The organism is Pseudomonas anguilliseptica, assembly GCF_021375795.1.
Classification (GTDB): domain Bacteria; phylum Pseudomonadota; class Gammaproteobacteria; order Pseudomonadales; family Pseudomonadaceae; genus Aquipseudomonas; species Aquipseudomonas anguilliseptica_A.
Map to the genome: position 1 here is coordinate 55,712 of NZ_JAEIOI010000002.1, position 56,173 is coordinate 111,884.

Here is a 56,173-nt window from a genome sequence, read left to right on the forward strand (position 1 = left end):
CTCGATGAAGCCGACATCATGGCCATCACCGAGAAGATGATTCGCCAGTTGTTCAAGGAAGTGCTCAACGTTGAGTTTGGCGAGCTGCCGCACATGACCCTGGCTGAAGCCATGCGTCGTTACGGTTCGGACAAGCCGGACCTGCGCAACCCACTGGAGCTGGTGGATGTTGCCGATCAGCTCAAAGATGTTGATTTCAAAGTCTTCGCTGGCCCAGCCAACGACCCGAAATGCCGCGTCACCGCGCTGCGCGTACCGGGCGGGGCGAGCATGCCGCGCAGCAAGATCGACGAGTACACCAAGTTCGTCGGCATCTACGGCGCCAAGGGTCTGGCCTATATCAAGGTCAACGAGCGCGCCAATGGCGTCGAAGGCCTGCAGTCGCCAATCGTCAAGAACATCCCGCTGGACAACATCAATGTGATCCTCGATCGCGTCGGCGCAGTGGATGGCGACATCGTGTTCTTCGGTGCGGATAAAGCCAAGATCGTCAGCGAAGCTCTGGGTGCTCTGCGCATCAAGCTGGGTCACGATCTCAACCTGCTGACCTGCGAGTGGGCGCCGCTGTGGGTTGTCGACTTCCCGATGTTCGAAGAGAACGATGACGGTAGCCTGACCGCCATGCACCACCCGTTCACCGCGCCGAAGTGCACCCCGGCTGAGCTGGAAGCCAACCCGGCGGCCGCGCTGTCGCGTGCCTACGACATGGTGCTCAACGGCACCGAGCTGGGCGGCGGTTCGATCCGTATCCATGACAAAGCCATGCAGCAGACCGTGTTCCGCGTACTGGGTATCAGCGAAGACGAGCAGCAGGAGAAGTTCGGCTTCCTCCTTGACGCCCTCAAGTTCGGTGCACCGCCGCATGGCGGCCTGGCCTTCGGCCTGGATCGCCTGGTGATGCTGATGACCGGTGCGCAGTCGATCCGCGAAGTGATTGCCTTCCCGAAAACCCAGAGTGCGGCCTGTGTGATGACTCAGGCGCCGGGTGAGGTGGATAACAAGTCGCTGCGTGAACTGCACATTCGCCTGCGCGAGCAGCCGAAAGCGGAGTAAAGCGTCACAAGAAGCCTGGTTTACCAGGCTTCTTCTTTATTACTGCATAAAAATCGATATTGAATCTGTAACAACCGGAGTGAGTTATGGCTGGTCATTCCAAATGGGCCAACATCAAGCACCGCAAAGGGCGTCAGGATGCCAAGCGCGGCAAGATCTTCACCAAACTGATTCGCGAACTGACAGTCGCCTCCAAGCATGGCGGCCCGATCCCTGCGGACAACCCGCGGCTGCGGCTGGCGGTGGACAAGGCGCTGACCAACAATATGTCGCGCGACGTGATCGATCGTGCCATCGCCCGCGGTGCTGGTAATAACGAAGCCGACAACGTTGCCGAGTTGAGTTACGAAGGCTATGCGCCGGGTGGTGTGGCGATCATCGTCGAGGCCATGACCGACAACCGCAATCGCACCGCGGCCGAAGTGCGTCACGCCTTTACCAAGTGTGGCGGCAACCTGGGTACCGATGGTTCGGTGGCCTATATGTTCGATCGCAAGGGGCAGATCAGCTTTGCTGCCGGTGTGAGCGAAGATGCCTTGATGGAAGCCGCGCTGGAGGCTGGTGCCGACGATGTGGAAATGGCCGAAGACAGCTCGGCAATGGTGTCCACCAGCTTTGCTGACTTTCATGCCGTCAACGAGGCGCTCCATGCGGCCGGCTTCAAGGCGGCAGAGGCGGAAATCGCCATGATTCCGTCGATCAGTGCACCGATTACCGACCTGGAAACTGCGCAGAAAGTCATCAAGCTGATCGACATGCTCGAAGACCTCGATGATGTGCAGGAGGTCTATCACAACGCCGAGATTCCTGACGAGATTATGGAACAGCTTGGCTGAGTGGTTACGGGTAGAGCAGAGCCGGAGGTATTCAGGTCATTGGCCTGAGCGCTCCGGCTTTTTTGTGGCTGGCTGCTCATTGAGCTGAGCGGTGTGCCGTTGTGGGTCGATATGAATGATGCTTGGCCGCTTTTATAGCCTGTGCCTGAGTGACGTAGGCGCAGGCGGGCTCTATACTCGCGAGCTGGATAAATAGACAGTGTGCTGGCTAAGTGGCTGGTACCTTGAGTGGGCGGAAGGCATGACCTTGATCCTTGGCATCGACCCCGGTTCGCGCATCACCGGTTACGGTGTGGTGCGTGATACCGGGCGCAACTGCGAATATGTCGCCTCGGGCTGCATTCGTACGGGCAACGGTTCGATGCCGGAGCGATTGCAGGTGGTGTTTCGCGGGGTGCGCGAGGTGATCGAAACCTACGGGCCGGTGACCATGGGCATCGAGCAGGTGTTTATGGCGCGCAACCCTGATTCCGCGCTCAAGCTCGGGCAGGCGCGTGGTGTGGCCATTGTTGCGGGTATCGAAGCGGGGCTGGATATTGCCGAATACACCGCCACCCAGGTCAAACAGGCGATTGCCGGCACGGGCGGGGCGGATAAGGAGCAAGTGCAGCTGATGGTCATGCACCTGCTCAAACTGGTGCAGAAGCCACAAATCGATGCCTCCGACGCTCTGGCCATTGCCCTGTGTCATGCCCACCATCGGCAAAGCCTGATTCCTCACGGTCTGGTCGGTGCCAAGCGGCGCGCCGGTCGCCTTCGTTTGTAACGTGATTTTTAAGGAAAGCAGCGGTGATCGGACGTTTGCGTGGCACCCTGGCGGAAAAGCAGCCGCCCCATGTGATTATTGACATAAATGGTTTGGGTTATGAGCTGGAAGTGCCCATGACCACCCTGTACCGTTTGCCCGCAGTGGGTGAGCCGTTGACCCTGCACACCCATCTGGTGGTGCGGGAGGATGCGCATCTGCTGTATGGCTTCTTCGAGAAGCGCGAGCGTGAGCTGTTTCGTGAGCTGATTAGGCTCAATGGCGTAGGCCCAAAGCTGGCGCTGGCATTGATGTCCGGCCTTGAGGTCGATGAGTTAGTGCGTTGTGTGCAAGCTCAGGACACCTCGGTGCTGGTGAAGATCCCCGGTGTTGGCAAGAAAACCGCCGAACGCCTGCTGGTTGAACTGAAGGACCGCTTCAAGGCCTGGGAAACCGTACCGGGCATGTCGACCCTGGTGGTGGAACCTCGCGGTGCTAGTGCAGTCACAAACGCGGAGAATGATGCAGTCAGTGCGCTTATTTCGCTCGGCTACAAACCCCAGGAAGCCAGTCGCGCCGTCTCAGCTATTAAGGAAGACGGTTTGAGCAGTGAAGATATGATTCGTCGAGCCCTGAAGGGAATGGTTTAAGTGCTAGAAGCTGATCGCCTGATTACCGCTACCAGTCGCGACCGTGACGAACAGGTCGACCGCGCCATTCGCCCGCTGAAACTTGCCGAATACATCGGTCAGCCAAGTGTGCGCGAGCAAATGGAGCTGTTTATCCAGGCTGCCCGTGGCCGCAGTGAAGCGCTCGACCACACCCTGATCTTCGGGCCGCCCGGCCTGGGCAAGACCACTCTGGCCAATATCATTGCTCAGGAAATGAACGTCTCGATCAAGAGCACCTCAGGCCCCGTGCTGGAGCGGCCCGGTGATCTGGCGGCCTTGCTGACCAATCTCGAGCCGGGTGATGTGCTGTTTATCGATGAAATCCATCGCTTGTCGCCGATTGTCGAAGAAGTGCTGTACCCGGCGATGGAAGACTTCCAGCTCGACATCATGATTGGTGAGGGCCCGGCCGCGCGCTCGATCAAGTTGGATCTACCTCCCTTTACCCTGGTCGGCGCCACCACCCGCGCCGGCATGCTGACCAATCCGCTGCGTGATCGCTTCGGCATTGTCCAGCGACTGGAATTCTATAACACCGACGATCTGGCGACTATCGTCATGCGTTCAGCGGGGATTCTCGGTCTGCCCATCGAGCCCCGCGGTGCCTTCGAAATTGCCCGTCGCGCGCGCGGTACACCGCGGATTGCCAACCGTTTGCTGCGTCGCGTGCGTGATTTTGCCGAGGTGCGCGGGCAGGGCGACATTACCCGGCCGATTGCTGACCTGGCGCTGAATTTGTTGGATGTCGACGAGCGTGGCTTCGATCATCAGGACCGACGTCTACTGCTGACCATGATCGAGAAGTTCGACGGCGGCCCGGTCGGTATCGACAACCTGGCTGCGGCGATCAGTGAAGAACGTCACACCATTGAGGATGTGCTCGAGCCCTATCTGATTCAACAGGGCTATATCATGCGCACCCCGCGTGGACGTGTCGTCACACGGCACGCCTACCTGCACTTCGGTCTCAATGTGCCCAAGCGTATGGGCGAGTTGCCTACCGCAGATCTGTTTGGCCGCGACGATGATTGAGAAAAAATACTTGGCCAAGACGATTGGCAAGACCAGGAGCTGGCACTAGAGTATGCGCGCGCAAAACGGAGTTCAGCCGTTCACCCTTCGTTGTCGGGTTTATTTCGAAGACACCGATGCGGGCGGCATCGTCTACTACGTCAATTACCTCAAATTTATGGAACGGGCTCGCACCGAGCGCCTGCGTGATCTGGGTTTTCTCCAGTCGACGCTGGCCGAGGAGGGCCTGTTGTTCGTTGTGCATTCGGCCGAGACGCGTTATCACGCACCGGCCAGGCTCGATGATGAGTTGCTGGTAAGCGCTGAAGTCATTGAGTTAAACCGCGCCAGCCTGCGTTTTCGTCAACAGGTCAGGCGGGCAGCGGATGATGTGCTGCTGTGTGAAGGGCAGTTTATGGTGGCCTGTGTGCGCGCCGACAATTTGAAACCCCGGGCCATTCCCCAAACTCTGCACGCGGCCTTTGCCGGGCAGGGCGGCGCGGGTACATCTAGAGCAGGAGAGTAAGCGTGGAAGCCAACGCCGTTGACCACATGTCGATGTGGAGTCTGATTAGCAACGCCAGCCTGGTGGTGCAACTGGTAATGCTGACCCTGGTGGCAGCATCGGTCATGTCGTGGGTCATGATCTTCCAGCGTACTGCGCTGTTGCGGGCGGCCAAGCGCGCGCTGGACAACTTCGAAGAGCGTTTCTGGTCGGGAATCGACCTGTCCAAACTCTATCGCCAGGCGGGCAGCAACCCGGACCCGGACTCCGGTCTGGAGCAGATTTTCCGTGCTGGTTTCAAGGAATTTTCCCGTCTGCGTCAGCAGTCCGGGGTCGACCCGGATGCGGTGATGGATGCTGTATCGCGTGCCATGCGCGTGGCTATCTCCCGTGAAGAAGAGAAGCTTGAGCAAAGCCTGCCGTTCCTCGCCACCGTCGGCTCGACCAGCCCGTATATCGGCCTGTTCGGTACCGTGTGGGGCATCATGAACTCCTTCCGCGGCCTGGCCCAGGTGCAGCAGGCGACCCTGGCCACTGTTGCGCCGGGTATTGCCGAGGCGCTGATTGCCACCGCCATTGGTCTGTTCGCCGCGATTCCTGCAGTGATTGCCTACAACCGCTTCTCGGCGCGCGGGGAAATGCTGATCGGTCGTTATTACACCTTTGCCGATGAGTTCCAGGCGATCCTGCACCGCAAAGTCCACACCAGCGACGACTAAGCCTTAGGCACTCTTTAAGAAAGGTTTTAAGCCATGGCCAGAATTCGCAACAGACGCAAGCCCGTCGCCGAGATGAACGTGGTGCCCTACATCGACGTGATGTTGGTACTGCTGGTGATCTTTATGGTGACCGCGCCGATGCTCAATCAGGGGGTCAAGGTTGACCTGCCGAAAGTCAGCAGTGAAGCCCTGCCACAGGACAACAACGCGCAGGTGTTGACCATCTCGATCAAGGCCGACAAGTCCTATTACTGGAACATGGGCACTGAGGTCGATGTTGACACTGTGCAGGACAAAGCGCTGACGCTGGAAGAAATGACTCGCGCAGTCACTGCAATCATCAATCAGAGTCGGGCAACCGGTAAGCAAGTGCAGGTGTTTGTACGCGGCGATAAGACCGTTGACTACGGCACCATCATGGCGGCCATGGGCGGCCTGCAACAGGCTGACGTCGGTAACGTCGGGCTGATTACCGAGGCCCCCTGATGCACGACCAGCGCGAGCGTTCGCCCTCGGAAAGCCTGTTCTGGCCTGTGGTCTGGGCTGTGGGTCTGCACGTCATCATGTTTGCCATGCTGTTCGTCAGTTTCGCCTTTGCTCCGGATCTGCCACCGGCCAAACCGGTTGTGCAGGCTACCCTGTACAAGCTGCAGTCACAGAGCCAGGCCACGACCCAGACCAATCAGAAGATCGCCGGCGAAACCAAGAAGACCACGGCTCCGGTGTACGAAACCGAACAGCTTGAGCAGAAAAAAGCCGAGCAGGAAAAAGTAGCGGCCAAGGCAGCGGAACAAAAGAAAGCCCAGGAGGCTCAGAAAGCCGAAGCAGCCAAAAAAGCTGATGCCGAGAAGAAAGCGGCTGAGCAGAAAAAGCTTGCTGATGTAGCCAAGAAGAAAGCCGCGGATGAGGCAGCTAAGAAAAAAGCTGCTGAAGACGCCAAGAAAAAAGCAGCAGAAGAGGCGAAGAAGAAAGCCGCCGCTGAAGCTGCAAAGAAGAAAAAAGCGGATGACGCCAAGAAAAAGGCGGCAGAAGCTGCCCAGCGCAAGGCTGTAGAAGACAAGAAGGCTGCTGCATTGGCCGAGTTGCTGTCTGAGGATGTGGGTCGCCAGCAGGCAATCGCTGATACGGTCGGTGATGAAGTGGCCGGCAGCCTGGATGATCTGATTGTTATGCTGGTCAGCCAGCAATGGCGGCGACCGCCATCAGCGCGTAATGGCATGAGCGTAGAAGTGCTGATCGAAATGCTGCCCGATGGCACCATTACCAACGCCAGTGTGACGCGCTCCAGCGGTGACTCGCCATTTGATAATTCAGCCGTACAAGCGGTGCGTAACGTCGGACGTATTGCTGAAATGCAACAGCTGGACCGCGCTACTTTTGATCGCCTTTACCGGCAGCGTCGCGCTGTCTTCAAACCGGAGGATTTAGGTCTGTGAATACCCTGATGCGTCTTGTTCTGCTCGGTCTGACCTTGGTGGTCGGCACCGTTCAGGCCGCTGATCCCTTGGTGATCAGCAGTGGCACCGACCGTGCAACGCCCATCGCCGTGGTGCCGTTTGGCTGGCAGGGCGGCAATGTGCTGCCAGAAGACATGGCGGAAATTATCGGCAGCGACCTGCGCAACTCCGGTGTATTTGAGCCAATTCCTCGGCAGAACATGATCAGCCTGCCAACTCAGGCGGCTGAAGTGATCTACCGCGACTGGCAGGCTCTTGGCGCGCAATATGTGCTGGTGGGCAGCATCGTGCCCAACGCCGGTCGTCTGCAGGTGCAGTTTGCTCTGTTCAACGTCACCACTCAGCAGCAGGTCATGACTGGCAGCGTAGGTGGCGGCGTTGATCAACTGCGTGATATGGCGCACCACATTGCTGACCAGTCCTTCGAGAAGCTCACCGGCGTCAAGGGTGCGTTTTCCACGCGCATGCTCTATGTGACGGCTGAGCGTTTTGGCGTTAACAACACGCGCTACACCTTGCAGCGCTCCGACTATGACGGCGCGCGCGCAGTAACCTTGCTGCAATCGCGTGAGCCGATTCTATCGCCGTCCTTCGCGCCCGATGGCCGTCGCATCGCCTACGTCTCGTTCGAGCAGAAGCGTCCGCGCATTTTCGTGCAGCACATCGATACCGGTCGCCGCGAGCAGATCACCAACTTCGAAGGCCTCAATGGTGCCCCCGCTTGGTCGCCAGACGGCAACCGCCTGGCGTTCGTGCTGTCGCGCGACGGCAACCCGGAAATCTATGTGATGGATATGGGGTCTCGTCAGCTGCGTCGCGTCACCAACCAGCCGTCGATCGATACCGAACCGTTCTGGGGTAAGGACGGTCAGACCCTGTACTTCACCTCGGATCGTTCCGGTAAGCCGCAGATCTATAAAACCAACATCAACGGTGGTTCGGCAGAACGTGTGACCTTTATTGGTAACTACAACGCCAACCCTAAACTCTCTGCCGATGAGAAAACCCTAGTCATGATTCATCGCCAGGATGGTTACACCGTGTTCAAAGTGGCGGCACAAGACCTGCAGCGCGGTAATTTGCGTATACTTTCAGATACCAGTCTGGATGAGTCGCCTACTGTCGCGCCCAACGGCACCATGGTAATCTACGCCACCCGCCAGCAGGGCCGGGGAGTCCTGGTATTAGCGTCCACCAATGGTCGCGTCAGGCTCCCTCTTCCTACCGCTCAAGGCGAAGTTCGAGAGCCTTCTTGGTCCCCTTACCTGAACTGATGCGGCGCTACACCTTTGTTGCTTGAAATACTGCTTAACACACTGGGGTTCATTAGGAGTTACATGATGGAAATGCTGAAATTTGGTAAGTTTGCTGCCCTGAGCCTGGCTCTGGCCGTTGCAGTTGGTTGCTCCTCGAAAGGCGGCGACGCTGCTGGCGAAGGCGCTGTTGATCCTAACGCTGGTTACGGTGCCAACACTGGCGCTGTTGATGGCAGCCTGAGCGAAGAAGCTGCTCTGCGCGCTATCACCACTTTCTACTTCGAATACGACAGCTCCGACCTGAAACCAGAGGCCATGCGCGCTCTGGACGTGCACGCCAAAGACCTGCAAGGCAATGGCGCTCGCGTAGTTCTGGAAGGCCACGCTGACGAGCGCGGTACCCGTGAGTACAACATGGCTCTGGGCGAGCGTCGCGCCAAAGCTGTACAGCGTTACCTGGTACTGCAGGGTGTTTCCCCTGCTCAACTGGAACTGGTTTCCTACGGTGAAGAGCGTCCGGTTGCCACTGGCAACGACGAGTCTTCCTGGGCTCAAAACCGTCGCGTCGAACTGCGTAAGTAATTCGATATGCGTACGTGCCGTCGTGCTTTAACCGTTTTGGCGCTCAGCCTGCCGCTTGCGGCTGTGGCTGAGGTTCCCGTGGTGGATAACAATGCCGGTTACGGCAGCAGTTACCCGCCTGCTGGTTATGGTACGTCCGGCACCTACGCCGGGGCAGGGGCTGCGGCTCCTGTCTCGGCGCAGGGCATGCTGTTCAACCAGCTGCAGCAGATGCAGGAAGAGATCGCGCAACTGCGCGGTACGCTGGAAGAGCAACAGAACGAGATTCAGCGTCTTAAACAAGAAAGCCTGGAGCGTTATCAGGATCTTGATAAGCGTCTGAGTGGTGGCGCAGCAGGTGCTGCAGTCAACCCGAATTCTTCAACCGCTGGCGCGATCAACGCCAACGGTACGCCGACCCCGCCAGTAGCGGGTCAGGCGCAAGCACCGGTAAGCAGCGAGCCTGCTGACCCGGCCAAGGAAAAACTGTTCTACGAAGCTGCTTTTGACCTGATCAAGGCCAAGGACTTCGACAAGGCCAGTCAGGCATTCACAGCCTTTCTACGCAAATACCCGAACAGCCAGTACGCCGGCAATGCCCAGTATTGGCTGGGTGAGGTGAACTTGGCCAAGGGCGATCTGCAGGGTGCTGGCCAGGCTTTTGCGCGCGTCAGCCAGACCTACCCGAGTCACGCCAAGGTACCGGATTCGCTGTTCAAGCTGGCGGACGTTGAGCAGCGACTGGGCAATAGCGACAAGGCCAAGGGTATTCTGCAGCAGGTTATTGCACAGTACCCTGGCAGTTCGGCTGCGCAACTGGCGCAGCGCGATTTACAGCGCTTGCCGTAAGCTGAGTTGCAGTCAAGAAACCCGCGCCTGGCGCGGGTTTTTTATTGCTGCTTTTTCTGACAGCAACCCTGTAGCTGCTGCTGTGCGACAAGTTTCTTATGGTCAGCCATCCCTGGCGGCCACCCTGCGGGCCGTTGCTGCGCAACGTTAAAAATTTCTCCCGGATTTTTTTTCGTATACAATCCGCGCCCCTTTTCCCGCAACGGAGGCGGATGGCCTGTTTAGCCGTCACGCCCGTGGCTGATATGCAAGAAACCCTGCGCATTACCGAGATTTTCTACTCGCTGCAGGGCGAAACGCGCACCGCCGGCTTGCCGACTGTGTTCGTTCGCCTGACCGGCTGTCCCTTGCGTTGCCAATACTGCGACACCGCCTATGCCTTCAGTGGCGGCGAGATCATGGCGCTGGACACAATCATTGAGCAGGTGGCCGGCTACAAGCCTCGCTATGTCTGCGTGACCGGTGGCGAACCGCTGGCGCAACCCAACTGCATTCCTCTGCTCAAGCGCCTGTGCGATGCCGGCTATGAGGTGTCGCTGGAAACCAGCGGCGCTCTGGACGTGTCAGCGGTCGATCCGCGGGTGAGCAAAGTGCTCGACCTGAAAACTCCGGGTTCGGCCGAAGTGGCGCGTAATCGTTATGAAAATATCGATCTGCTGACACCGAATGATCAGGTCAAGTTTGTTATCTGCTCGCGTGAGGATTACGACTGGGCCGTGAGCAAGCTGATTCAGTACCGTCTGGATGCGCGTGTCGGCGAGGTGCTGATGTCGCCCAGTCATCATGAGCTGGATGCGCGTTCGCTAGCCGAATGGATCATTGCCGACAACCTGCCTGTGCGCTTGCAGATGCAACTGCACAAGATTCTCTGGAATGACGAGCCGGGACACTGAGATGAGCGATAAAAAAGCGGTAATTCTACTTTCCGGCGGCCTGGATTCGGCCACCGTGGTGGCGCTGGCCAAGGCCGAGGGCTACAGCTGTTACACCATGAGTTTCGATTATGGCCAGCGGCATCGCTCCGAGCTGCAAGCGGCTGAGCAGGTGGCGCGGCAGCTGGGCGTGGTCGAGCATAAGGTGATTGGTCTGAACCTCAATGGCATGGGCGGCTCGGCCCTGACCGACGCGGCTATCGATGTACCGGAAAGCCCCACTGAAGGCATTCCGGTGACCTATGTGCCGGCGCGCAATACGGTCTTCCTCTCCCTGGCCTTGGGTTGGGCCGAGGTGCTAGGCGCACGCGATATTTTTATCGGGGTCAATGCCGTGGATTACTCCGGTTACCCGGATTGCCGTCCGGAGTTTATCGAAGCCTTCGAGCGCATGGCCAACATGGCGACCAAGGCTGGCGTCGAGGGGCAGGGCTTTCGCATCCAGGCACCGTTGCAGAACATGAGCAAAGCCGAGATTGTCCAGGCCGGTGTAAAGCAGGGGGTTGATTATGCGTTGACCGTGTCCTGCTACCAGGCCGACGAGCAGGGCCGTGCCTGTGGCAAGTGCGACAGCTGCCGTTTGCGCGCTGCGGGTTTCAGTGCCGCGGGCTTGGCTGATCCAACCCGGTATTTCTAAAAAATTCGTCATGAACTGTTGAATTTATGAATTAAATCAGTATCATGCGCTCCGCATCGGGTCGTTAGCTCAGTTGGTAGAGCAGTTGGCTTTTAACCAATTGGTCGTAGGTTCGAATCCTACACGACCCACCATATTGACCTTCCTTGAAGGTATGAGAGCCTGAAAGTTCTGATTAACGGAATTTTCGGGCTTTTTTTGTATCTGTGATTTTTACCGCCTGCATGGGGTTGTACGCTGCCTGCTGCGGCATCATCCAGGCGGGTATACTCGCTGCACTGAAAGCATATTCAGAGCCTGATGACATGACCCAGATTTCCGAACGCCTGCTGGTACAAGCCCACCTAGATGCCAAGCAACCCAAGCCGCTGACGCCCGAGCAGGAGGCGTTTTACCGCGCCGAGATCGCCGCCGAGCTGAAAAAGCAGAACGCTGTGCTGGTGGCTCACTATTACTGCGACCCGGTGTTGCAGGCGCTTGCGGAAGAGACCGGCGGTTGTGTGTCCGACTCCCTGGAAATGGCCCGGTTCGGCAATCAGCATCCGGCGCAGACCGTGCTGGTGGCGGGCGTCAAATTCATGGGGGAGACGGCGAAGATCCTCAATCCGGAAAAGCGCGTGTTGATGCCAACGCTGGAGGCGACCTGCTCGCTGGATTTGGGTTGCCCGGTGGAGGATTTTTCGGCGTTCTGTGATCAGCATCCGCAGCGCACCGTCGTGGTGTACGCCAATACCTCGGCAGCGGTTAAAGCGCGTGCCGACTGGGTGGTGACGTCCAGCTGCGCCGTGGAGATCGTCGAACACCTGATGGATAACGGTGAAAGCATCATCTGGGCACCGGATCAGCACCTGGGGCGCTATATCCAGAACAAGACCGGTGCCGACATGCTGCTGTGGGACGGCGCCTGCATCGTCCATGAAGAGTTCAAGGCCAAGCAATTGGCGGACATGAAAGCCCTGTACCCGGATGCGGCGGTGTTGGTGCATCCTGAATCGCCAACAGCGGTGATCGAACTGGCCGATGCGGTGGGCTCCACCAGTCAGCTGATCGCTGCAGCGCAGCGTCTGCCGAACAAGACCTTTATCGTCGCCACCGATGCTGGGATCTTTTACAAGATGCAGCAGCTGTGTCCGGATAAGGAGTTTGTCGCCGCCCCGACCGCCGGCAACGGCGCCGCGTGCCGCAGTTGTGCGCACTGTCCATGGATGGCGATGAACACCCTGCAGCGCACCCTGGAGTGTCTGCGTGAGGGCAGTAACGAGATATTCGTTGACCCGGCACTGATACCCAAGGCGATCAAGCCACTCAAGCGCATGCTGGATTTCACTCAGGCGGCGCGGCTCAAGCTCAGCGGCAATGCCTGATGCCAGAAAATGAAAAAGCCCGGGCAGTGCCGGGCTTTTTCGTATTTAGCGCAACATCTGTTCGATGATGCGCTTCTCTTCCATCAGTTCGCGCTGTCTGGCGTCGATCCGCGATGCCAGCTGGAAGTTGTTGCTGGCGCGGCGTTTGGCAAAGTCGAGTTGCTCCAGGGCCTGGTTGTAGTCGCCAACCAGGGCGAAAAACTCGCCGCGGGCCTGGTGCAGGCCAATGGTGTTACCGATCAGGCCGCGTACTTCGGCCACCTGATACCAGACGTCAGGGTCTTTGCCGCGAGTCTTCAGCAGATCATCCAGCGCCCGTTCGGCTTCTTGGGTGCGGCTTTGTTTCATCAGCAGATCGATATGCGCCTGGTTGACCGGGTAGCTGTTCGGGTACAGCGAGAGCAGGCGGATGACGCGGCTCTGTGCGTCGCCCAGGCGGTTGGCAGCCATGTCCAGTTCAATTTGCGCCAGGTTGTAGCTGACATCGTTGGGGGCGCTGGTGAGCAACGGTTGCAGGGTTTCGCGGGCATCCTTGTGTTGGCCGCTTTTGATCTGTGCAATCGCCAGGCCGTAACGCGCTGCTTCCATCTGTGGGTTTTCGTCGAGCATGTTGCGAAAACGTTTGGCGGCGACTCCAGGGGTTTCTTCATAAGTCAGTTGCACGCGGGCGCGCATCAGCTGGTAGCGCACGCTGTCGAGGGTGCCCTTGGCGGTGTATTGCTCGGCACGGTTGCGGGTGTCGGCGATACGCGATTCGGAAACCGGGTGGGTCAGGAGGAATTCCGGCGGCCTGCGGTCATAGCGGTACTGGCGCATCAGGCGCTCGAACATGCTTGGCATGGCGCGGGGGTCGAAGCCGGCTTTCTCCAGGTTGATCAGGCCGATGCGGTCGGCCTCCTGCTCATTCTGTCGTGAGAAACGTCGCTGCTCCTGCATAGCCGCTGCCTGGGTCGAGGCGATGGCTGCGATGCCCAAATCGCCCGCGCCAGCAGCCGCTGCCACGATGCCGGCAAGCAGGCCGGCCATGACCGGTAGTTGCATGCGCTGTTGCGCTTCCAGGCCGCGGGCGAAGTGGCGTTGCGACAAGTGCGCCAGTTCGTGGGCCATCACCGAGGCGTATTCGGCTTCCGTCTGGGCATACAGGAATAGGCCGCCGTTGACTCCGACAATCCCGCCTGGTGCGGCAAAGGCGTTGATCTGCGGGCTGTTGAGCAGCACGAACTCCAGGCGTCGATCTTGCAGCTGGCTGGTTTCGCTCAGGCGATAGACGCTGGTTTCGACGAAATCCTTGAGTTGCGGGTCGTCGAGCTGACTGACCTGGCCACGGACCAGGCTCAGCCAGGCGCGGCCGAGCTGATGTTCTTGTTGTGGCGATACGATGGCGGAACTGGCGTCGCCAAGGGACGGCAGATCACTGGCCATGCCGGGGGTTGCCAGCAGGCAGGCTAGCGTCAACAGGGTAGGGCGCAGAAGGTTCATGCACAAAGCTCGTGTCGAACAAAGCCGCTACTGTAGCTGCCAGGCAGCGGTGCTGGCCAGGGTTGTGCGGCCTTGGTTATCCTTGCGGCCTTCCTGGAGTAGATAAATGACTGATATGCAATGGCGTGCCGAAGACTTCGATGCGCACCTGAATGCCTGCGGCCTCAACTGCCCGCTACCTTTGCTCAAGGCCAAGCTGGAACTCAATCGCCTGGCCAGCGGCGCAGTACTCAAGGTTGAAGCCACTGATGCCGGTTCGCAGCGGGATTTTCGTGCCTTCGCCAGCCTGGCAGGGCATAGCCTGTTGCGTGAAGAGGTCGATGAAGGTGTGTACCGCTATTGGCTGCGCAAGGCGTAGCCCTGCGTGTTACAGCATTAGTTGGGTTCTGAAGGGCTTTGCCATTGCACTGGCTGCGCAATGGGCTACTCGGAGTTGCGTAGGTTGCAGGCAGAAAAAAGCCGGTCAGTTGACCGGCTTTTTATCGGGTGTCTCTCAGGCCTTGTGCAATGCCTGGGCTGCTGCCAGTACGGCCTCGACATGGCCGGGCACTTTTACGCCGCGCCATTCCTGACGTAGTACGCCGTCTTTGTCGATCAGAAAGGTGCTGCGATCGACGCCCAGGTACTCCTTGCCGTAGAGCTTCTTCAGCTTGATCACGTCGAACAGCTGGCACACGGCCTCGTCCTTGTCGGAGATCAGCTCAAAGGGAAAAGCCTGTTTGCATTTGAAGTTCTCGTGGGACTTCATGCCATCTCGGGATACGCCAAACACCACGGTGTTGGCCGCCTGAAACGCCGGGTAGTGATCACGAAAGCCCTGGCCTTCGGTGGTGCAGCCCGGGGTGCTGTCCTTTGGGTAGAAGTAGATCACCACTTGCTGGCCTTTGAGTGCTGACAGCTTGACGGTCTGACCGCTGGTGGCCTCTGCCTGAAAATCTGCAACCGGGGTGTCGAGTGCTATGGCCATAAAATGCTCCTTATGGATTCTGTGGACGCCAGGGTTCAATCAACGCGTCGAGGTTCAGCGCATCGGCGAAATCGAGGAACTGATCGCGCAACCAGCTGATCTGCGTGCCGGCTGGCAGGGTCACGGTCAGCGTGGCATTGAGCATGGTGCCGCCGGTCTGTGGGGCCAGGTAGGTGTCACAGGTAAGGTTTTCCAGTTCGACATGGTGGTCGAGAAAGAACTGGCACAACTCATTAAGAATGTCCGGGCGATAGGCCGAGCTGACATAGGCCACATAGGGCAGGGCCTGTGGACGGCTTTCCGATGCCGAACTGCGGATCACATTGACCGAAAAGCTGTGCTTCTTGGCCAGTGCCGGCAGGCTCGATTCCAGGCGCGCCAGCGCGTCCCAGCTGCCGGATATCTGCAAGACCAGCGCGCTGTATTCGCCATGACGGCTCAGGCGGGTGCTGACCACGGCGCAACGGTTCTCATGGCTGGTACGGCAGAGCACATTGGTCAGCTCCATGGCGTTAGGACCAAGGGCGCTGATAAGCAGGAATTGTTCGCGAAGTGGGGGGGTGGACATGCAGCCTTCCTAGACGATAAGCGGTCGACCTGTTTGTACAGCGCCGATCTAAAGCCGGAAGGGTAGCGAAAAGCACCGCTCAGGGGAATGCCGGCGGGGTCTGGCGATGTGGAATGTGCCGCGTTTGCCTGAGAAAGATTGTATACGCGTTGCCGCGGTACTTCGCTTGTGCAAGGCAGGTGGCCCCAGTACCATTACGGCTCTCTTTTTCCGGCAGGAGCGGTTGCATGATTGCGGGCAGTATGGTGGCACTGGTTACGCCCATGGATGCGCAAGGTGGTCTTGATTGGGACGGCCTGAGCAAACTGGTGGATTTCCACCTGCAAGAGGGCACCAACGCCATCGTCGCGGTCGGCACCACGGGTGAGTCCGCCACGCTGGACGTGGGTGAACACGTAGAAGTGATCCGCCGCGTGGTCGATCAGGTTGCCGGGCGCATCCCGGTTATCGCCGGCACCGGTGGCAACTCCACTCGCGAATCGGTCGAGTTGACCCGCGCCGCTAAAGAGGTTGGCGCTGACGCCTGCCTGCTGGTCACCCCGTATTACAACAAACCGACTCAGGAAGGCTTGTACCTGCACTTCCGCCATATCGCCGAGTCGGTTGCCATTCCGCAGATTCTCTACAACGTGCCGGGCCGTACGGTCTGCGACATGCTGCCGGAAACTGTCGAGCGTCTGGCCAAGATCGACAACATCATCGGTATCAAGGAAGCCACCGGCGACCTGCAGCGCGGCCAGGAAGTGCTGGATCGCGTAGGCAAGGATTTCCTCGTCTATTCCGGTGACGACGCCACCGCCGTCGAGCTGATGCTGATGGGTGGCAAGGGCAATATTTCGGTAACCGCCAACGTTGCCCCGCGCGCCATGAGCGATCTGTGCGCCGCTGCCATGCGCGGTGAAGCTGCCATCGCGCGTGCCATCAACGACCGCCTGATGCCGCTGCACAAGGCGTTGTTTATCGAATCCAACCCGATTCCGGTGAAGTGGGCTCTGCATGAAATGGGTTTGATGCCAGACGGTATACGTCTGCCACTCACCTGGCTCAGCCCGCGTTGTCATGAACCGCTGCGTCAGGCCCTGCGCCAGTCCGGCGTATTGGTTTAATTGAGGAATTACTACGCATGAAGCGACTCACCGGACTTTCTGCACTGGCCCTGATCATCGCGGGTACCAGCGGTTGTGGCTGGATCTATGGCGAAAACGGCTACTTCCGTGACCGTGGCAGCGACTACCTCGAAGCGCGTCAGACGGCTCCGATGCAAATCCCTGCAAACGTTGACGCCAAGCGTATCGACCCGCTGTTGCCTGTGCCGCAGCAGGTCGCTACCACCACCGATACCGGTGAGTTTATCGTGCCGCGCCCACAAGCCCTGGCCATCGCCAGCAATACCAGCGACTTCAGCCTGCAGAAGAGCGGCGAGTCGCGCTGGGTTGTGGCGCAACGTGTACCGGCTGAAGTCTGGCCCGTGGCGCGTCAGTTCTTTGCTGACAATGGTTTCCAGATTGCCGAAGAGCGTCCGCAGACCGGTGAATTCAGCACCGCCTGGCAGCGTTTTGATGCCTTGTCCGAATCCATGGCGCGTCGTCTGAGCAGCCGTGTTTCCGGCGTCAATCCAGATGCCGAAACCCGCGTGCGCGTACGTATCGAGCCAGGCGTGCAGCGCAACACCAGCGAAATCTTTGTGGTCAGCGCCGAGCGTCCAGCAGGCAGCACGGCCGATGTTGCGTTCACCAACCGTAGCAGCAACCCAAGCCTGGATGCTGCATTGCTCGATGAAATGCTCGTGACGCTGGCGCGTAGCGCCGAGCAGGGCGGTTCGGTATCGCTGTTGGCCGCGCGCGACTTTGACGCGCCCAACCGCGTCAGCTTGTCGGAAGATGGCAACGGCAACCCGGTGTTGAGCCTGGGCGCAGATTTCGACCGTGCCTGGTCGGGTGTCGGTCGCTCGCTGGAAATGGCAGATGTACGTATTGACGACATCAACCGCAGCCTCGGTGTGTACTACATCAACCTGGCCGAGCGTGCGCAGAAGCCAGACGACAAGCCAGGCTTCTTTGGCAAGGTCTTCGGTAGCGAGCCAAGCAAGGAAGAAATCGAAGCCCGCGCCGAGCGCTATCAGGTACGCCTGAGCACCGTTGGCGACAGCGTACAGGTCACCGTGGAAAAAGACCTCAACACCATTGCCCCCGCCGACGTGGCGCGCAAGGTGCTTGACCTGATCCAGGAAAACCTTGGCTGATAGCAGGCAACTGCTGCACCGGCACTACCAATAGGCGAAACCCGGCGGGTTTCGCCTGTTTTGTTTACCAGAGGCGGAAATTCCGACATGAGCACAGCCACCACCCTTAGCCTGAAGAAAATCTATTCGGGCAAAGTCCGTGATCTATACGAGATCGACGACAAACGCATGCTGATGGTCGCCACCGACCGCCTTTCGGCATTCGACGTGATCCTCAGCGAGCCGATCCCGGACAAGGGCAAGATCCTCACCGCCATCTCCAACTTCTGGTTTGCCAAGCTGGAGCACCTGGTGCCGAACCATTTCACCGGCGACAAGGTGGAAGACATCGTGCTAGCGGCTGAACTTCCGCTGGTAGACGGTCGCGCAGTGGTCGCCAAGCGTCTTAAGCCGGTCGCGGTAGAGGCCATCGTACGTGGCTACATCGTTGGCTCTGGCTGGAAGGAGTACCAGAAGAGCGGCACCGTCTGCGGCATCCAGCTGCCAGCGGGCCTCAAGGAGGCAGCCAAACTGCCGCAGCCAATCTTCACCCCCTCGACCAAGGCCGCCGTAGGCGACCATGACGAGAACATCAGCTTTGAGCAGTGCGAAGCGATCATCGGCGCCGAACTGGCCGCCAAGGTGCGTGACACCGCCATTGCCCTCTACAGCGCAGCGGTCGAATACGCAGCCACGCGCGGCATCATCATCGCCGACACCAAGTTCGAATTCGGCCTGGACGAAGACGGCACCCTGACCCTGATGGACGAAGCCCTGACCCCGGACTCCAGCCGTTTCTGGCCGGCGGACAGCTACGAAGAAGGCAAGAACCCGCCAAGCTTCGACAAGCAGTTCGTCCGTGACTGGCTCGAATCCACCGGCTGGAACAAAGAACCACCAGCCCCGACAGTGCCGGCTGACGTCGCCCAGAAAACTGCCGACAAGTACCGCGAGGCTTTGACGCGTTTGACGGTCTAGCCGTTTCGAAGAATTGGCTATAGCGACATAGAGGGGCACTGCGGTGCCCCTTTTTGTGAGTTGCGCTTGAACCAGGCATGCGACATTTATTTAAAGGTCTGAAACGAAAAAGCCCCCGAAACTCTATGAATTTCAGGGGCTTAGACGATCTATATGGCGGGAAGATAGGGATTTGAACCCTAGGTACCATCGCTGATACAACGGATTTCGAATCCGTCCCGTTCGGCCACTCCGGCATCTTCCCGTGGCGGCGCGCATGATAACAGCTGAAGTGCGTTTGGCGAACCCCCGGTTTGAAATTTTTCACATACTTTCAGATGCTTGGGATCAAAGGCGGTGAGTAGGGCGGGATTTGGCTAGGTCGATCAGTATTTATCCAATTGCAGTCTTTAGGTTGATTCTGGCCTGATGCTCGTAGCGCTCTTGAAAGTGGTCTGTGTTGTAGAGGCGCTCACGGCGTAAAAAGTGTTTGAGCACAGCTTTGCGTTTGATGCGGTAGAGCAGGCCGGGTACCCAGCTGTATTCCTCGCGCACTTGTCGGTCGTATTCGCTGAAGCGTGCGGGGGCGGCGCCCAGTATGGCCAGGTCGATATCCACCAGCAGTTGTTGATCAGGGTCGCTGGGTACTGCGTTATGGCAGGTCGCCATGATCAGGGCGTGAACGCGCGCCTGTATGGCGGCAGTGGCGCCGCATGCTGCAAGCTCCTTGATCGCCCAGTCGGCGCTGCGTTGTTCATTGTCGGCGCCGCGCAGGGCGTAGATTGCATCGTGAAACCACAGAGCGATTGCGACCTCTCCGGGCTCGCTGGCCAGGCCGTAGGCTGCGGTTAAATGTGCTAGGCATTCTGTCAGGTGTTGCTGCGTGTGATAGCGGCGCTGCGGCTCGTTATACGCAGCCAGCAGCCGTTCAAACAGGCCATCCGGTGCGTGCAGGCCGAGCTGGCTCCAGGCGCGTTGCCAGGAGTGGGCGAGGGCTTCATAAGCAAGGTTCGTCACGGGTGATTTCCTTACCGCTCTTATCAAATGCTGTGCGGGTGCAGCGGGCGTCGCTGTAGGCCTGGCCGTTGAAGCGTAGTTCGCGGGTGCGACAAGCCATTGCCGTGCAGTTCGTTTCACGGATGGCGTACTGGCCATAAGTGATAGCTGGCAAGACTTCGAAGGCGTCACCGATGCCGCTCCAGAGTACGGCGTAGTGCTTTACGCCGGCCTGCTCGCGTTCGGCGATTAGCCAGTAACGGAACAGGTGAGCGCCATAGAAGGTGAAGCAGTAAGGTTGTAACGCCGGGCGCAGGAAGTGAACGCGCTCTGTTGCGTTCAGGCGGGGGAGTGCCACGCTGCGAAACAGTGAGCGGGTCTGCGTCGCTGTCAGTCCCTGCTCGGTGGCGCAGCTGGCCAGGCTTTCGAGGTCGTCCGGTTGCGCTGCTTGTAGCATGGCCTCGACGATTTCCTGGGCGGGTATGCGCTCATCCGGGCTGTGCGTTTCGGTGCTGGCGGTGAGGATCGGCTCGGCTGCCAGCACCGCAATCGGGGCTATCAGCAGCACAAGGCTTAGGAGGTTTTTGCGAGTCGACATGCGGGTGGCCAGGAGATAGCAGATTAAGCGTCCAGAGTGAACGCGTGCAAATGAGCCTAGAAGCTACTGCCAGGCAGTCGAGCTGTCTAGCAGGGTGCTGATCCATTCATTGCGCGGCGTTGTCCCCAGCTAAGTGTTGTGCAGAATTACTCCCAAAGAACAATTGTGCCGCTGCTTTTAGCGGTCGATGCTGCTTGCTTGATTGTGCGCCTATGGCGTTGTCCGCTATGTCCGAACTGCCTGATTGCCCCATCCATCTTGGCCTGCAACCGCTATGCCTGACGCTTGAGAACGGCCTGGCGGTGCGTCTGTTCAGTCAGCCCTGGGCAAGCCGGGTGGGGCTGTGTGTGCGGGTGAATGCGGGTAGTCATGATGAGCCGTTGGCCTATCCGGGGCTGGCGCATTTTTTGGAACATCTGCTGTTTCTTGGCAGCGCCGGGTTTGCCGCTGAGCAACGTCTGATGCCCTTTGTGCAGGCATGCGGCGGCCAGGTGAATGCCACCACGCAGGCGCATTACACCGAGTATTTCTGTGAGGTGCCGGCCGATTATCTGGAGGAGGCTCTGGTGCGGCTGTTGGATATGCTGGCCCGGCCGCTGCTTGAAGAGACCTCGCAACTGCGTGAGCGAGATGTGGTGCATGCCGAATTCATTGCCCGTAGCCAGGATGCCGACACCTTGCTTGGCGCTGCGCTGGGGCAGACCCTGGCCGCCGGACATCGTTGCGCTGTGTTTCAGGCGGGTAACCGTGACACGTTGCCGGTCACTGATGCAGCGTTCCAGCAGGCGCTAAAGGCTTTTCATCAGGCGTTCTACCACGCGGGCAATTGTCAGTTGAGCATCGTGGCGCCGTTGCCACTGGCGCATCTCACGGCTCTGTCGCAACGCTATGGGGCGCTGCTGCCCGAGGTGCAGGCAGTCGTGCGCAGTCGGCCAGCGCCACTGTTACCGTTGCGTACTGAACGGCTGCGATTGAACCTGCCGGATGCAGCCGCCAGTCTGCACCTGGGGTTTGCCCTGGAGTTGCCTGAAACCCATGCGGACAGCGCTCTGGACTGGCTACTCGGCTGGCTGCTGGATGAAACGCCCGCAGGCTTGAATGCCGGCTTGCGTGAGCATGGATTGGGAGAGGTGGCGAGTGCCCGGGTGTTGTACTGCCATGCCGGACAAGCCCTGCTGCTGTTGAGTATGCGCGGCGTTGCTGGCCCGGCTGAGGCGGTGGCATTGCTGCTTGATTGGCTGGCCTTCGTCAGCGCGCAGGCCGATCCTGTGGCGTGGCATGAGGCGTATCAGCAGACTCGCCAGCTGCGCTTGTGTGGCATGACACCACTGGTTTTAGCCCGTGACTGGCAAGCTCCCGCGTCTGATGACGGCGGAGCGATTTGCCAGCTGTTGCAGCAGTTGCAAGAGCCGCAGCGCCGTTGTGTGCTGCTGGTGGATGAGCGCGAGCTGCCACTCTGGTCCGGTGCGGGTTTCCCCTTGAAGATGCGTGCAGAGATGGCGCTACCGCTGCCAGTGCTGCGTGGTCGTTGGCAATTGCCGGCACGTAACCCTTTGCTGGCCGTGGCCGAGTTGCCGACGGCGAGACTTGCCGTGCCCGCCGCATATCGCTGGCTAGCGACGCCGGTTGAGTACGCAGTACCGGCGGCTGCTATGGCGGTGTGGCAGGCGCGTTGCTGTTTTGCTGAGCCATTGGGGGCGAATGTATTGCTCAACCTGGCACATACAGCTTTGCGGGCCGTGACCCAGCATCTGCATCACGTCGGTATCAGCCTGAGCCTGGAGGCAGAGTCCGCCAGCCTGAGCGTGCGTGTGCAAGGCAGCGCCAGGTTGATCCCCGCGGCGGTTGGCTTGTTGATGCCGGCGCTGTTGCAGCCTACGCCGGCGCAGTGGTCGGCGCTTGAGGTTGCTGAGGCGCCGAGCATGCCGATTCGCCAGCTGTTGGCTGCGTCTGCCGAGCTGATCCAGGAGCAAGCACAAGTGTTTGCGGGCGAGGTGACTGCCACGCTGCAACAGCGTTATCGCCGGGTACGCATCGAAGCTCTCGGGGTAGGGCTGGATCGTCCGGATCAGCTACGGATCGAACACCTGTTCAGTACCTCTGTTCCCTGGCCGTCTGTGCCCGTCGCCTCGCTGCAATCTGGCTTGCACTGGCGAATGCGAGCTGCGCCCGGGGACAGTGCGCTGCTGTTGTTCTGTCCGCAAGTGAATGCGTCGCCTGCCACCGAGGCCTGCTGGCGGATGTTGGCGCATCTGCACCAGGGCGCGTTCTACCAGTGTCTTCGCAGTGAGTTGCAGCTGGGGTATGCGGTGTTCTGCAGTTACCGGCAGATCCAGGGGCGACGTGGGTTGCTGTTCGGTGTGCAATCGCCGGGGTGCAAGGCCGCAGAAATTCTGCAGCACATTCAGGATTTTCTACAGGCGCGCAGTGCTTGGCTGGCTGGGCTGGATCAGGCTGCATTGGCTGCGTCGATTACTGCACTGCATGGCCAGTGGCAGGTGCAGGCGCGTAGCTGTGACGGGCTGGCCGAGCAGGCCTGGCTGGCGCACCTGGCCGGTCTTTCAGATGATCATGGTGAGGCCGTGCAACAGGCGTTGCAGTCGCTCAGCCTGGTGACCGTGCAGCAGGCTCAGCAGGCGCTGCTTGAGGCTTCCGCGGGCTGGTACGTACTGAGCAACGAGCCCACGCCCGCTCACATCTAAGGGCTGTTTCTCGCCGCGCTCCTCTCTCAGTTTGCGCATTCCGTCGGGATCATCCCGTTTGCGGACTGATCGGTTCGCGTCCATGCATTTCTCACCCGCAGCCATGCCGCCATTGTTCATCTGGGCAGGGCTTAGTCCGTCTACGACCTTGGGTGGGCATCCTTGCGGGCAGGGTCTTTGGGAGTGGCGGTCGTACACCGTTCCGACAGCGCCTCCAGGACGCGCCAAAGCAGCAGGCAATCAAGGCCATGGCAGCGTATGGCCGCTATCAGGGCTTTTCGATAATCGCCTCCGACCCGACTGACCGTTGCCGGTCGTCCCATCCAGCGGAGAGTGTTATGAACAACAACAAGATCGCCAGCACCCGATTTCTGCCCCTGACCCTGGCTGCTGCCGTCGCCATGGCGACAGCACAACATGCAGCTGCCGAGATCGTCCTGTATGACCAGGACGAAACCACCTTTTCCACCGATGGCTATATCAACGCCTTCTATGTGAACAGCGATGTCGACCGTGAAGGCGAGCAGTTTGACCGTCGCCAGTCGCGGGTGAAGATGGGCTTTCTGCCCAACTGGATCGGCTTCAACTTTGGCAAGCAGATCGATGGCCTGAAACTCGGCGGGCGTTCGTCGTTCTGGGTCACCATCAACGACAGCGAAACCAACGGCACCGATACCGCTATCGACGTGCGTCAGTTCTACGGCACCGTTTCCAGCCCGGAGTGGGGCGAGGTGCTGGTGGGTAAGGACTTTGGCCTGTTCTCGCGCTCGAACATCTTCCTGGACGAACTGCTGGCCGGTTACGGCAACGTCAGTGACACCCTGGGCCTGGTGGATGGCAACGGCGTATCGTTCGGCAACATCGGCACCGGCTACCCGTATCCGTTCCCGACGTCGCAGATCACCTACCGCAACAACAACCTGGCAGAAGGCCTGCGCGTGGCCGTGGGCATCATGGACCCAGTGGACACCAACGATGACAGCGCCGTGGGCAAGTCCTACCAGGAAGAGCCGCGCTTCGAGTCCGAGGTCAGCTACCAGTTCGATGTGGGCGACGCGACCATCTACTCCTGGCTCAACGGCGCTTACCAAACCTCCGATAACACCGATAAGGCCGTCGACAGCGTGACCTCGCAAGGCCTGGGTTACGGCGTGCAGGCGAAGATGGCCGGCTTCTCGGTCACTGCGTCGGGCTTCCAGGCTGAAGGGATCAACCCGTTCTTCACCAACAACGCCGGTGAAGCCACGCTGCGCGAGATCGACAGCGAAGGCTACCTGCTGCAGGGCTCCTACACCTTCGGCAAAAACCGCGTGGCGCTGTCCTATGGCAAAACCGAGGATGACGGCAACGGCCTGGGTACGGCCGCCGACTACGAGACTCGCGGCATTGCCTACTTCCGCACCATCAACGACAACCTCAAGCTGGTGGCCGAGTACAACCAGTACGAGATCGATGCCGCCGAGGGCAGCGGTCTGGGTGAGGACACCAACACCTTCGCGGTGGGTGCCGTTCTCAGCTGGTAAGCATGCAGCACAGGCCGGGCAAACCTTGCCCGGCTTTTACCTGGAGGTTGCCATGCCCCTGGATGCCCTGCTGATTCTGCTGCCCTGCAGCAGCGTACTGCTCGCATTGCCACTCGTGCTGATGCGTTGCCTGTAACCCCACCTGACACCAAGGAAGACACCATGCTCGGTTTATGGAGTGCACATGCCCAGCAATACCTGCTGTGGCTGACTCTGGCCACCACCCTGGTCTTTGCATTACCGATTTTCTGCATCCCGCTGGTCTGGGCCCGTCTGATGGGCTGGACGCTGCCCAGCCACACCCACCTGGCGGTGTATTTCGGGCGCTGCCTGGGGGCTTTTATCCTGATTGTCGAAGCGTTGATGTTGCGCGCCGCATTGACTGGCGAGGCGATTCACACGACTTTCGAGGTGCTCGCCGCCGTGGCTGTGATGATGATCATCGTCCATATCTACGGGGCTCTACGGCGTATTCAGCCGCTCAGTGAAACCCTGGAGATCGGCTTCTACAGCGGCCTGCTGGTGCTGACACTGTTGTTCTGGCCCGCTACTTAGGAACTAGTCCTGCGCTACTCAAGTGGCATGTGGGGCGGTGGGGCGGCTTCGTAGAATAACCCCAGTAATAACCGTGTTTCTCATGGGGGCCGCGATGCCGCATACGCTTACCGAAGGTGTGGTGACCGCCACCGCCAACGCCACGGATGTCGAGCTGGTGGCGCAGGAACTGGCCCGTCAGCTGATCCACCCGCACCTTGGCTTCGTACTGTTCTTCTGCTCGGCGGAATACGACCTGCAGAGCCTGGGCGAAGCCCTGGATCAATACTTCGGCGGGATCAACCTGGTGGGCTGCACCAGTGCGGGGGAGATCACTGCCCAGGGCTATGACCGTGGTTGCGTCAGCGCCATCGGCTTTGATCACCGCAGTTTTTCGATTGCCAGCGCGCTGATCGACGAGATGGAGCGCTTTAGCCTGATCGATGCGCAACAGCTGGTTGAGCGCCTGGTGAGTGATTGCCGCAACAATGAACTGGCCACCATCAAGGGGCACAGTTTCGCCCTGACCCTGCTCGACGGCCTGTCCAGCCGCGAGGAAGTGGTGCTCGGCGCGCTGAGCGCAGCCTTTGGCAGCATTCCGCACTTCGGCGGTTCGGCCGGCGACGACAACCACCTGACCCACACCCACGTCTACTACAACGGCGAGTTCCACACAGGGGCCGCTGTGGTGGTGCTGTTCAATACCTGGCTGGATTTCGAGGTGTTCAGCACCCATCACATCCTGCCGCGCGACGAGAAGCTGGTAGTAACCCGTGCCGACAGCACCAGCCGGCGGGTCTATGAACTCAATGCCGCACCGGCGGCGCTGGAGTATGCCGAGCTGATCGGCGTGCCGCTGGAGGCCCTCGACCATCGCCTGTTTGCCGCCCATCCATTGGCCGTGCGCATTGGTGGTCAGTACTACGTGCGCTCCATCCAGCGGGTCAATGATGACCTCAGCCTGACCTTCTATTGCGCGGTGGAGAACGGCATCGTGCTGACCGCCATGCAGCCCGGACCATTGCTGCCGGACCTGCAAGGGGTATTCGACGGCCTGCGTGAGCGGCTTGGGCCGTTGCTGCTGACGATTGGCTGCGACTGCTTTCTGCGCCGTCTGGAAATCGAAGGGCGCGACGGGGTCGAGCCGGTGTCGGCCTTTCTGCGCAGCCAGAACGTGATCGGCTTCAACACCTACGGAGAGCAGTTCAATGGCATGCACATCAACCAGACCTTTACCGGAGTCGCCATTGGCCGTCCCGGTCGCGGCTGATGTGGCCGAGCTGCAAGCCCGTTGCCTGGAGCTGGAGCGGCAGAATGGCAAACTCCGGCAGATCAACAGCGCACTGATCGAGCGGGTCGAATCGGTGCATTCACGCGGTGACGATGCCTACGCCGCGTTCCAGCATTCGGTGGTGCTGGCCGAGCAGGTGCGTGAGCGCACCGATGCCCTCAACCAGGCCATGGCCGAGCTGAAATCCAGCAACCAGTTGCTCAGCGACGCGCGCCTGCGGGCAGAGACGGCTCACCAGCACCTGATCGATGCCATCGAAAGTATTTCCGATGCCTTCGTGCTGTTTGATCGCGAGCAGCGCATCGTGCTGTTCAACAGCCGCTTCAAGTCGTTCTGGGCCGGCAGCCGGGCGCGGATCACCCCCGGCACGCGCCTGACCGAGATCAAGCGCCTGAGCAAGAGCACTGGCCTGGTGGTCGAGGAGCAGCGCGGCAATCGCGACGACAACATGCTCTACCGCCTGCAGGACGGCCGCTGGGTGCAGGTCAGCGAACGGCCGACTCGCGAGGGCGGGCTGGTGATCCTCTACACCGACATCACCGAGGTCAAACTCAACGAAACCATGCGCCGCGAGCAAGCCCTGGCGCAGAAGTCGCGGTTATTGCAACGGGCCATGGACAACCTGTCCCAAGGCATGGCCATGGTCAATGCCGAGGGCCAGCTGGAGTTGTGGAACCACCGTTTTCTCGACCTCTGCGGCCTGGCGCCAATCAGTGCCCATCGGCCGTTTGCCGAGGTAATGGCCGAGAGCGAGCTGGAACTGCTGACGCCGGCCAGTCGCGATGCCAACGGTCGGCTGATTGCGGAGCTGGAGTTGTGCCTGTTCGATGGGCGCATGCTGGAGGTGCGCACCCATCCGCTGCCCACCGGCGGCTTCGTCAACACCTTCACCGACATCACCGAGCGCCACCGCCATGCCAAGGCACTGAGCGAAAGCGAGCGCTGGATTCGCCTGATCACCGACCATGTGCCAGCGCTGATTGCTTACCTCACGGCGGATCTGGTCTACCAGTTCACCAACAAGGTTTACGAGGAATGGTACTGCTGGCCCCGTGATGCGATGCTCGGGCAAAGCCTGCGGGTGGTGCACAGCGAAGAGCATTGCCGGCGGCTGGAGCCGTTTATCGAACGGGCGCTGTCTGGCGAAAGCGTGACCTTTGAATTTGCCGAAACCAATCACCATGGTCAGGAGCGCTACATGCTGCGTTCCTATGTGCTCAACCGTCAGGCCAGCGGTGAGGTGGTCGGCATCTTCGTGCTGATCCGCGACATCACCGAACGCCGGCGTACTGCCGAAGCCCTGCATCAGGCCTACCAGCACCTGGAACAGCGGGTGCGTGAACGCACTGCCGAACTGACCGATCTGAACACCCAGCTGCGCCGCGAGATCGATGAGCGCACGCAAATGGAAGCCCGCCTGCGTGAGGCCAAAGGCGAGGCGGAGCAGGCCAACCTGTCGAAGACCAAGTTTCTTGCTGCCGTCAGCCACGACCTGTTGCAGCCGCTCAATGCGGCGCGGCTGTTTACCAGTGCACTGCTGGAAAAACGCGACCTCGCCGACAGCGCCGCCCTGGTGCGCAATGTCAGCAACTCGCTGGAAGATGTGGAAAGCCTGCTTGGCACCCTGGTGGATATTTCCAAACTCGATGCCGGGGTGATCAAGCCGGATATCGCTCCGTTCGCGGTTGGCGAACTGTTGGAAAACCTGGCCGCCGAATACCACCAGATCGCCGGCAGCGAAGGCCTGCGCCTGGACTTCATCCCCAGCTCGGCGCTGGTGCGCAGCGATATTCAGTTGCTCGCGCGGATTCTGCGCAACCTGCTCAGCAATGCCATCCGTTACACCTCCAGCGGGCGCATCTTGCTGGGTTGCCGGCGGCGCCGGCAAAGCCTGTCGATCGAGGTGTGGGACACCGGTATCGGCATCGCCGATGACAAACTCGGCGAGATCTTCCAGGAGTTCAAACGCGGTGATGTCAGCCACCGCAAGCAGGACCGTGGCCTGGGGCTGGGCCTGGCGATTGTCGAGAAGATCGCCCGCATGCTCGGCCACCGCATTCGCGTGACCTCGCGCCAGGGTAAGGGTTCGATGTTCGCCATCGAAGTGCCGTTGACCAGCCTCGCGCCGCGTGCCCGTGCCGTGCAGGAAGCGCCCAACCCGCTGGTGGAGCGGCTTAGCGGTTCGCGCATCTGGGTGCTGGATAACGATGCCGCCATCTGTGCCGGTATGCGCACGCTGCTGGAAGCCTGGGGCTGTCAGGTGGTGACGGCCTTGTCCGAAGAGGACCTGGCACGCCAGGTCGACAACTTCCATGCCGATGCCGACCTGCTGATCGCCGACTACCACCTCGATGACGACCACAACGGTGTTGATGCCGTGGCGCAGATCAACGCCCGTCGCAGCTCACCCTTGCCCGCGTTGATGATCACCGCCAACTACAGCAACGAACTCAAACAACAGATGCGTGAGCTGGGCCATACCCTGATGCACAAGCCGGTGCGACCGATGAAACTGAAGACGGCGATGAGTCATTTGCTGGATCGCGGCGCGGCTGGCTAGGGTTGGTTGCCGTTTCGTTCCTGGATGCACCGGCCGGTAAAGCGGGCCGGTGCATATCGCATCTGATGGTTACGCCAGATCACCGAGCAGGGCGTCGGTGGTGTCCACCTTGGCATAAGCGAACGCCAGTGCGGCCATATAGGCGGCGTGTACCTGGCTGGCCGGCACGCTCACCCCGTTGAACTCCAGGGCCAGGGTGGCGCAGGCGTCATGCGCGACCGCACAGCTGTAACCGAAGTCATGTGCGGCGCGGGTTACGGCGTCGATGCACATGTGGCTCATGGCCCCGCAGATAAGCACCTGACTGGCTCCGGCCTGGTCGAGCACCTGTTTGAGCTCGGTATCACGAAAGCTGTTGATCTGCTGCTTGATCAGCACGGCCTCGCCCGGTTGCTCCTGCACCAGTGGGTAGACCTCGGCACCCTTGGAGCCTGGGGCGAAGAAGGGCGCATCGCTGCTGGCGAATACATGGCGCACGTGCACCACCGGCAAGCCCTTGGCGCGAAACGCGGTGAGCAGGCGTGCGGCATTGGCGGCGGCCGCTTCGCTGCCTTCGAGCTGCCATTTGCCACCTTGGAAATAGTCATTCTGCAGGTCGACGATGATCAGTGCTGTTTTAGACATGCGCTAAGCCTTGTAGTGAGAGCGTGAGGTGAGTAGTCGCTGGCGACTCGACGCCCTCCGTGGGCGTTGCCGCATATGGCTGTGGGTGCGGTTCAGCGGCGCAGATAAGCGGCGAAGTCGATATCCCCGGCCGAGAGAATGGCCTGTACCCGGTTGTGCACATTGAGCTTGCGCAGGATGGCCGAGACGTGGGCCTTCACCGTGGTTTCGGCGATGTCCAGGCTGTAGGCGATCTGTTTGTTGGACTCGCCCTTGGTCATGCGTTCGAGTACCAGCAGCTGTTTGCGGGTCAGTGCCTGCAGCAGTTCCGGCGGGAAGCTGTGGTGGTCGGCGTGGCTGCGCTGCGAGCCGCTCTTCTGCGTGCGGATGATGTCCGGCGGCAGGTAGACGTTGCCGTTGAGAATCTGCTGGATGGCATCGGTCATCTGCGCCCGTGGCGAGGACTTGGTGATAAAACCGACCGCGCCGTAGGTAATCGCCTGCAGGACGATCTGTTTGTCCTGCTCGGCCGAGACGATCACCACTGGAATGGTCGGCGCCTCGTTGCGCAGGTTAATCAGCCCGCCCAGGCCGTGCATGCCAGGCATGTTCAGGTCGAGCAGGATCAGGTCGAGGTCGTCATGTTCCTGGGTCATTACCAGGGCGCTGTCGAGATCGGCAGTTTCCATGATGTTGCTGCCGGGGAAGCCGTCACTGATGACGTTGTGGATGGCTTCGCGAAACAGCGGGTGGTCATCGGCAATCAGAATTTTGTACATGGCCTTATCACCTCGTTGTTTTGATTATGGTGGGGTTGCAGCCGTAACGCATGGTTTAACGCAGCAAGGGCAGTGGTTGTGCGGGTATCAGGGGCAGGCCGGCCTGTTGCCAGGCGTCGATGCCGTCACGGTACCAGTACAGGTTGGTGTAACCCAGATGATGGGCGCGTTTTACCGCATTCCAGCCCAGCCAGCAGTCGGAGCGGCAGTAGAACACCAGCGGCCAGGCGCGATTGCCCTGGCTGGCCTGGGCCAGGCTGCGCTGGAAGTAATTCTGCCACTGCGGACTCAGCTCACCGTCGCCGGTATTGGCCAGCCACAGGCTGTTAGGCAGGTTGGCGTGCACTTCATCCTCGATGAACTGGCCGTGCAGCCATTGCTGGCGATAAACGTCGATCAGCCGAGTGCCAGGCTGTTCACGCAGCAACTGCTGCAGGGCAACGGTGTCCAGGGTGCGTGCGTGTTCGTGGGTTAGCGGTGTGGGGCTGCGGTAATGGCTGAGGCGATAGCCATCGGCAGAAAACAACGGGGTATCGGCCAGTATGGCGCTGGTCGGTAGCAGGCTGGCAAGCAATATCAGGGCCTTTGGCCAGTGTTTCATCGCCTTTGTTCTCGATTCTTTTTATGGATCTATTACAGGGCAATGCCGATGCTTTGGGAATTCTACGTTGGAGATGAAAACCAGTACCAAAGTAGTAGATATGCGTGGTGCCTGATATGCCTAGCTGCCTTTGCGCAGGGCTGCATGTTGCGGGTTGAAGGTCAGCACCGCGAGCGCTGCGAACAGCAGGGTTAGGCCCAGGCATACGGCTAGCGCCAAGGGGCTGAAGCGCAGGTAGAGGGCAAAGCGCACCAGCTCCACGGCATGGGTGAAGGGGTTGAGGGCGCACAGCCAGTACAGCCACTCGCTGGCCTCGCGCATCTTCCACAGTGGGTAGAGCGCTGATGAGAGGAAAAACAGCGGGAAGATGACGAAGTTCATCACCCCGGCGAAGTTCTCCAACTGGCGAATGCCATTGGACAGCAGCAAGCCGAGGGCGCTGAGCAACAGGGCCACCAGCAGCAGGGCGGGCAGGGCGCTGAGCAGGCCCCAGACCGGCGGTTGCACGCCGTAGAACCAGGCAATGGCGAGAAAGGCGTACACCTGCAGCAGCGAGATCAGGGCGATGGCCAGCAGTTTGCCGGCGAGCAGAAAGGCCCGTGGCAGCGGGCTGGTCAGCAGCACACGCATGCTGCCCATCTCGCGGTCGTAGACCATCGATAGCGAGCCCTGCATGCCGTTGAACAGCAGAATCATGCAGGCCAGCCCCGGCACGATATAGGTTTCGTAGGTGATGTAGGTGTCGTAGGGCGCGATGATGGCGATGCCCAGCGCCGCGCGAAAGCCAGCGGCGAACACCAACAGCCACAGCAATGGCCGCACCAGGGCGCTGAAGAAGCGGCTGCGCTGCAGCACGAAGCGCAGCCATTCGCGTTGCACGATGCCTTGCAGGCAATACCAGTAGGCATTCATCGACCAACCTCCATCGGTTGTGGTGCTGGCGCAGTGAGTCGGTTGAAGCTGGCGGCCAGATCATCACCCAGTTCGCCGGCTGGGCCCTGGGCGACCAGGCGGCTGCGGTTGAGAACCAGCAGGTCGTCGCCTGGCGCTATTTCATCGAGCAGGTGGGTGGTCCACAGCACCGCCAGTTGCTGTTCGCTGCACAGCGTGCGCACATGCTGATTCAGTGCCAGACGGCTGGCCGGATCGAGGCCGACGCTGGCTTCATCGAGCAGCAGTAAGCGAGGGCGGTGCAGCAGGGCGCGGGCAATCTCGACGCGGCGGCGGTGGCCGCCATTCAGCGCGCGGATCTTCTCGTGGCGGCGTTCGCCGAGTTGCTGGCGAGTCAGTTCTTCGTCGATGCGCGCCGCTGCTTCGCGTTTGCCCAGGCCATGCAGTGCGGCGTGGTAGGCGAGGTTCTGCTGCACCGAAAGATCCAGGTCCAGGGTGCTCTGCTGGAACACCACACCCAATTGGCGCAGCGCCTGGCGTGGTTCACGGCGCAGGCTGTGGCCGAAGATGTAAATGTCGCCGTGCTGTAGGTCGTAGAGCCGGGTGAGCAGGGCGATCAGTGTTGATTTACCCGCACCGTTAGGCCCGAGCAATGCGCTGAAGCTGCCCTGCGCGACATTGAAGCTGACCTCCTGCAAGGCCTGGCGTGGGCCGTAGGCGAAACTCACGCCCTGTACCTGCAGCGCACTCATGGTGTGACGACCACGCCCCAGGGGTAGCGGCCGACCTTGATCGACTTGGTCACCTTGAGGCTGTCGACGTCGATCACCGACACATCACCGCTGACCCCATTGGTGGTCAGCAGGCGCTTCTGATCCGGAGTGAACGCCATGTGCCAGACGCGCCGACCGACCAGCAGGTAATCGAGCACTTCATAGGTTTTGGCATCGACCACGGCCACATGGTTGGCTGGGCCGAGGGCGACAAAGGCGTACTTACCGTCGTCACTCAGCTTGACCCCTACCGGCTGCACCTTGTCCGGGTGTACGCCCTTGATCTGGAAGGTCAGTACTTTTTTGATCTGTCGACTGGCGACGTCGATCACGCTGACCGTGCCGCCGATCTCGGCCGAGGCCCACAGGCGTTTGCCGTCCAGGTCGAACTCGACATGGCGGGGGCGCTGATCGACCAGGGTGTTGTCCACCAGTTGCTGGGTCGTGGTGTCGATCCAGTGCAGCATGTTGGTGGTTTCGCTGGTGTTCACCGCCCACTTGCCATCGGGGCTGACGGCCATGCCTTCCGGCTCGACGCCGACGTCGATCTGCGCCAGCACCTCGTCACTCTGGGTGTCGACCACGGTCACCAGCGCATCGTCCTCGTTGGAGATATACAGCCAGCGGTCGTTGGGGTGCAGGGCGAACTGCTCGGGGTCGGCGCCCGAAGGCAGTTCCTTGATGATGGTGCGGGTGACCAGGTCCATCACCTGCACGCGGTCTGAGTCGCTGGCGCAGATGTACAGCAGCTTGTTGTCACTGGACAACAGCAGGCCGCGCGGGCGCATGCCCACCTCAAGAGTGGCGGTGACCTCAAGGCTGTCCAGGTCGATCACGCTGATGCTGTCGTCTTTCTCGTTGGACACATAGGCGGTAGCCGCCAGAACGCTGTGGCTGGCCAGGCCAAGGGCAATGGCGCAGGCAAGGTGAGTCAGGCGCATGGGGTTGATCCTCTTGTTGTTGTCTTGGGCGGCAGATGGTGCGAGCGGTGCACCATCAGTTGGCGGTACCTGCCAGATCACAGCTCACTTCCGGCCGGTCATAGCCGAGGCTGTCCATTTCGTTGTCGGGGTGGAGAAAACCGTCCTGCGGTGAGGTGCTGACCAGCGCGCGTGGCTGTACCAGCGGTATGGGTTGGCGCAGTTCACCGTTCCATGGGCGAAAGCTCAGCTTGCGGCCCTTGAAGCCATCCAGCGGCAACTCGGCGGACAGTGCCAGCGTGCGGATAGCCTGCGGTTCGCTGGCGCGTAATTTGGTCACGGCGGTGGCGATGCTGCGTACGGCCATCCAGGCCGCGAAATCGCGGTCGTTCATCCAGCGCCCGGCCAGCGCCTCGAAGCGTTTCTGCAACTGCGCGGCACCGAAGGTTTCCACGGCCTTGTGCCAGGCGGTCGGGGTCAGGCCTTGGGTGCCGGCCACCGGGCGCGGGTACCAGGTGTTGTAGGGCAGGTACTCGCCAAAGTCGCCACGCTCGTCGGCCACCAGCACCACGTCGTATTCGGCGGTCTGAGTGAACAGCGGCATTTCCGCCTGGGCGCTGCGGCGCTGGTCGTTGTCGAAGCTCCATGGCTTCTCGGCGACGATCTTGTGGCCGAAGCGTTTGGCGGCGCGTTTAAGTGCAGCGGCGTAGGCGATATCGTCCTCAGTGCTGCCGGTCACCAGCAGCCAGCGTGTCCATTTGCGCACGGCGAGAAACTGCGCCAGGGCATCGGCGAGCATGGCGCGGCTGGGCAGGGTGTGCAGCACATTGTTCAGGCACTGACTGTGGCGCAGGCTGTCGTCAGCGCTGCCGGCATTGAGCAGCAAGCTGTCGGGCAACTCTTGGCCGAGTTGGCGCAGGGTCGCTGCCGGAGCGTTGACCACGAACAGGCGCACGCCCTGTGCATGCAGCTCACGTGCAGCCATCAGCAAGCTGTCGTTATCACTGCGTTCGGCTACATCGAGTTGGTAACTGTGCTTGAGAAAACGCCCGGTGCTGTTGCTGTCGACAATCGCCAGCTCGGCCCCGCGCAAGCCGCTATCTGCCGGCTCGGGGATGACGTTGGACAGTAACGGGCCGGTTGCCGGGGTGTAACCCAGGTAGGCAATGCGCACCTGCAACGTGTCGGTTGTCGGGCTGGCCAGGCAGGGCGTGGCCAGGCTGCACAACACGGCGGCGCAGAGCATAAGCGATTGGCTGATCCGGGGCATGAGGCGACTCCTGGCTAGGTGTCGCCAGCATAGGAACAGCCCGCTATTCGGGAAATATGCCCAAAGTACCAGTACGCCAGTACCAAGGTAGTAAGTTGGCGGGTGCGCCAGCGTTTTAGGATGATTCCATCCTATAAAACAACAACAGGTACCCTCCATGAGCACGCTCAAAACACTCGCCCTGGCGCTGATTTTGCTGAGCAGCCTGATCGGTTTTGACAACATTTATGCGGCAGGCGACCTGACCCGTCGCACCGAGAAATTGCCGGATCTGCTGCTGGGCAGCGAGGCCAGCGACTACAGCCTGTCGCAGAACGAATACCAGCTGGAAACTGGCAAGGCCTATCAGCTGAAGATCATCGCCAGCGGGCTGAAGGAGTACGCTTTCCAGGCTCCCGAGTTCGCCACCTCGATCTACCTGCGCAAGGTCGAAGCTGGTGGTGTAGAGATCAAGGCCATCACCCTTACCGAACTGGAGTTCGAGGAAGCCGGTGAGGCGGAGATCTTCTTCGTGCCGATCAAGCCCGGTACGTTCCGTTTCTATGCCAAGGGCCTGGAAGGCAAGGGCATGCTCGGTCACTTCGTGGTCAAGTAACGTGTCCGTTCTGTGGCGCATCTACCTGCTGGTGACGCTGTTCTTCGCACTGGTCACGGTGCTGGGTCTGGCGCTGCTGCTGCGTCAGGCCCGCGAGGATGTACAGCGTGAGGTGCAGGCTGCCGAGGCGGTGGTCGAGTACCTGTACGAAGCGGCCCAGCGTGATCCGGCCAGCCTGCACAGTGGACTGACCGGTAACCTGCGGCATGTGCGGGTGCAATGGTTGCCGGCACCAGCCGCCGCGCCGCAGTTGTCGCTTGAACAATGGTTGGGGCAGCGTTTGTTCCCGCAGCAGCACCGTCCGCGCGTGGTGCAACTGGCCGATGGCAGGCAATTGCAGATCGCCGTCGATCCGGCGGATGAAATCGATGAAGTCTGGGATTCGCTGCTGCAACTGTCGCTGCTTTGCCTGCTGGCGCTGTTGATCAGCCTGGTGGCGATTCGTTGGGCCGTGCACCGTGGCCTGCGCGTGCTGGATGAGTTGCTGGGCGGTCTGCAACAGGTGACACAGGGCCAGCTTGATGCGCGTTTGCCAGCACACAGTCTGCCGGAAGCGCGGCAACTGGCCGGGCACTTCAATGCCATGGCCACCACCCTGCAACAGGTGCAGGCCGACAACACCGAGCTGACCCAGGCCCTGATGGCGTTACAAGAACGCGAACGCACACGTCTGGGGCAAACCCTACACGACGATCTTGGCCAATACCTCAGTGGCATTCGCGCCCAGGCCTGCCTGTTGCAAGCCGTGGCGGATCAGCCCGAACAAGTACGCACCACCGCCCAGCACCTCGATATGCACAGCCAGCGCTTGCAGGAAGGCTTTCGCGCATTGATCCGCGATCTCTACCCGGTGGTGCTGGAGCGTCTTGAGCTGGATGAGGCGCTGCAATTGCTCTGCGACAACTGGCAGGCCGCGCAGCGGGTGCAGTGTCAGGTGACACTCAGCCGCCGTCTGCCAAGCCTGCCACTGCCAACCAAGGCGCATCTGTACCGCCTGGTGCAGGAGGCCCTGACCAATGTGGCCAGGCACGCACAGGCCAGCGAAGTACGCGTGCGCCTGCATTATCAGGGGCAGCGTTTGCGTTTGTTTATTCGTGACAATGGCTGTGGCGCGCAACTGCCGCAGCGCCCCGGTATTGGCCTGCGCTCGATTCACGAGCGTGCCCGTAGCCTGGGTGCAGTACTGCGCGTACACAGCCGTCCTCAAGCGGGATGGGCGCTGTGCCTGACCCTGATAGTGCCGGAGCCTGAACTATGAAGATTCTGCTGGTCGATGATCATGCGGTGGTCCGTCAGGGCTATGCCAGCCTGCTGCGGGCCTTGTTGCCAGAGGTGCAGGTGCGCGAGGCCTGCGATGGCGAACAGGCCCTGCAGATGGTTCAGGAGGAAATCCCCAACCTGGTCGTCATGGATATTGGCCTGCCGGGGATCAGCGGTCTGGAAACCACTCGGCGGCTGCGGCAGCGCCTGCCGCAACTGCGGGTGCTGTTCTTCAGCATGCACGATGAACTGCCTTTGGTGCGCCAGGCCCTGGAAGCCGGTGCGCTGGGCTACCTGACCAAGACCTCCTCACCTGAGGTGCTGGTTGAAGCGGTTAAACGCACCCTGGCCGGGCATGCCTATATCGAGCAGAGCCTGGCCACGCACCTGGCCTGTAATCCTCAGGGGGAGGGCAGCAGTGACCCGCGCCTGCGCGGCATGACTCAGCGCGAGTTCGAGATATTCGTGATGCTGGCCAAAGGCATGCCCAGCCGGCAGATTGCCGAGCGGCTGTGCATCAGCGGCAAGACCGTGTCCAACTACCTGACCTTGCTCAAGAGCAAACTGCAGGTCAGCTCCCAGGCAGAGCTGGTGCATCTGGCCATCGATACCGGGGTCATCCGCCTGGGCCTGGAAAGCGCCTGAGAACTTGTTCACGATCTGCTGCGCGTCGGCGCTACTGCGTTAAAAACAAGCTCGGCCTGCTCATTTACAACTCGTAAACTCCGCGTGATTCGCTGCGCTCACCCTGCGGGCAAGCCGTTGGCTGTTACTCCGCTGCGCTGCGTTTCTCGCTTGTTCTGACTAGCCGGAGGCTGTTACTAACGTAGCGTCTTGTATCGCTCTAGCTCGCGAGATCGTGAACAGGTTCTGAGCAATTTTTCTAGATGAAAGAATAGGTAGCCCGGCTGCATTCCGCGGAGTGCAGCCGGGCTACGGTTTTGTGCTGTGTAGAAGTTCGTGGGTATGGCCCGCTCCTACAATGGAGGGGGGCTGTAGGAGTAGCGTGAGCGTGGGGTTATTCCCAGCCATCGGGGCAGGCGGTGCAGCCTTCCATATTGGCGCCCTGGAAGTTGCCATAGTGGGTGCGCGTGCCGCTCAGGTCGGCGTTGGCGAGGTTGGAGCCGGAGAGTTTGACCTCTTGCAGGTTGGCATCCTGGAGATCGGCGCCCTTGAGGTCGGCCTTGCTTAGCCAGGTCATTTCCAGATTGGCCGCTTGCAGGTTGGCATTGTGCAGCTTGGCGGCAGACAGGCGAGCGAATTCCAGGTTGGCGGCGCGCATATCGGCTTGATTGAACTTTGCCGCCTGGGCATACATGGCCCAGCCGTTGATGGCCACCAGGGTGCTGTTGCTGAAGTCGGCCAGGCGCAACTGGCTTTGTTGCAGGCTGGCACGGGTCAGATTGGCACCTTGCAGGTTGGCTTTTTCCAGATTGGCCAGGTCCAGGCGGCTATGGCGTAAATCGGCACCACGCAGGTCGGCACCTTCCAGATTCATACGGCGCATGTCCTGGTTGCTCAGGTTGGCACCTTGCAGGTTGGCGTTGGGGCATTGGCTGTCGGCTTCGATGCGGCAGCCGTTGACGGTGAGCACCTCATTGGCGTTGACCAGTTCGGTACCCAGAATCAGCAGTACGACGGGCAGAAGCAGAGGCAGGTAATTCATGGCGAGTCCTCGGGTGGGGTGCGTGGTGTGCACCACGGGGGCAACGCAGGTGGCTGCTTGGAAGCGCGAAAGTGGATGCGCATGGCGCACCCTAGGGTGCGCCATGCGAGTTGCAATCAGCGTTGTGCGGTCTTGTTATCCCAGCTTGGCAGCTTGAATACCCAGAACGAGCCGCCTTGAGCGACCGGTTTGGTCAGCTCGGCCATGTCGCCACCCCACAGCGGTACTGCGCCGCCGTAACCGGTGGTTACGCCGATGTACTGCTCGCCATCCTGTTCCCAGGTGATGGGCGGGGAGATGATTCCGGTGCCGGTCTGGAACTTCCACAGCTCCTTGCCGTTCTTCGCGTCGAAGGCCTTGAAGTAGCCGTCGCCGGTGCCGGTGAACACCAGGTTGCCCTTAGTGGCCAGTACGCCGGCCCACAGTGGCAGTTTTTCCTTGTGCTCCCAGACGACCTTGCCGGTGGTCGGGTTCATCGCACGCAGGATACCGACGTGGTCTTCGTACAGACGCTTGATGCGGAAACCCATGCCCAGGTAAGCGGAGCCAGCCTTGTAGTTGGCTTCCTCGGCCCAGTAGTCCTCTTTCCAGTGGTTGGCCGGGACGTAGAACAGGCCGGTGTCCTGGCTGTAGGCCATCGGGTTCCAGTTTTTGCCACCGAGGAATGGCGGCGACACTTCTACCGATTTGCCTTTGGCTTCACCTGGCTCCGGTTTTGGTGGGCGCTGGCCTTCGTTCTCAACCGGGCGACCGGTTTTCAGGTCGATGTGGCTGGCCCAGGTGATCTTGTCGACGAAGGGGAAGGCGTTCTGCAGCTTGCCGTTGGCGCGGTCGACCACATAGAAGAAACCGTTGCGGTCGGCGTGGGCGGTAGCTTTGACGGTTTTACCGGCCTTGTCCTTGTAGTCGAACAGCACCAGTTCGTTGTTGCCGGAGAAATCCCAGGCATCGTTCGGGGTGTGCTGGTAGAACCACTTCACTTCACCGGTGGTCGGGTCTACGCCAACCTGGCCGGAGGTGTAGAGGCTGTCGTAATCCTTGGGATCACCACCGTCAGCGGTACGCGCCCAGCCGTTCCATGGAGCCGGGTTACCAGCGCCGATGATGATGGTGTTGGTTTCCGCGTCGAAGCTGGCGCTCTGCCACGGTGCACCACCGCCTTGGCTCCAAGCGGCCTTTTTGCCGGTTGGGTGGTTGGGGTCATCCGGCCAGGACGGGGCTTTGATGTCGCCGGTCGGGGTGCTGTCCTTGCCATTCAGACGGCCCATGTGGCCTTCGACGAACGGACGCATCCAGACTTCTTCGCCGGTATCCGGGTCGCGGGCAAACAGCTTGCCGACCACGCCGAATTCGTCACCGGAGCTGCCGTGGATCAGCAGGGTCTTGCCGCTCTTCTGGTCTTTCACCAGGGTCGGCGCGCCGGTCATGGTGTAGCCGACGGCGTGGTCACCGAACTTCTTGTTCCACACCACCTTGCCGGTGTCTTTGTTCAGCGCCACGACGCGGGCGTCGAGGGTGCCGAAGTAGATCTTGTCGCCGTAGATGGCCGCACCGCGGTTGACCACGTCGCAGCACGGACGAATGTTGTCTGGCAGGCGGTGGTTGTAGGTCCACAGGCGTTTGCCGGTTTTCGCATCGAGGGCGAATACCCGCGAGTAGGAACCGGTGACGTAGATCACACCGTCATGGACGATGGCCTGGGACTCCTGGCCGCGCTGTTTCTCGTCGCCAAAGGAGAACGACCAGGCAGGCGTGAGTTTGAACACGTTCTGGTCGTTGACCTGGGCCAGCGGGCTCCAGCGCTGGGCGTTGGTGCCCATGCCGTACTGCAGCACGTTGTTGGTGGTGGTGTGGTCGTTGGCGATGTCGTCCCAGGTGACATTCTTGGCCAGGGCGCTGCCACTCAAGGCCAGGCCACCGGCCAGCAGCAGGCTGTGGACGGCTAGTGCCACGGGGCGTGGCATGCTGGGTAACGATCTTGTTGTCATGGTTGTGGTTTCCCATCGTGGTGGTGAAGGTTGCAGGTCCTGTGCTGTTGGCGACCTGGCGAGCCGATAGTGGAACCACGGGGGTTGCGCCGAAACGGAAAAACTCCCGCCTGCGCCGGGAAGAATGCCCAAACCGTACATGACTTAGCCTTGCTGCCAAAGCCACCTTTCATGGGGTCGCAAGCCCTACTACCAAGGGATTAGTCGTGGGCCACCAAAGCAGCATTCGGCGGGCGCGGCGCTGTTTCTAAGATGCTCGCAAGCAAGCTCCGTACGAGCTGTGTGCGTGCATTCGATGAGGCCTTGAACATGACAATTAAAAAGAACACCGGTTTTGCTCTGCTGTTGTTGGCCTTCTCGGCCAACCTCTGGGCGCATGGTGATGTGGTGCCCCAGGCGGTGAAGACCGACGGTCTGGAGCCGCTGGGCGAAGAATGGCGTGATGAGAACCCCTACCGGGGCAACCCGCGCGCCATCGAAGTTGGCTCTTCGGCCTACAACCAGAACTGCGCGGCGTGCCATGGCCTGGAAGCCAAATCCGGTGGCATTGCCCCGGACCTGCGCCTGCTCGAAGCCGGCATCAGCGGCGATGAGTGGTTCAAAGAGCGGGTGATCAATGGCGCCGTGCGTGATGGCCGGGTGTATATGCCGAAAATGGCCGACTACCTCAGCCAGGAAGCGCTGTGGGCCGTGCGCAGTTATCTGGAGAGCGTGGCCATCGAGGAGTAATCGGCATGGCTCGGCGACTGGCGTGGCTGGGGCTGTGGTGTTCTGCACTGCTGGCGGTCTGTATGCCGCTGCAGGCGCAGGTGCGCAGCTATGACTCGATTGTCGAGTCAGGTGTGCTCAAGGTGGCGCTGTATCAGGATTTCGCGCCTTACAGCTTTCAGCAGGACGGGAAATCCCGTGGCGTCGACTATGAGGTCGCCGAGGCTTTGGCCGCAGGTCTGGGGCTCAGGCTTGAAGTGATCTGGGCACCGCCGGGCGAGAAGCTCGATGATGACCTGCGTGATTACATCTGGCGCGGGCATTACCTGCGTCCGCACGAACTGGCGGATGTGATGCTGCGCGTGCCTTATGACCGCGAGTTTTCCTACAAGAGCAACGAGTTCGGCGAGCTGGTCAACGAACTGGTGGTGATGTTCGGCCCGTATCAGCGTGAGCGCTGGCAGGTGGCATTCGACCGCCGCCGGCTGGACGCGGTGCCCAGTGTGGCGGTGTTTCAGCGCCACACCATTGGTGTCGAGGTGGAAAGCGTGCCGTCCTTTTATCTGTCATCGGTGAAAGACGGCATGCTCAGCCAGCAGACCCATCACTACAGCAATGTTCAGCAAGCGTTCGCGGCGATGAAAGCCGGTGAAGTGGATGCGGTGATGGCGCTGCGCGGTGAGGTCGACTGGCAGCTCAAGCTGGCTGCCGATCAGCAGCTGGCGCTGGCCGAGAACGCTTACCCGGATATGGGCAAGCAGGTCTGGGACATCGGCATGGCGGTGCATGAAAGCAATCGGCAACTGGCCTATGCCCTGGAAGAAAAGCTCGAAGAGCTGATTCTCGCCGGGGAGCTCAAGCGTATCTATGGCCACTACGGTCTGCGTTATGAGTTGCCGGGGTTGTACCAGGAGGTTGAGTAGGGCGGCAGGTTAACGGCACCGGGAGGTGTGGGATGGAACTGGATTGGCGTTCATTTCTACTGCTGGCGCTGTTTGCCGTGCCCTGGGACAGCTGGGGCAGCCAGCGCGACCCGGTCACGTCGGTGATGTGGGACTACTACCACGAGCGTCTGCTGGACAGCGAAGCCTTTGTTTTCGATGAGCGGGTCAAGCTCAGTGCGCCGCCGTTTGCCGAAGACGCGCGGCAGGTGCCGATCCAGATCGACGCCAGCGCCTTTGAGGGGCAGGTGGTGCGCATGCTGGCCTGGGCCGAACTCAATCCAATTCCACAGATCTTCGATTTCCAGCCGGGCGAGCAGGTGCTGCCGCGCCTGGCCATCCGCATCCGGGTCGAGCAGGCCACGCCGCTGCGGGTGGCGGTGCTGACCCGTGACGGGCTCTGGCATATCGGTTCGACGCAGATCGATGCTGCCGGTGGCGGCTGCACGGCGCCCAGTGTGGTACGCGCCCAGCCAGGCTGGGAGGAACACCTGGGCGAGGTGCTCGGCAAGCGCTTTGTCCTGGCTGATGCCAACCGCCTGCGCGTGCAGGTGGCGCACCCGATGGACAACGGCCTGGTCGGCGGTATTCCGGAATTCTTTCTCAACCAGGCGCAGTTGCGTGATCGCAGCGGCAACACCCTGGCCAGCCTCGAACTGTTTCCCGCCGTCAGCGAAAACCCGACCATCAGCCTGGATGTAAAGGGCAACGTCGAGACCGAGCTATGGTTGCGTGACAACAACGGCAATGAATTCAAAGCCGAACTCTGAAAGCCACAAGGACCTGCCATGATCAAAGTCAGCGTGCTGTACCCCAATACCCCCGGTGTGCGTTTCGACATGACCTATTACTGCGAGCAGCATATGGCGATCGTGCGCGAATGCCTGGGCAGCGCGTGCCAAGGCATTGCCGTGGACGCTGGCCTGGCCAGCGCCACGCCCGGTGAGGCCGCGCCCTATATCGCCATGGGGCATCTGTATTTCGACAGCGTGGCGGTGTTCGAGCAGAGCTTTGCCCCGCACGCGGCACGGATCATGGGCGATCTGCCGAACTTCACCGACAGCCAGCCGCTGGTGCAGATCAGCGAGGTCCGTCTCGCGCCCTAAACGGCGGTTCTGCCCTGGGCAGCCCAGCACGGCGCTGCCCGTCTTATCGCGAGGTGCTTATGCGCTGGATACTCATACTGGCGGCGCTGGCCAACGCCTGCGTGCACGCCAATCCGTTGAACTACGACCTGCAGCCCCGACAGATTGCCGATGGCGTGTGGCTGCTTGAAGGCAGCACGGACAACTTCTCCCAGGCCAACGGCGGCAATATCGTCAATACCGGGTTTATCGTCACGGCCGAGGGCGTGCTGGTGATCGACAGCGGCCCGTCGCGTCGCTACGGCGAGGCGATGCGCCAAGCGATTGCCCGCGTCACCGACAAGCCTCTGCTCAAGGTCATGCTGACCCATCATCATCCCGACCATGTGTTGGGCAATCAGGCCTTCAGCGATGTGCCGATTGCCGCCTTGCCTGGCACCACCGCGTTGCTGGCAGAGCAGGGCGATGCCATGGCGGAGAACATGTACCGCCTGGTGGGCGACTGGATGCGCGGCACCGAAGTGCTGCTGCCCACTCAGAGCCTTGAGCCGGGAATGCTTGAGGTAGGCGGGCGGACGCTGCAACTGCTAGCCCTGAGCGGCCACACTGGGGCCGATCTGGCGATTCTCGATGTGCAGAGTGGTGTGCTGTTTGCCGGTGATCTGGTGTTTTATCAGCGTGCCCTGACCACACCCGGCACACCGAGCTTGGCCACCTGGCTGGCGGATCTCGACCAGTTGCAGCAACTGCCCTGGAAGCAGATCGTGCCCGGCCATGGCCCGCTGGCCAGCGATGCTGCGCCCTTTGCCCAGATGCGTGATTACCTCGGCTGGCTGGACGACGTCATGCGCAGCGGTGCCGAGCAGGGCGCGGAGATGAACGAGCTGATCCGCACCGCCATTCCCGAACGCTTTGCCGGTATCAGCCTCAGCCGTTATGAGCTGATCCGCAGCGTCAGTCATCTCTACCCGCGTTATGAGCAGGCCGCGATGCAGCGGGTGGATCGATAACCGCGCAGCATCACGCGCACAGATTTACTGCAGGGTAAGGGTCTCGCCACGTTCCTGCTGCCACTCATCCTGGCTCGGCGCGGCCTGGTCGCCGTCCATATGGTGGATGATGTCGAAGTAGTGCTGCTTGAACGGGTCGAGCATCACGTCGTCACGCTTGCGTACCCGTACCGCATAGATGCTTTGCACGTTCTGATGGTCGAAGGCGCGCCACTGCTGCTGCCCCTTGAGCAGCTGGTAACTGTGGTCTTCCAGGGTGCTGATCAGCCGTTCGCTGTCCAGGCTTTGCGTGCGCTGCACGGCATCGGCCCATTGCTTGACGATGGAGTAGGCGGAGGCGCTGGTGCTGCCGGGGTACTCCTGATAGTCGCTGATATAGCGCTCAACGAATTGCTGGCCCTGGGCGATGTTGTCCTGGCTGGGCAGGTTCCAGGTCCAGGCTTCGGTGCCGATCACGCCTTCCATCACCAGCGGCCCGGCCTGCTGCACCACGCTCTTGGTCAGGTTGGGCACGATGATCTGCGTACGTTGCTTGAGGCCCATGTTGTGCACCATGCGCATGCTGCGCTGCAGGTTCTCGCCGAGCAGCACCAGCACGAGGATATCCGCCTCGCTGCGGGCCGCTTTATTGAGCGCCGCCAGGTACTGCTCACGGCGCACCAGACCACTGGGTAGCGCAGTACGGCCATGGCGTGCGCGGTCGGTGCTGTTGGTGGCCAGGCGCAGGGCGTTTTCCATGCTGCGACCCCAGGCGTCATCGACAATGATGTAGTGATAGCGTTGGCGTGGCATATGCCAGGACAGGTATTCACCCAGTACCCGCGCACTCATCCAGGCGCTGTTGGACTCCCGGAACAGGTAGCGATGGCCGGCCTGGCCGGTCACTTCATTGGCATAGCTCAGGGTGGCGAAGTACAGCAGGCCGCGCTCGCGGGCGCGTTGCCCGGCGGCTATCGCCTCTTCACTGGTGGCGCCGCCAAACACCATGCGTGCGTCCTGGTTGGCGAAGTAATCGACATTGCTGACGGCCTTGTCGGCCTGCGAGCTGGTGTTCTTGCTGAGCAGCTCCAGCGGCTTGCCGAGCACGCCACCTGCCTTGTTGATTTCGTCCACGGCCAGTAATGCGCCACGGCGCAGCTCCAGACCTTCATCCTTGTAATTGCCGGTACGTGGGTAGTTGAGGCCGATCTTGATGGGCTCGGCCTGGGCAAGGTTGCCCAGGCCTGCCAGCAGCAGGCAGCTCAACAACAGGTGGCTGAGTGGGGTGGTGCGGCCCATATGGCTTGCTCCTTAGCGTGGGGGAGTAGCTTTCTAACGGCTGGGCCGGGGGCTGGGTATGCTCTTTTCAGGGGGCAGGGCTAGCACTTAAGTCGGCCAGGCCATGTGCCGGTACGGTGTGGGTGCACATCCGGGCGGGAAAATTGCCTGCGTGGCAGCTGCGTCAGGCAGCGATAAAACGGGCGGTATTGCTACCAAGGGAGTAGCTAAATCGGTACTGCGTTCAATTGTTGGGGGAGGCTGGGCAGCCAAGAATCTGTGGCAGATCGGGAAAAATTCCCGGTGATAACAATGAACCCACAGAGGTAGCCGCAATGAAACACACCGGTCTTCGCCAGCCTTTCCTCCTCACCGCGCTGTGCGCGGCGATGCTGATGCCGTCCGCCGCCGCCCTGGCGGTGACCGATGAGGAAATCCTCAAGGACGCCACCACCACCGACCAGATCGTCACCAACGGCCTGGGGCTGCAAGGCCAACGCTACAGCCCGCTGGCCACACTCAACACAGACAACATCAAGGACTTGCGCCCGGTATGGACGCTGTCCTTCGGTGGCGAAAAGCAGCGTGGCCAGCAAGCGCAGCCGCTGATCAAGGACGGCGTGATGTATGTCACCGCGTCCTACTCGCGGGTGTTTGCCGTCGATGCCCGCACCGGGCGTGAGCTGTGGCAATACGATGCGCGCCTGCCGGATGACATTCGTCCGTGCTGCGACGTGATCAACCGTGGCGTGGCGCTGTATGGCGACCTGGTGATCTTCGGCACCCTGGATGCCAAGCTGGTGGCTCTGCACAAGGACACCGGCAAGGTGGTCTGGCGCAAGAACGTGGCGGACCACAAGGCCGGTTACTCGATCACGGCGGCACCGCTGGTGGTCAACGGCAAGCTGATCACCGGGGTGTCCGGTGGTGAATTCGGTGTGGTCGGCAAGATCGAAGCCTACGACCCGAAAAACGGCGAACTGCTGTGGAGCCGTCCGACCGTGGAAGGCCACATGGGCTATGTCTACAAGGACGGCAAGGCCATCGAGAACGGCATCAGCGGGGGCGAAGCCGGCAAGACCTGGCCGGGTGACCTGTGGAAAACCGGTGGCGCCGCGCCCTGGCTGGGCGGTTACTACGACGCGGAAACCAACCTGCTGCTGTTCGGCACCGGTAACCCGGCGCCGTGGAACTCGCACCTGCGCCCGGGCGACAACCTCTATTCGTCTTCGCGCCTGGCGCTGAACCCGGATGATGGCAGCATCAAGTGGCACTTCCAGACCACCCCGCATGACGGCTGGGACTTCGACGGTGTCAACGAGCTGGTGTCCTTCAACTATCAGGAAGGCGGCAAGACCATCAAGGCCGCAGCCACCGCTGACCGTAACGGCTTCTTCTACGTGCTCGATCGCACCAACGGCAAGTTCATCCGTGGCTTCCCGTTTGTCGACAAGATCACCTGGGCCAAAGGCCTGGACAAGAATGGTCGGCCGATCTATGACGACAGCAACCGTCCTGGTTCGCCAAGCGCGAAGGAAAAGGGCAAGAGCGTGTTCTCTGCACCCGCCTTCCTCGGTGCGAAGAACTGGATGCCGATGGCCTACAGCCAGGACACCGGGTTGTTCTACGTGCCGTCCAACGAGTGGGGCATGGACATCTGGAACGAGGACATCGCCTACAAGAAAGGCGCGGCCTACCTCGGTGCTGGCTTCACCATCAAACCGCTGAACGAGGACTACATCGGCGTGCTGCGCGCCATCGACCCGAAAACCGGCAAGGAAGTCTGGCGGCAGAAGAACTACGCGCCGCTGTGGGGCGGGGTGATGACCACCAAGGGTAACCTGGTGTTTACCGGCAACCCGGAAGGTTTCCTGCAAGCCTTCAACGCCAAGACCGGCGAGAAGGTCTGGGAATTCCAGACCGGCTCCGGTGTGCTGGGTTCGCCCGTAACCTGGGAGATGGACGGCGAGCAGTATGTTTCGGTGCTCTCCGGCTGGGGTGGTGCAGTACCACTGTGGGGCGGCGAAGTGGCCAAGCGGGTGAAGAACTACAACCAGGGCGGCATGCTCTGGACCTTCAAACTGCCCAAGGATCTGGTCAGCAAGCGTTGAGTGGTAATTAGCCTGTAGCAAATGGCCGGTCTAGACCGGCCATTTGCATTTGTGCAGCAGGCAAATCGGGTGCGCGCAGGCTTGAGTTCTGCGCGCTGCCTATGCTTTGGCACGGCTGCCCCAAGACCAAAGAGGCATGGTCATCTCCGCCGTGCTGTAGCAGCGTGGCAGCATCAACGAAAGCAGGAGCCGCTATGCAGGGCCTTACACGTCGTCAATTGCTCGCCGGGGCCGCCATGCTGCCCTGGCTGTTGCCGGGGACGCTGCAAGCCAGCGTCGGACGTGCGCGGGTACTGGTGATCGGTGGTGGTTTTGCCGGTGCTACGGCGGCGCGCTACCTGAAACGTCAGGCCGAGCAGCTGGATGTGGTGCTGATTGAGCCGAAGTCTGACTTTCACACCTGCCCATTCAGCAACCATGTGCTCGCCGGGCTGCGTGAGCTGGGCAGTCTGCGCCAGGATTACCGCGCCTTGCAGCAGCAACAGGTACTGCATGTGCGCGAATGGGCGCGGGAAATTGACCAGCAGGCCCGGCAGGTGGTGCTGCAGGGCGGCCAGCGTCTGCGCTATGACCGGGTGTTGCTGGCGCCTGGAATCGACATGAACTGGCAGGCCATCGAAGGTTACGACCGCAATGCTGCCAGCCGTCTGCCGCATGCCTGGCAGGCTGGCGCACAAACCGCTCTGCTGCGCCGGCAACTGCAGGCCATGGATGATGGCGGCCTGGTGATCATCAGCGTGCCGGACAACCCCTATCGCTGCCCGCCGGGGCCCTATGAGCGGGCCAGCCTGATTGCCCATTATCTGAGCCAGGCCAAGCCACGCAGCAAGGTGCTGATCCTCGACAGCAAGGACAGTTTCTCCAAGCAGGCGCTGTTTCAACAGGGTTGGCAGGCGCTCTACGGCGAGCGCATCGAGTGGGTTGGGCGTGCCGGCGATGGCCGCGTGGTGCGCGCCGATGCCGGGCGGCGCGAGCTGCTCTGCGAGTTTGGCCAGCGCCATCGCGCGGCGGTGATCAACCTGATTCCACCGCAGAAAGCCGCCGAAATTGCTGCCCGCAGCGGCTTGGTCGATAGCAGCGGTTGGGTGCCGATCCGCCCGGCCACCTTTCAGGCCCGCGATGCCGGTGACGTCTATGTGGCGGGGGATGCCTGCATTGCCGCGCCCATGCCCAAGTCAGCCTACAGCGCCAATGCTCAGGCCAAAGTGGCAGTGGCGGCCCTGCTGGCGGATCTGGCCGGCCAGGAGCCGCCAAGTGCGGCCTGGCGCAACACCTGTTACAGCGCGCTGGCACCGGGCCAGGCGGTGTCGATTGCGGCCGATTACGGCATTCGGGAGCAGCGCCTGGTTGAGCTGTCAGGCAGCCTGACGCTCAGCCCGTTGCAGCCGCCCGCTGGGTTGCGGGCTCAGGAAGCGGCACTGGCCGACGCCTGGTACCAGAGCATCTGCATGGATGCCTGGGGGCATCTGGCATGACCCTGCGCCTGCTGGTGTTGCTGGTGCTGGCCAGCCCTGTGGCTGCGCAGCCCTGGGGCCAGGCGCAGCACAGCGTTGAACAGTGGTTGCAGGGCCATGAGGTGCAGACACAAGGGCTGAGCCTGGCGGTGCCGACCTGGGTCGAGGATGGCGCGTTTGTCGCCATTGACCTGACCCTGCGCGATGCCACGCCCCCGGTATCGCTCAGCCTGCTGCGCAGCGGCGAAGACGATCCGCGTATCGCCACACTGCACGTGCAGGCCTGGGAGGCGCCGCTGCGTCTGTCCACCCGTGTGCGCCTGCCGCGCAGTCAGCAACTGATCGTGCTGGCCCGTGATGGGCGCGGGCGCGTATGGCTGGCGGCGCAGGCGGTGGAGGTGTTGAGCAGCAGTTGCCTGTCGCCGAGTAGCGCTCAGCCAGGCAGCAACCTGGGGCCGTTGCAGGCCTGGCTGGAACCGCAGGGGCGCGGTCTGGAGTTGCGCAGCTTGTTGCGTCATCCGATGGAAACCGGGCGGCGTTCGAGCGTGGATGGTCAACTGCTGCCCCGGCATTTGCCGACACATTTTGAGGTCAGCGGGACACACGGCAGCCTGCTGCGCATCGAACCTTTCGAGGGTTTGGCGGCCAACCCTTACTGGAGGGTGCTGCTGCCCGCCGGGCAGACACCGCTGCTGCTGCGTTGGGTGGATGCCGATGGCCGCGCGTTTAGCCGGCAGCTGCCCTGAAACAGGGCGGTGCACGGCTCTGGGGCGAGCTTTACGGCTCTACTACCAAATGACGAGAGGTTTTGTGCCATGGGCGCATACCGGTCGAGCAGGGCGCTTCCTAAGATCGAACCATGACCTGCTCCACGTCCCAGGGGGCAGGCTCCGCCAACAAGAGAGGTCAATCCCATGCTTTACGCCAAACCCGGTACGCCAGGCGCCGTCATCACCCTCAAACCGCGCTACGGCAACTACATCAATGGTGAGTTTGTTGCCCCGCTGAGTGGCCAGTACTTCAGCAACACCAGCCCGGTGGATGGTTCGGTGATCGGTGAGTTCCCACGTTCCGACGCCGCCGATATCAACAAGGCGCTGGATGCTGCTCACGCCGCTGCCGATGCCTGGGGCAAGACCTCGGTGCAGGAGCGTTCGCACATTCTGCTGAAGATCGCCGACCGCATCGAAGCCAACCTTGAACTGCTGGCCGTGGCCGAGACCTGGGATAACGGCAAGGCCGTGCGCGAAACCCTCAACGCCGATGTGCCGCTGGCCGCTGACCACTTCCGCTACTACGCCGGGTGCATCCGCGCGCAGGAAGGCAGCACCGCCGAGATCAATGAAGGCACCGTGGCTTATCACTTTCATGAGCCGCTGGGCGTGGTCGGGCAGATCATCCCGTGGAACTTCCCGCTGCTGATGGGTGCCTGGAAACTCGCACCGGCTCTGGCCGCTGGCAACGCCATCGTGCTTAAACCGGCCGAGCAGACGCCGCTGTCGATCACCGTACTGATGGAACTGATTGGCGATCTGCTGCCGCCGGGCGTGCTCAACGTCGTTCAGGGTTTCGGCCGTGAAGCCGGTGAAGCCCTGGCCACCAGTAAACGCATTGCCAAGATCGCCTTCACCGGTTCGACTCCAGTGGGCTCGCACATCCTCAAGTGTGCCGCCGAAAACATCATCCCGAGCACCGTCGAACTGGGTGGCAAATCGCCGAACATCTTCTTCGCCGACATCATGAATGCCGAGCCGGCATTTATCGAGAAGGCCGCTGAAGGCCTGGTGCTGGGCTTCTTCAACCAGGGCGAGGTGTGCACCTGTCCGTCGCGGGCGCTGGTGCAGGAATCGATCTATGAGTCGTTCATGGTCGAGGTCATGAAAAAGATCAAGCAGATCAAGCGTGGCGATCCGCTGGACACCGACACCATGGTCGGCGCCCAGGCCTCGCAGCAGCAGTTCGACAAGATCCTCAGCTACCTGGAGATCGCCCAGCAGGAAGGTGCTCAGGTGCTCACCGGCGGTGGCGTGGAGAAACTCGAAGGCAACCTGGCCAACGGTTACTACATCCAGCCGACCCTGCTCAAGGGCACCAACCAGATGCGCGTGTTCCAGGAAGAAATCTTTGGCCCGGTGATCGGCGTGACCACCTTTAAGGACGAAGCCGAAGCGCTGGCCATTGCTAACGACACCGAGTTCGGCCTGGGCGCAGGCGTGTGGAGCCGCGACATCAACGTCGCCTACCGCATGGGTCGGGCAATCAAGGCTGGCCGCGTATGGACCAACTGCTACCACCTGTACCCGGCGCACGCCGCGTTCGGCGGCTACAAGAAATCCGGTGTGGGCCGTGAAACCCACAAGATGATGCTCGACCACTACCAGCAGACCAAGAACCTGCTGGTGAGCTACGACATCAACCCGCTGGGCTTCTTCTAACTCGTGTAACCCCGGCGTATCCGCTCCAGTGCGCCGGGCTCCTTCCTGCGATTCGCCGGTCGGCGAGATCTGTTTGTGGTCTGGGCAGATAACTGCTGCAGCAGGTCACTATCGCAACGCGGCTTCGGCCGCGTTTTTTATTGCGCCGTGCCAAACATGTACCTGTAGGGTGCGCCGTGCGCACCGCAGGCCAGTGCTTCCACTATCGCGGTGCGCGCGGCGCACCCTACGTCGGTTGGCATCAGCCGGGGTCCGTAAACGCTACCAATGTCAGCAGAAATTCATCCCAAAGTACCATTTGGCTGCTGTCGGTCGGGGGGCTTAATGAAGGGGCCGGAATTCGCCGGCGTCGATAAGAAGAGGACCGCGCCATGTGGACTAAACCCGCCTACACCGACCTGCGTATTGGTTTCGAAGTGACCATGTACTTCGCCAATCGTTGAGCCGTTTTGCCCCGGCATTGCCGGGGCATCCCAACAGGCATGCCCATCGGCATCGCAATCGGAAGCGTCCATGCATATCCAGATTCTTGGCTCCGCCGCCGGCGGTGGCTTCCCCCAGTGGAACTGCAACTGCCGTAACTGCCGTGGCGTGCGCGCGGGCAGCGTGCGGGCGCAGCCACGTACCCAGTCTTCGATTGCCCTGAGTGACAATGGCCAGGACTGGATCCTGTGCAACGCCTCGCCGGATATCCGCGTACAGATCGAAGCCTTTCCTGCGCTCAACCCGGCGCGTCGGCTGCGCGACAGCGCGATTGCCGGAATCATCCTGCTCGACAGCCAGATCGATCACACCACTGGCCTGCTGACCCTGCGCGAAGGCTGCCCGCATCAGGTCTGGTGCAGCGAGATGGTGCATCAGGACCTGACCAGCGGCTTTCCCCTGTTCAATATGCTCAGCCACTGGAATGGCGGCTTGCAGCACAACCTGATTGCCCTCGATGGCGAGCCGTTCAGCATTGCGGCCTGTGCCAACTTGTCGATCACGGCCGTGCCGCTGCGCAGCAGTGCACCGCCGTATTCACCGCACCGTGGCAACCCGCATCCGGGCGACAACATTGGTTTGTTTGTCGAGGATCGCCGCACCGGCAGCACGCTGTTCTATGCCCCCGGTCTGGGTCAGGTTGATGAACCGTTGCTGGCCTGGATGCGCCGCGCCGACTGCCTGCTGGTGGACGGTACGCTGTGGCGCGATGACGAAATGCGCGTATGCGAAGTGGGCGACAAGCTCGGCAGCGAGATGGGCCACCTGTGCCAGAGCGGCCCCGGCGGCATGATCGAGGTGCTCGATGGCCTGCCATCCGCGCGCAAGATCCTTATTCATATCAACAACACCAACCCGATTCTCGACCTGGATTCGCCTGAGCGCGCTGAACTCGACGCGCACGGTATCGAGGTCGCGTTTGATGGCATGAGCATCGTTTTGTAGGGCGCCCAGGCCGTGCGCACCTCAACGAATGCGGGTGCGCAAGGCGCACCCTACGGCAACGCGTATTGGAGATACTGATGAGCCAACCCGCCATGAGCCCTGCCGAGTTTGAGCAGGCCTTGCGCGCCAAGGGCGCGTACTACCACATTCACCACCCGTTTCATCAGGCGATGTATGCCGGCCACGCCAGCCGTGAGCAGATTCAAGGGTGGGTGGCCAATCGCTTCTACTATCAACTGAACATCCCGCTCAAGGATGCGGCGATCCTGGCCAACTGCGCTGATCGCGACACGCGCCGTGAATGGCTGCAACGCATTCTTGACCACGACGGTGCGCAGGGCGAGGAGGGTGGTATCGAAGCCTGGCTGCGCCTGGCCGAAGCCGTGGGCCTTGAGCGCGAGCAGGTGCTGTCGCAAGAGCTGGTGTTGCCCGGCGTACGCTTTGCTGTGGATGCCTACGTCAATTTCGCCCGCCGCGCGTCCTGGCAGGAAGCCGCCAGCAGCTCGCTGACCGAACTGTTCGCTCCGCAAATCCACCAGTCACGCCTGGACAGCTGGCCGCAGCATTACCCCTGGATCGATGCCGAGGGTTACCGCTATTTCCGCACGCGGCTGCAGCAGGCACGTCGCGATGTCGAGCATGGCCTGCGTATCACCCTGGAACACTACCGCACCCGTGAAGCCCAGGAGCGCATGCTGGAAATCCTGCAATTCAAGCTCGATGTGCTGTGGAGCATGCTCGACGCCATGAGCATGGCCTACCAGCTGGAGCGCGCGCCGTATCACACGGTGACCGCCGAGCGCGTCTGGCATCGGGGGATTGCGCTATGAGCCACAGACAAGCGGTGTGCACGGCGCACCCTATGGTTGGACGTTATGTCGGGCGCGCCGCATTCACCGCAACGGAGCCGAAATTATGACTGCCACCATCCTGCCCACTATCCCCGCCATTCGCCGTGGCTTTCGCCTGCAATTCGAACCGGCCCAGGGTTGCCATGTGTTGCTCTACCCGGAAGGCATGATCAAGCTCAACGACAGCGCCAGTGAGATTCTCCAGCAGGTCGATGGCAAGCGCTCGGTGGCTGAGATTATTGAAAGCCTGCACCAGCGTTTCCCGGATGTACCGGGGATCGACGAAGACATCCTCGCCTTTATGGAGGTCGCCAGTGCTCAGTTCTGGATCGAGCTTCGCTAAAGCAGGTCATGAACCAGGGCCGCCGCTGTGGTTGCTGGCTGAACTGACCTACCGCTGCCCGCTGCAATGCCCGTACTGCTCCAACCCGCTGGATTTCGCCCAGCAGGGCGCCGAGCTGAGCACTGCCGAGTGGATCGAGGTATTCCGCCAGGCGCGTGAGCTGGGTGCTGCACAACTGGGTTTTTCCGGCGGCGAGCCGCTGGTACGCCAGGACCTGGCCGAGCTGATCAAGGCCGCGCGTGATCTGGGTTACTACACCAACCTGATCACCTCCGGCATCGGTCTGACCGAGACGCGTATTGCCGAATTCTCCGAGGCTGGGCTGGACCATATCCAGATCAGCTTTCAGGCCGCCGACGAGGAAGTGAACAACCTGCTGGCCGGCTCGAAAAAGGCTTTCGCTCACAAGCTGGCCATGGCCCGTGCGGTCAAGTCCCATGGCTATCCGATGGTGCTGAACTTCGTCACCCACCGACACAACATCGACAATATCGAGCGGATCATCGAGCTGTGCCTGGAGCTGGAAGCAGATTTCGTCGAACTCGCCACCTGCCAGTTCTATGGCTGGGCCGAACTGAACCGCGCAGGGTTGCTGCCGACCCGCGCCCAGCTGGAGCGCGCCGAACGCATCACCAATCAGTGGCGCGACAAGCTGGCGGCCGAGAATCACCCGTGCAAGCTGATCTTCGTCACCCCGGACTATTATGAGGAGCGTCCCAAGGCCTGCATGAACGGCTGGGGCAACCTGTTCCTCGACATCACCCCGGACGGCACCGCGTTGCCGTGTCATAGCGCGCGGCAACTGCCGGTGCAGTTTCCCAATGTGCGCGAGCACAGCCTCGAACATATCTGGCGGCATTCCTTCGGTTTCAACCGCTTCCGTGGTGACGAATGGATGCCCGAACCATGTCGCAGCTGTGACGAGAAACACAAGGATTTCGGCGGCTGTCGCTGTCAGGCCTTCATGCTCACCGGCGATGCCAGTAACGCCGATCCGGTATGCAGCAAGTCGGCGCACCATGGCGTGATTCTCGCTGCACGCCAGCAGGCCGATGAAGCGCCACTGGGGCTGGAGGCCCTGCAGTATCGCAATGAGAAGGCCTCGCGGATCATATGCAAGGCCTGACCGACCCCGACGCAATCTGGAGTGCCGAGCAGGCCGCAGCGGCCAGCGCGGACTTCGCCGAGCTGCATGCTGCCCACGGCGGAGTGCTGTGGGTGGCGTTTGATCCGCTGCTGGCGCGTTGTGGGTTGTTCTTTTGCCGTGATGGTGTCGTGACTGAACTGACCCCGCCGGGGTTCTCCGTACGCAGCCGGGTTTACGAATACGGCGGCGGTGCGTGCTGTGCCACGGAGCAGGGCGTGGCCTTCGTCAATGAAAATGATCAGCAGATTTACCTGATCGATATCACCGAGGGCGGTGGTGCGTATGGCGCACCCTGCGCGGTGACCGACTCGCCCAACTGCCGTTATGGTGACCTGTGTTTTGTGCCTGCCTGGCAGGCGCTGCTGGCCGTGGAGGAAAGCCATGAAGGCGGCGCGGTGGTGCATCGCCTGGTGCGTATTGGCCTGACGGGCAAGCGCGAGGTACTGGTCGAAGGCGCTGATTTTTACGCCGCGCCAGTGGCCAATACCGATGGTCAGCGGTTGGCCTGGATCGAATGGGATCGCCCTGATCAGCCCTGGGTTGCCACACGCCTGTGCCAACGTAAGTCGGGCGAGCGTACCCAAGTGCTGGCCGGGCAAGGGCGTGATCAATCGTTGCAGCAGCCGCGTTTCGATGTGCAGGGCCAGTTGTGGGTGCTGAGCGACAAGGCGGGTTGGTGGCAGCCCAGGTGCGTTGATAAACAGCATGATGCACGCGCTGCGCCCTTTGATCATGCTCCCGCGCCCTGGCAACTGGGTGGCCGAACCTACCTGCCGCTGGAAAACGGCGAACTGTTGCTGACGCGTTTCGAGCAAGGCACAGGCGTTCTCGTAGGGTGCGCTATGCGCACCGGTTGTTTTGCTGCCGAGACTGATGGTGCGCACGGCGCACCCTACGAGCGGCAACTCGCCGAGTACTTCACGCGTTTTCGCAGCCTGGCCGCCGATGCCGCTTATTTCTATTGCATCGCTGCCGCACCGGATCGCCTGCCGGCGGTGCTGGCGATTAGCCGAGGCGATGGTACGGTGCAGATACTGGCTGGTGGTGAACAGCCACTGGGCGAGG

At 61.1% G+C, this 56,173-nt stretch carries 57 protein-coding genes and 2 tRNA genes (2 of these 59 cut by a window edge); 43 read left to right on the forward strand and 16 right to left on the reverse strand.

Annotated features, from left to right (window positions below; translation table 11 throughout):
• The 16 genes from aspS to nadA all read left to right on the forward strand — a co-directional run.
• Positions 1–1,053, forward strand: the 3' portion of a protein-coding gene (gene aspS / locus IOD17_RS08040) for an aspartate--tRNA ligase (RefSeq protein ID WP_233684594.1). Its footprint begins 723 nt before the window's first position; only the last 1,053 of its 1,776 coding nucleotides appear in the window; its start codon lies off the left edge, out of view; its stop codon occupies positions 1,051–1,053.
• Positions 1,054–1,139: 86 nt separating this feature from the next.
• Positions 1,140–1,889: a YebC/PmpR family DNA-binding transcriptional regulator gene (locus IOD17_RS08045; protein WP_233684595.1), complete on the forward strand. Its 750-nt coding sequence runs from the start codon at positions 1,140–1,142 to the stop codon at positions 1,887–1,889.
• 241 nt (positions 1,890–2,130) lie between these two features.
• Positions 2,131–2,655, forward strand: a complete 525-nt coding sequence (gene ruvC, locus IOD17_RS08050; protein ID WP_160015117.1) for a crossover junction endodeoxyribonuclease RuvC — start codon at positions 2,131–2,133, stop codon at positions 2,653–2,655.
• Positions 2,656–2,678: 23 nt separating this feature from the next.
• Complete coding sequence (ruvA, locus tag IOD17_RS08055; protein WP_233684596.1) at positions 2,679–3,284, forward strand: Holliday junction branch migration protein RuvA; 606 nt, start codon at positions 2,679–2,681, stop codon at positions 3,282–3,284.
• Positions 3,285–4,337, forward strand: a complete 1,053-nt coding sequence (gene ruvB, locus IOD17_RS08060) for a Holliday junction branch migration DNA helicase RuvB (protein WP_233684597.1) — start codon at positions 3,285–3,287, stop codon at positions 4,335–4,337.
• Between the two features lie 52 nt (positions 4,338–4,389).
• A complete protein-coding gene (ybgC, locus tag IOD17_RS08065; RefSeq protein WP_233684598.1) occupies positions 4,390–4,842 on the forward strand; it encodes a tol-pal system-associated acyl-CoA thioesterase in 453 nt (150 codons plus the stop codon).
• Between the two features lie 2 nt (positions 4,843–4,844).
• Positions 4,845–5,540: a protein TolQ gene (gene tolQ, locus IOD17_RS08070; RefSeq protein WP_233684599.1), complete on the forward strand. Its 696-nt coding sequence runs from the start codon at positions 4,845–4,847 to the stop codon at positions 5,538–5,540.
• Between the two features lie 33 nt (positions 5,541–5,573).
• Positions 5,574–6,026, forward strand: coding sequence for a protein TolR (gene tolR, locus IOD17_RS08075; RefSeq protein WP_233684600.1), 453 nt, complete (start codon positions 5,574–5,576; stop codon positions 6,024–6,026).
• Positions 6,026–6,976, forward strand: coding sequence for a cell envelope integrity protein TolA (gene tolA / locus IOD17_RS08080; protein WP_233684601.1), 951 nt, complete (start codon positions 6,026–6,028; stop codon positions 6,974–6,976). The genes tolR and tolA overlap by 1 nt, the downstream gene beginning before the upstream one ends.
• Positions 6,973–8,271 (forward strand): Tol-Pal system beta propeller repeat protein TolB, encoded by a 1,299-nt coding sequence (gene tolB / locus IOD17_RS08085; protein ID WP_233684602.1) that lies wholly within the window; start codon positions 6,973–6,975, stop codon positions 8,269–8,271. The genes tolA and tolB overlap by 4 nt, the downstream gene beginning before the upstream one ends.
• Before the next feature lie 66 nt (positions 8,272–8,337).
• Positions 8,338–8,835 (forward strand): peptidoglycan-associated lipoprotein Pal, encoded by a 498-nt coding sequence (gene pal, locus IOD17_RS08090; protein ID WP_233684603.1) that lies wholly within the window; start codon positions 8,338–8,340, stop codon positions 8,833–8,835.
• A gap of 6 nt (positions 8,836–8,841) precedes the next feature.
• Positions 8,842–9,663, forward strand: a complete 822-nt coding sequence (gene ybgF, locus IOD17_RS08095; RefSeq protein WP_233684604.1) for a tol-pal system protein YbgF — start codon at positions 8,842–8,844, stop codon at positions 9,661–9,663.
• 245 nt (positions 9,664–9,908) lie between these two features.
• Positions 9,909–10,556 carry a 7-carboxy-7-deazaguanine synthase QueE gene (queE, locus tag IOD17_RS08100; protein ID WP_233684605.1) on the forward strand — a complete coding sequence of 216 codons (648 nt, stop codon included), beginning with the start codon at positions 9,909–9,911 and terminating at the stop codon, positions 10,554–10,556.
• Between the two features lies 1 nt (position 10,557).
• The gene (gene queC / locus IOD17_RS08105) at positions 10,558–11,232 is read left to right on the forward strand and encodes a 7-cyano-7-deazaguanine synthase QueC (RefSeq protein ID WP_233684606.1); all 675 of its coding nucleotides are present in this window, start codon (positions 10,558–10,560) and stop codon (positions 11,230–11,232) included.
• Positions 11,233–11,290: 58 nt separating this feature from the next.
• Positions 11,291–11,366, forward strand: a tRNA-Lys gene (locus IOD17_RS08110).
• A gap of 171 nt (positions 11,367–11,537) precedes the next feature.
• Complete coding sequence (nadA, locus tag IOD17_RS08115; protein WP_233684607.1) at positions 11,538–12,596, forward strand: quinolinate synthase NadA; 1,059 nt, start codon at positions 11,538–11,540, stop codon at positions 12,594–12,596.
• Positions 12,597–12,641: 45 nt separating this feature from the next.
• On the opposite strand, the gene IOD17_RS08120 is transcribed toward nadA, so the two are convergent.
• On the reverse strand, positions 12,642–14,075 hold the full coding sequence (locus IOD17_RS08120; RefSeq protein ID WP_233684608.1) for a M48 family metalloprotease: 1,434 nt from the start codon (positions 14,073–14,075) through the stop codon (positions 12,642–12,644).
• Between the two features lie 106 nt (positions 14,076–14,181).
• Here IOD17_RS08120 and IOD17_RS08125 point away from each other — a divergent pair, with 106 nt between their 5' ends.
• Entirely contained in the window at positions 14,182–14,433 is a 252-nt protein-coding gene (locus IOD17_RS08125) for a sulfurtransferase TusA family protein (protein ID WP_233684609.1), read from the forward strand.
• Between the two features lie 135 nt (positions 14,434–14,568).
• On the opposite strand, the gene IOD17_RS08130 is transcribed toward IOD17_RS08125, so the two are convergent.
• Together IOD17_RS08130 and IOD17_RS08135 are read right to left on the reverse strand one after the other, a co-directional pair.
• On the reverse strand, positions 14,569–15,042 hold the full coding sequence (locus IOD17_RS08130) for a peroxiredoxin (RefSeq protein ID WP_233684610.1): 474 nt from the start codon (positions 15,040–15,042) through the stop codon (positions 14,569–14,571).
• Between the two features lie 10 nt (positions 15,043–15,052).
• Complete coding sequence (locus IOD17_RS08135) at positions 15,053–15,610, reverse strand: glycine cleavage system protein R (protein ID WP_233684611.1); 558 nt, start codon at positions 15,608–15,610, stop codon at positions 15,053–15,055.
• A gap of 227 nt (positions 15,611–15,837) precedes the next feature.
• Here IOD17_RS08135 and dapA point away from each other — a divergent pair, with 227 nt between their 5' ends.
• The 3 genes from dapA (at position 15,838) to IOD17_RS08150 (ending at position 18,809) form a co-directional block, all read left to right on the forward strand.
• Positions 15,838–16,716 carry a 4-hydroxy-tetrahydrodipicolinate synthase gene (gene dapA / locus IOD17_RS08140; protein ID WP_233684612.1) on the forward strand — a complete coding sequence of 293 codons (879 nt, stop codon included), beginning with the start codon at positions 15,838–15,840 and terminating at the stop codon, positions 16,714–16,716.
• A gap of 17 nt (positions 16,717–16,733) precedes the next feature.
• Positions 16,734–17,852 carry an outer membrane protein assembly factor BamC gene (bamC, locus tag IOD17_RS08145; protein WP_233684613.1) on the forward strand — a complete coding sequence of 373 codons (1,119 nt, stop codon included), beginning with the start codon at positions 16,734–16,736 and terminating at the stop codon, positions 17,850–17,852.
• 87 nt (positions 17,853–17,939) lie between these two features.
• Complete coding sequence (locus tag IOD17_RS08150) at positions 17,940–18,809, forward strand: phosphoribosylaminoimidazolesuccinocarboxamide synthase (protein WP_233684614.1); 870 nt, start codon at positions 17,940–17,942, stop codon at positions 18,807–18,809.
• Positions 18,810–18,963: 154 nt separating this feature from the next.
• On the opposite strand, the gene IOD17_RS08155 is transcribed toward IOD17_RS08150, so the two are convergent.
• From IOD17_RS08155 to IOD17_RS08165, 3 genes are all read right to left on the reverse strand, one after another.
• Positions 18,964–19,053 (reverse strand) — tRNA-Ser (locus IOD17_RS08155).
• Positions 19,054–19,181: 128 nt separating this feature from the next.
• The gene (locus tag IOD17_RS08160) at positions 19,182–19,805 is read right to left on the reverse strand and encodes an N-methyl-D-aspartate receptor NMDAR2C subunit (protein WP_233684615.1); all 624 of its coding nucleotides are present in this window, start codon (positions 19,803–19,805) and stop codon (positions 19,182–19,184) included.
• Positions 19,786–20,382, reverse strand: a complete 597-nt coding sequence (locus IOD17_RS08165) for a hypothetical protein (protein ID WP_233684616.1) — start codon at positions 20,380–20,382, stop codon at positions 19,786–19,788. Before IOD17_RS08165 ends, IOD17_RS08160 begins: the two co-directional genes overlap by 20 nt.
• Before the next feature lie 227 nt (positions 20,383–20,609).
• Here IOD17_RS08165 and pqqF point away from each other — a divergent pair, with 227 nt between their 5' ends.
• The 5 genes from pqqF to nahK all read left to right on the forward strand — a co-directional run bounded on the left by pqqF (position 20,610) and on the right by nahK (position 28,992).
• Entirely contained in the window at positions 20,610–23,084 is a 2,475-nt protein-coding gene (gene pqqF, locus IOD17_RS08170; RefSeq protein ID WP_233684617.1) for a pyrroloquinoline quinone biosynthesis protein PqqF, read from the forward strand.
• Positions 23,085–23,422: 338 nt separating this feature from the next.
• Positions 23,423–24,607 (forward strand): porin, encoded by a 1,185-nt coding sequence (locus tag IOD17_RS08175; protein WP_233684618.1) that lies wholly within the window; start codon positions 23,423–23,425, stop codon positions 24,605–24,607.
• Between the two features lie 162 nt (positions 24,608–24,769).
• On the forward strand, positions 24,770–25,162 hold the full coding sequence (locus tag IOD17_RS08180; RefSeq protein ID WP_233684619.1) for a hypothetical protein: 393 nt from the start codon (positions 24,770–24,772) through the stop codon (positions 25,160–25,162).
• 94 nt (positions 25,163–25,256) lie between these two features.
• Positions 25,257–26,411, forward strand: coding sequence for a nitric oxide-sensing protein NosP (nosP, locus tag IOD17_RS08185; RefSeq protein ID WP_167144905.1), 1,155 nt, complete (start codon positions 25,257–25,259; stop codon positions 26,409–26,411).
• Complete coding sequence (gene nahK, locus IOD17_RS08190) at positions 26,350–28,992, forward strand: hybrid sensor histidine kinase/response regulator NahK/ErcS' (RefSeq protein WP_233684620.1); 2,643 nt, start codon at positions 26,350–26,352, stop codon at positions 28,990–28,992. Before nosP ends, nahK begins: the two co-directional genes overlap by 62 nt.
• 69 nt (positions 28,993–29,061) lie before the next feature.
• On the opposite strand, the gene IOD17_RS08195 is transcribed toward nahK, so the two are convergent.
• The 7 genes from IOD17_RS08195 to IOD17_RS08225 all read right to left on the reverse strand — a co-directional run bounded on the left by IOD17_RS08195 (position 29,062) and on the right by IOD17_RS08225 (position 34,829).
• A complete protein-coding gene (locus IOD17_RS08195; protein WP_090252780.1) occupies positions 29,062–29,616 on the reverse strand; it encodes a cysteine hydrolase family protein in 555 nt (184 codons plus the stop codon).
• Positions 29,617–29,708: 92 nt separating this feature from the next.
• Entirely contained in the window at positions 29,709–30,374 is a 666-nt protein-coding gene (locus IOD17_RS08200) for a response regulator (RefSeq protein ID WP_090252782.1), read from the reverse strand.
• A gap of 55 nt (positions 30,375–30,429) precedes the next feature.
• On the reverse strand, positions 30,430–30,975 hold the full coding sequence (locus IOD17_RS08205; protein ID WP_233684621.1) for a PQQ-dependent catabolism-associated CXXCW motif protein: 546 nt from the start codon (positions 30,973–30,975) through the stop codon (positions 30,430–30,432).
• A gap of 120 nt (positions 30,976–31,095) precedes the next feature.
• Positions 31,096–31,887: an ABC transporter permease gene (locus IOD17_RS08210; protein ID WP_233684622.1), complete on the reverse strand. Its 792-nt coding sequence runs from the start codon at positions 31,885–31,887 to the stop codon at positions 31,096–31,098.
• A complete protein-coding gene (locus IOD17_RS08215; RefSeq protein ID WP_233684623.1) occupies positions 31,884–32,618 on the reverse strand; it encodes an ABC transporter ATP-binding protein in 735 nt (244 codons plus the stop codon). Before IOD17_RS08215 ends, IOD17_RS08210 begins: the two co-directional genes overlap by 4 nt.
• Positions 32,615–33,580, reverse strand: a complete 966-nt coding sequence (locus IOD17_RS08220) for a YVTN family beta-propeller repeat protein (protein ID WP_233684624.1) — start codon at positions 33,578–33,580, stop codon at positions 32,615–32,617. Before IOD17_RS08220 ends, IOD17_RS08215 begins: the two co-directional genes overlap by 4 nt.
• A gap of 55 nt (positions 33,581–33,635) precedes the next feature.
• Entirely contained in the window at positions 33,636–34,829 is a 1,194-nt protein-coding gene (locus tag IOD17_RS08225; protein ID WP_418904258.1) for an ABC transporter substrate-binding protein, read from the reverse strand.
• Between the two features lie 157 nt (positions 34,830–34,986).
• On the opposite strand from IOD17_RS08225, the gene IOD17_RS08230 reads away from it, so the two are divergent.
• Genes IOD17_RS08230 through IOD17_RS08240 form a run of 3 tightly spaced genes read left to right on the forward strand, consistent with a single transcriptional unit; the run spans position 34,987 to position 37,329 of the window.
• Positions 34,987–35,424 (forward strand): copper-binding protein, encoded by a 438-nt coding sequence (locus tag IOD17_RS08230; protein ID WP_233684625.1) that lies wholly within the window; start codon positions 34,987–34,989, stop codon positions 35,422–35,424.
• Between the two features lies 1 nt (position 35,425).
• Positions 35,426–36,682 (forward strand): histidine kinase, encoded by a 1,257-nt coding sequence (locus IOD17_RS08235; RefSeq protein WP_233684626.1) that lies wholly within the window; start codon positions 35,426–35,428, stop codon positions 36,680–36,682.
• The gene (locus tag IOD17_RS08240; RefSeq protein ID WP_233684627.1) at positions 36,679–37,329 is read left to right on the forward strand and encodes a response regulator transcription factor; all 651 of its coding nucleotides are present in this window, start codon (positions 36,679–36,681) and stop codon (positions 37,327–37,329) included. Before IOD17_RS08235 ends, IOD17_RS08240 begins: the two co-directional genes overlap by 4 nt.
• 373 nt (positions 37,330–37,702) lie before the next feature.
• Here IOD17_RS08240 and IOD17_RS08245 read toward each other — a convergent pair whose 3' ends face one another.
• Together IOD17_RS08245 and exaA are read right to left on the reverse strand one after the other, a co-directional pair.
• Entirely contained in the window at positions 37,703–38,350 is a 648-nt protein-coding gene (locus IOD17_RS08245) for a pentapeptide repeat-containing protein (protein WP_233684628.1), read from the reverse strand.
• A 116-nt stretch (positions 38,351–38,466) separates the two neighbouring features.
• Entirely contained in the window at positions 38,467–40,338 is a 1,872-nt protein-coding gene (gene exaA / locus IOD17_RS08250) for a quinoprotein ethanol dehydrogenase (RefSeq protein ID WP_233684629.1), read from the reverse strand.
• Between the two features lie 309 nt (positions 40,339–40,647).
• On the opposite strand from exaA, the gene pedF reads away from it, so the two are divergent.
• The 5 genes from pedF to IOD17_RS08275 all read left to right on the forward strand — a co-directional run bounded on the left by pedF (position 40,648) and on the right by IOD17_RS08275 (position 44,082).
• Positions 40,648–41,067 carry a cytochrome c-550 PedF gene (gene pedF, locus IOD17_RS08255; protein ID WP_233684630.1) on the forward strand — a complete coding sequence of 140 codons (420 nt, stop codon included), beginning with the start codon at positions 40,648–40,650 and terminating at the stop codon, positions 41,065–41,067.
• Between the two features lie 62 nt (positions 41,068–41,129).
• On the forward strand, positions 41,130–41,969 hold the full coding sequence (locus tag IOD17_RS08260; protein ID WP_233685206.1) for a substrate-binding periplasmic protein: 840 nt from the start codon (positions 41,130–41,132) through the stop codon (positions 41,967–41,969).
• A 38-nt stretch (positions 41,970–42,007) separates the two neighbouring features.
• Positions 42,008–42,757, forward strand: coding sequence for a quinoprotein dehydrogenase-associated SoxYZ-like carrier (locus IOD17_RS08265; RefSeq protein ID WP_233685207.1), 750 nt, complete (start codon positions 42,008–42,010; stop codon positions 42,755–42,757).
• 18 nt (positions 42,758–42,775) lie between these two features.
• Complete coding sequence (locus IOD17_RS08270) at positions 42,776–43,093, forward strand: EthD family reductase (protein ID WP_090252814.1); 318 nt, start codon at positions 42,776–42,778, stop codon at positions 43,091–43,093.
• A gap of 59 nt (positions 43,094–43,152) precedes the next feature.
• On the forward strand, positions 43,153–44,082 hold the full coding sequence (locus IOD17_RS08275) for a quinoprotein relay system zinc metallohydrolase 1 (protein WP_233684631.1): 930 nt from the start codon (positions 43,153–43,155) through the stop codon (positions 44,080–44,082).
• Positions 44,083–44,106: 24 nt separating this feature from the next.
• Here IOD17_RS08275 and IOD17_RS08280 read toward each other — a convergent pair whose 3' ends face one another.
• Positions 44,107–45,360: an ABC transporter substrate-binding protein gene (locus IOD17_RS08280; RefSeq protein WP_233684632.1), complete on the reverse strand. Its 1,254-nt coding sequence runs from the start codon at positions 45,358–45,360 to the stop codon at positions 44,107–44,109.
• Positions 45,361–45,674: 314 nt separating this feature from the next.
• Here IOD17_RS08280 and IOD17_RS08285 point away from each other — a divergent pair, with 314 nt between their 5' ends.
• From IOD17_RS08285 to IOD17_RS08330, 10 genes are all read left to right on the forward strand, one after another.
• Positions 45,675–47,450, forward strand: coding sequence for a methanol/ethanol family PQQ-dependent dehydrogenase (locus tag IOD17_RS08285; protein WP_233684633.1), 1,776 nt, complete (start codon positions 45,675–45,677; stop codon positions 47,448–47,450).
• A 194-nt stretch (positions 47,451–47,644) separates the two neighbouring features.
• Positions 47,645–48,925, forward strand: coding sequence for an NAD(P)/FAD-dependent oxidoreductase (locus IOD17_RS08290; protein ID WP_233684634.1), 1,281 nt, complete (start codon positions 47,645–47,647; stop codon positions 48,923–48,925).
• Positions 48,922–49,650 (forward strand): thiosulfate oxidation carrier protein SoxY, encoded by a 729-nt coding sequence (locus IOD17_RS08295; protein WP_233684635.1) that lies wholly within the window; start codon positions 48,922–48,924, stop codon positions 49,648–49,650. Before IOD17_RS08290 ends, IOD17_RS08295 begins: the two co-directional genes overlap by 4 nt.
• A gap of 168 nt (positions 49,651–49,818) precedes the next feature.
• Positions 49,819–51,339 (forward strand): aldehyde dehydrogenase family protein, encoded by a 1,521-nt coding sequence (locus IOD17_RS08300; RefSeq protein ID WP_090252831.1) that lies wholly within the window; start codon positions 49,819–49,821, stop codon positions 51,337–51,339.
• Positions 51,340–51,710: 371 nt separating this feature from the next.
• On the forward strand, positions 51,711–51,782 hold the full coding sequence (gene pqqA, locus IOD17_RS08305; protein WP_003243383.1) for a pyrroloquinoline quinone precursor peptide PqqA: 72 nt from the start codon (positions 51,711–51,713) through the stop codon (positions 51,780–51,782).
• A gap of 70 nt (positions 51,783–51,852) precedes the next feature.
• Entirely contained in the window at positions 51,853–52,767 is a 915-nt protein-coding gene (pqqB, locus tag IOD17_RS08310; RefSeq protein WP_233684636.1) for a pyrroloquinoline quinone biosynthesis protein PqqB, read from the forward strand.
• Between the two features lie 77 nt (positions 52,768–52,844).
• On the forward strand, positions 52,845–53,597 hold the full coding sequence (gene pqqC / locus IOD17_RS08315) for a pyrroloquinoline-quinone synthase PqqC (protein WP_167144895.1): 753 nt from the start codon (positions 52,845–52,847) through the stop codon (positions 53,595–53,597).
• 85 nt (positions 53,598–53,682) lie between these two features.
• The gene (pqqD, locus tag IOD17_RS08320) at positions 53,683–53,961 is read left to right on the forward strand and encodes a pyrroloquinoline quinone biosynthesis peptide chaperone PqqD (protein ID WP_233684637.1); all 279 of its coding nucleotides are present in this window, start codon (positions 53,683–53,685) and stop codon (positions 53,959–53,961) included.
• Positions 53,933–55,087, forward strand: coding sequence for a pyrroloquinoline quinone biosynthesis protein PqqE (gene pqqE / locus IOD17_RS08325; protein ID WP_233684638.1), 1,155 nt, complete (start codon positions 53,933–53,935; stop codon positions 55,085–55,087). The genes pqqD and pqqE overlap by 29 nt, the downstream gene beginning before the upstream one ends.
• Positions 55,075–56,173: the 5' portion of an alpha/beta hydrolase family protein gene (locus IOD17_RS08330; RefSeq protein ID WP_233684639.1), read on the forward strand. It continues 770 nt past the right edge of the window; 1,099 of the gene's 1,869 nt are visible here — the first part of the coding sequence; it begins with the start codon at positions 55,075–55,077; its stop codon lies beyond the right edge, outside the window. The genes pqqE and IOD17_RS08330 overlap by 13 nt, the downstream gene beginning before the upstream one ends.

Coding starts and splice junctions, on each gene's coding strand:
- nosP (WP_167144905.1), top strand. CDS start 25,257: ATGCCGCATACGCTTACCGAAGGTGTGGTGACCGCCACCGCCAACGCC.
- IOD17_RS08180 (WP_233684619.1), top strand. CDS start 24,770: ATGCTCGGTTTATGGAGTGCACATGCCCAGCAATACCTGCTGTGGCTG.
- exaA (WP_233684629.1), bottom strand. CDS start 40,338: ATGACAACAAGATCGTTACCCAGCATGCCACGCCCCGTGGCACTAGCC.
- IOD17_RS08175 (WP_233684618.1), top strand. CDS start 23,423: ATGAACAACAACAAGATCGCCAGCACCCGATTTCTGCCCCTGACCCTG.
- IOD17_RS08215 (WP_233684623.1), bottom strand. CDS start 32,618: ATGAGTGCGCTGCAGGTACAGGGCGTGAGTTTCGCCTACGGCCCACGC.
- IOD17_RS08240 (WP_233684627.1), top strand. CDS start 36,679: ATGAAGATTCTGCTGGTCGATGATCATGCGGTGGTCCGTCAGGGCTAT.
- IOD17_RS08045 (WP_233684595.1), top strand. CDS start 1,140: ATGGCTGGTCATTCCAAATGGGCCAACATCAAGCACCGCAAAGGGCGT.
- ruvC (WP_160015117.1), top strand. CDS start 2,131: ATGACCTTGATCCTTGGCATCGACCCCGGTTCGCGCATCACCGGTTAC.
- IOD17_RS08205 (WP_233684621.1), bottom strand. CDS start 30,975: ATGAAACACTGGCCAAAGGCCCTGATATTGCTTGCCAGCCTGCTACCG.
- IOD17_RS08245 (WP_233684628.1), bottom strand. CDS start 38,350: ATGAATTACCTGCCTCTGCTTCTGCCCGTCGTACTGCTGATTCTGGGT.
- tolR (WP_233684600.1), top strand. CDS start 5,574: ATGGCCAGAATTCGCAACAGACGCAAGCCCGTCGCCGAGATGAACGTG.
- dapA (WP_233684612.1), top strand. CDS start 15,838: ATGATTGCGGGCAGTATGGTGGCACTGGTTACGCCCATGGATGCGCAA.
- pal (WP_233684603.1), top strand. CDS start 8,338: ATGGAAATGCTGAAATTTGGTAAGTTTGCTGCCCTGAGCCTGGCTCTG.
- IOD17_RS08260 (WP_233685206.1), top strand. CDS start 41,130: ATGCCGCTGCAGGCGCAGGTGCGCAGCTATGACTCGATTGTCGAGTCA.
- nahK (WP_233684620.1), top strand. CDS start 26,350: ATGGCATGCACATCAACCAGACCTTTACCGGAGTCGCCATTGGCCGTC.
- IOD17_RS08135 (WP_233684611.1), bottom strand. CDS start 15,610: ATGTCCACCCCCCCACTTCGCGAACAATTCCTGCTTATCAGCGCCCTT.
- pqqF (WP_233684617.1), top strand. CDS start 20,610: ATGTCCGAACTGCCTGATTGCCCCATCCATCTTGGCCTGCAACCGCTA.
- pedF (WP_233684630.1), top strand. CDS start 40,648: ATGACAATTAAAAAGAACACCGGTTTTGCTCTGCTGTTGTTGGCCTTC.
- tolA (WP_233684601.1), top strand. CDS start 6,026: ATGCACGACCAGCGCGAGCGTTCGCCCTCGGAAAGCCTGTTCTGGCCT.
- IOD17_RS08295 (WP_233684635.1), top strand. CDS start 48,922: ATGACCCTGCGCCTGCTGGTGTTGCTGGTGCTGGCCAGCCCTGTGGCT.
- ybgC (WP_233684598.1), top strand. CDS start 4,390: ATGCGCGCGCAAAACGGAGTTCAGCCGTTCACCCTTCGTTGTCGGGTT.
- pqqD (WP_233684637.1), top strand. CDS start 53,683: ATGACTGCCACCATCCTGCCCACTATCCCCGCCATTCGCCGTGGCTTT.
- IOD17_RS08165 (WP_233684616.1), bottom strand. CDS start 20,382: ATGTCGACTCGCAAAAACCTCCTAAGCCTTGTGCTGCTGATAGCCCCG.
- IOD17_RS08210 (WP_233684622.1), bottom strand. CDS start 31,887: ATGAATGCCTACTGGTATTGCCTGCAAGGCATCGTGCAACGCGAATGG.
- IOD17_RS08270 (WP_090252814.1), top strand. CDS start 42,776: ATGATCAAAGTCAGCGTGCTGTACCCCAATACCCCCGGTGTGCGTTTC.
- IOD17_RS08230 (WP_233684625.1), top strand. CDS start 34,987: ATGAGCACGCTCAAAACACTCGCCCTGGCGCTGATTTTGCTGAGCAGC.
- IOD17_RS08300 (WP_090252831.1), top strand. CDS start 49,819: ATGCTTTACGCCAAACCCGGTACGCCAGGCGCCGTCATCACCCTCAAA.
- queE (WP_233684605.1), top strand. CDS start 9,909: ATGCAAGAAACCCTGCGCATTACCGAGATTTTCTACTCGCTGCAGGGC.
- queC (WP_233684606.1), top strand. CDS start 10,558: ATGAGCGATAAAAAAGCGGTAATTCTACTTTCCGGCGGCCTGGATTCG.
- pqqB (WP_233684636.1), top strand. CDS start 51,853: ATGCATATCCAGATTCTTGGCTCCGCCGCCGGCGGTGGCTTCCCCCAG.
- IOD17_RS08150 (WP_233684614.1), top strand. CDS start 17,940: ATGAGCACAGCCACCACCCTTAGCCTGAAGAAAATCTATTCGGGCAAA.
- IOD17_RS08285 (WP_233684633.1), top strand. CDS start 45,675: ATGAAACACACCGGTCTTCGCCAGCCTTTCCTCCTCACCGCGCTGTGC.
- IOD17_RS08120 (WP_233684608.1), bottom strand. CDS start 14,075: ATGAACCTTCTGCGCCCTACCCTGTTGACGCTAGCCTGCCTGCTGGCA.
- bamC (WP_233684613.1), top strand. CDS start 16,734: ATGAAGCGACTCACCGGACTTTCTGCACTGGCCCTGATCATCGCGGGT.
- IOD17_RS08125 (WP_233684609.1), top strand. CDS start 14,182: ATGACTGATATGCAATGGCGTGCCGAAGACTTCGATGCGCACCTGAAT.
- IOD17_RS08290 (WP_233684634.1), top strand. CDS start 47,645: ATGCAGGGCCTTACACGTCGTCAATTGCTCGCCGGGGCCGCCATGCTG.
- IOD17_RS08130 (WP_233684610.1), bottom strand. CDS start 15,042: ATGGCCATAGCACTCGACACCCCGGTTGCAGATTTTCAGGCAGAGGCC.
- nadA (WP_233684607.1), top strand. CDS start 11,538: ATGACCCAGATTTCCGAACGCCTGCTGGTACAAGCCCACCTAGATGCC.
- pqqC (WP_167144895.1), top strand. CDS start 52,845: ATGAGCCAACCCGCCATGAGCCCTGCCGAGTTTGAGCAGGCCTTGCGC.
- IOD17_RS08275 (WP_233684631.1), top strand. CDS start 43,153: ATGCGCTGGATACTCATACTGGCGGCGCTGGCCAACGCCTGCGTGCAC.
- IOD17_RS08195 (WP_090252780.1), bottom strand. CDS start 29,616: ATGTCTAAAACAGCACTGATCATCGTCGACCTGCAGAATGACTATTTC.
- IOD17_RS08280 (WP_233684632.1), bottom strand. CDS start 45,360: ATGGGCCGCACCACCCCACTCAGCCACCTGTTGTTGAGCTGCCTGCTG.
- IOD17_RS08220 (WP_233684624.1), bottom strand. CDS start 33,580: ATGCGCCTGACTCACCTTGCCTGCGCCATTGCCCTTGGCCTGGCCAGC.
- IOD17_RS08225 (WP_418904258.1), bottom strand. CDS start 34,829: ATGCCCCGGATCAGCCAATCGCTTATGCTCTGCGCCGCCGTGTTGTGC.
- ybgF (WP_233684604.1), top strand. CDS start 8,842: ATGCGTACGTGCCGTCGTGCTTTAACCGTTTTGGCGCTCAGCCTGCCG.
- IOD17_RS08200 (WP_090252782.1), bottom strand. CDS start 30,374: ATGTACAAAATTCTGATTGCCGATGACCACCCGCTGTTTCGCGAAGCC.